This window comes from Longimicrobium sp. (assembly GCF_035474595.1).
GTDB lineage: Bacteria > Gemmatimonadota > Gemmatimonadetes > Longimicrobiales > Longimicrobiaceae > Longimicrobium.
This window is the reverse complement of sequence record NZ_DATIND010000025.1, coordinates 55,691-100,652: the sequence shown is the minus strand read 5'-3', so window position 1 is coordinate 100,652 and position 44,962 is coordinate 55,691. Positions and strand designations below refer to the sequence as shown.

The 44,962-nt window shown below is 74.0% G+C and carries 32 protein-coding genes and 1 riboswitch (1 of these 33 only partly in view); of the genes, 28 read left to right on the top strand and 4 right to left on the bottom strand.

The genetic code is table 11. The features are described from left to right. Positions 1–619: 619 nt before the first annotated feature. Positions 620–2,143 carry an SdrD B-like domain-containing protein gene (locus VLK66_RS04355; protein WP_325308150.1) on the bottom strand — a complete coding sequence of 508 codons (1,524 nt, stop codon included), beginning with the start codon at positions 2,141–2,143 and terminating at the stop codon, positions 620–622. A 1-nt stretch (position 2,144) separates the two neighbouring features. After that, positions 2,145–5,102, bottom strand: a complete 2,958-nt coding sequence (locus VLK66_RS04350) for a carboxypeptidase-like regulatory domain-containing protein (protein WP_325308149.1) — start codon at positions 5,100–5,102, stop codon at positions 2,145–2,147. Positions 5,103–5,448: 346 nt separating this feature from the next. On the opposite strand from VLK66_RS04350, the gene VLK66_RS04345 reads away from it, so the two are divergent. The 5 genes from VLK66_RS04345 to VLK66_RS04325 all read left to right on the top strand — a co-directional run bounded on the left by VLK66_RS04345 (position 5,449) and on the right by VLK66_RS04325 (position 11,129). Next, entirely contained in the window at positions 5,449–6,081 is a 633-nt protein-coding gene (locus tag VLK66_RS04345; RefSeq protein ID WP_325308148.1) for a hypothetical protein, read from the top strand. Positions 6,082–6,809: 728 nt separating this feature from the next. After that, positions 6,810–7,523: a PEP-CTERM sorting domain-containing protein gene (locus VLK66_RS04340; protein ID WP_325308147.1), complete on the top strand. Its 714-nt coding sequence runs from the start codon at positions 6,810–6,812 to the stop codon at positions 7,521–7,523. A gap of 74 nt (positions 7,524–7,597) precedes the next feature. Beyond that, on the top strand, positions 7,598–8,359 hold the full coding sequence (locus VLK66_RS04335; RefSeq protein ID WP_325308146.1) for a L,D-transpeptidase: 762 nt from the start codon (positions 7,598–7,600) through the stop codon (positions 8,357–8,359). A gap of 295 nt (positions 8,360–8,654) precedes the next feature. After that, entirely contained in the window at positions 8,655–9,008 is a 354-nt protein-coding gene (locus VLK66_RS04330) for a hypothetical protein (protein ID WP_325308145.1), read from the top strand. 3 nt (positions 9,009–9,011) lie between these two features. Further along, positions 9,012–11,129, top strand: a complete 2,118-nt coding sequence (locus VLK66_RS04325) for a hypothetical protein (RefSeq protein ID WP_325308144.1) — start codon at positions 9,012–9,014, stop codon at positions 11,127–11,129. A gap of 94 nt (positions 11,130–11,223) precedes the next feature. Here the strand turns inward: VLK66_RS04325 and VLK66_RS04320 are convergent, their stop codons facing one another. Continuing rightward, complete coding sequence (locus tag VLK66_RS04320) at positions 11,224–12,195, bottom strand: VanZ family protein (protein ID WP_325308143.1); 972 nt, start codon at positions 12,193–12,195, stop codon at positions 11,224–11,226. Between the two features lie 245 nt (positions 12,196–12,440). Between VLK66_RS04320 and VLK66_RS04315 the strand changes: the two genes are divergently transcribed. From VLK66_RS04315 to VLK66_RS04205, 23 genes are all read left to right on the top strand, one after another. Then, positions 12,441–13,292 carry an XrtA system polysaccharide deacetylase gene (locus VLK66_RS04315; protein ID WP_325308142.1) on the top strand — a complete coding sequence of 284 codons (852 nt, stop codon included), beginning with the start codon at positions 12,441–12,443 and terminating at the stop codon, positions 13,290–13,292. Then, entirely contained in the window at positions 13,280–14,335 is a 1,056-nt protein-coding gene (locus VLK66_RS04310) for a FemAB family XrtA/PEP-CTERM system-associated protein (RefSeq protein ID WP_325308141.1), read from the top strand. Before VLK66_RS04315 ends, VLK66_RS04310 begins: the two co-directional genes overlap by 13 nt. Then, entirely contained in the window at positions 14,335–15,579 is a 1,245-nt protein-coding gene (locus VLK66_RS04305; RefSeq protein WP_325308140.1) for an aminotransferase class I/II-fold pyridoxal phosphate-dependent enzyme, read from the top strand. Before VLK66_RS04310 ends, VLK66_RS04305 begins: the two co-directional genes overlap by 1 nt. A gap of 264 nt (positions 15,580–15,843) precedes the next feature. Next, the gene (gene asnB, locus VLK66_RS04300) at positions 15,844–17,718 is read left to right on the top strand and encodes an asparagine synthase (glutamine-hydrolyzing) (RefSeq protein WP_325308139.1); all 1,875 of its coding nucleotides are present in this window, start codon (positions 15,844–15,846) and stop codon (positions 17,716–17,718) included. A gap of 434 nt (positions 17,719–18,152) precedes the next feature. After that, positions 18,153–18,246, top strand: a riboswitch (cyclic di-GMP riboswitch). A 160-nt stretch (positions 18,247–18,406) separates the two neighbouring features. Further along, entirely contained in the window at positions 18,407–20,188 is a 1,782-nt protein-coding gene (locus VLK66_RS04295; RefSeq protein ID WP_325308138.1) for an Ig-like domain-containing protein, read from the top strand. A 521-nt stretch (positions 20,189–20,709) separates the two neighbouring features. After that, positions 20,710–21,723 (top strand): glycosyltransferase, encoded by a 1,014-nt coding sequence (locus VLK66_RS04290; protein WP_325308137.1) that lies wholly within the window; start codon positions 20,710–20,712, stop codon positions 21,721–21,723. 8 nt (positions 21,724–21,731) lie between these two features. Beyond that, complete coding sequence (locus tag VLK66_RS04285; protein WP_325308136.1) at positions 21,732–22,769, top strand: glycosyltransferase; 1,038 nt, start codon at positions 21,732–21,734, stop codon at positions 22,767–22,769. 5 nt (positions 22,770–22,774) lie between these two features. Then, complete coding sequence (locus tag VLK66_RS04280) at positions 22,775–23,794, top strand: hypothetical protein (protein ID WP_325308135.1); 1,020 nt, start codon at positions 22,775–22,777, stop codon at positions 23,792–23,794. Further along, entirely contained in the window at positions 23,791–24,786 is a 996-nt protein-coding gene (locus VLK66_RS04275) for a GNAT family N-acetyltransferase (protein ID WP_325308134.1), read from the top strand. Before VLK66_RS04280 ends, VLK66_RS04275 begins: the two co-directional genes overlap by 4 nt. Before the next feature lie 190 nt (positions 24,787–24,976). Next, positions 24,977–25,723: a GNAT family N-acetyltransferase gene (locus tag VLK66_RS04270; RefSeq protein ID WP_325308133.1), complete on the top strand. Its 747-nt coding sequence runs from the start codon at positions 24,977–24,979 to the stop codon at positions 25,721–25,723. A gap of 415 nt (positions 25,724–26,138) precedes the next feature. After that, positions 26,139–27,557, top strand: coding sequence for an O-antigen ligase family protein (locus tag VLK66_RS04265; RefSeq protein ID WP_325308132.1), 1,419 nt, complete (start codon positions 26,139–26,141; stop codon positions 27,555–27,557). After that, positions 27,557–28,750, top strand: a complete 1,194-nt coding sequence (locus VLK66_RS04260) for a glycosyltransferase (protein ID WP_325308131.1) — start codon at positions 27,557–27,559, stop codon at positions 28,748–28,750. Before VLK66_RS04265 ends, VLK66_RS04260 begins: the two co-directional genes overlap by 1 nt. After that, on the top strand, positions 28,738–29,790 hold the full coding sequence (locus VLK66_RS04255) for a glycosyltransferase family 2 protein (RefSeq protein ID WP_325308130.1): 1,053 nt from the start codon (positions 28,738–28,740) through the stop codon (positions 29,788–29,790). The genes VLK66_RS04260 and VLK66_RS04255 overlap by 13 nt, the downstream gene beginning before the upstream one ends. A gap of 112 nt (positions 29,791–29,902) precedes the next feature. Beyond that, a complete protein-coding gene (locus tag VLK66_RS04250; RefSeq protein WP_325308129.1) occupies positions 29,903–31,069 on the top strand; it encodes an ATP-grasp domain-containing protein in 1,167 nt (388 codons plus the stop codon). Positions 31,070–31,399: 330 nt separating this feature from the next. Next, positions 31,400–32,869, top strand: coding sequence for a lipopolysaccharide biosynthesis protein (locus tag VLK66_RS04245; RefSeq protein ID WP_325308128.1), 1,470 nt, complete (start codon positions 31,400–31,402; stop codon positions 32,867–32,869). 24 nt (positions 32,870–32,893) lie between these two features. Next, positions 32,894–33,688, top strand: coding sequence for a class I SAM-dependent methyltransferase (locus VLK66_RS04240; protein WP_325308127.1), 795 nt, complete (start codon positions 32,894–32,896; stop codon positions 33,686–33,688). Next, entirely contained in the window at positions 33,685–35,268 is a 1,584-nt protein-coding gene (locus VLK66_RS04235) for a hypothetical protein (RefSeq protein WP_325308126.1), read from the top strand. Before VLK66_RS04240 ends, VLK66_RS04235 begins: the two co-directional genes overlap by 4 nt. Beyond that, complete coding sequence (locus VLK66_RS04230; protein ID WP_325308125.1) at positions 35,265–36,527, top strand: glycosyltransferase family 4 protein; 1,263 nt, start codon at positions 35,265–35,267, stop codon at positions 36,525–36,527. The genes VLK66_RS04235 and VLK66_RS04230 overlap by 4 nt, the downstream gene beginning before the upstream one ends. 73 nt (positions 36,528–36,600) lie before the next feature. Next, positions 36,601–37,881: a glycosyltransferase family 4 protein gene (locus VLK66_RS04225; protein ID WP_325308124.1), complete on the top strand. Its 1,281-nt coding sequence runs from the start codon at positions 36,601–36,603 to the stop codon at positions 37,879–37,881. Further along, a complete protein-coding gene (locus tag VLK66_RS04220; RefSeq protein ID WP_325308123.1) occupies positions 37,874–38,815 on the top strand; it encodes a polysaccharide deacetylase family protein in 942 nt (313 codons plus the stop codon). The genes VLK66_RS04225 and VLK66_RS04220 overlap by 8 nt, the downstream gene beginning before the upstream one ends. Continuing rightward, positions 38,812–40,014 (top strand): glycosyltransferase, encoded by a 1,203-nt coding sequence (locus VLK66_RS04215; RefSeq protein ID WP_325308122.1) that lies wholly within the window; start codon positions 38,812–38,814, stop codon positions 40,012–40,014. The genes VLK66_RS04220 and VLK66_RS04215 overlap by 4 nt, the downstream gene beginning before the upstream one ends. After that, positions 40,011–41,207, top strand: a complete 1,197-nt coding sequence (locus VLK66_RS04210; protein WP_325308121.1) for a glycosyltransferase — start codon at positions 40,011–40,013, stop codon at positions 41,205–41,207. The genes VLK66_RS04215 and VLK66_RS04210 overlap by 4 nt, the downstream gene beginning before the upstream one ends. A gap of 662 nt (positions 41,208–41,869) precedes the next feature. Beyond that, the gene (locus VLK66_RS04205; RefSeq protein ID WP_325308120.1) at positions 41,870–43,708 is read left to right on the top strand and encodes a hypothetical protein; all 1,839 of its coding nucleotides are present in this window, start codon (positions 41,870–41,872) and stop codon (positions 43,706–43,708) included. A 259-nt stretch (positions 43,709–43,967) separates the two neighbouring features. On the opposite strand, the gene VLK66_RS04200 is transcribed toward VLK66_RS04205, so the two are convergent. Beyond that, a protein-coding gene (locus VLK66_RS04200) for a type II toxin-antitoxin system HipA family toxin (protein ID WP_325308119.1) crosses the window boundary here: on the bottom strand, positions 43,968–44,962 show its 3' portion. The gene runs 283 nt beyond the window's last position; the window shows 995 of its 1,278 coding nt (coding positions 284–1,278); the start codon falls outside the window, past its right edge; its stop codon occupies positions 43,968–43,970.

The following is a 44,962-nucleotide window of genomic DNA, read 5'->3' as shown; positions in this document are numbered from 1 at the left end:
AGAAGCGGCGCGCGCGCCGCTTCTCGAAGCCGCTTGATCCCCACTAACCAGGTGTCCACGAAAGTGGGGCAACTCCAGAGGACGCCTCTCTTTCATCCTTCCTGGAGCGCAGCGCGGGGGACGACTCGGGCTGGCTTCTCGGGGGATTTCGGCGCATGGGGGATTCGGCGGACGGAAGACGCCGAGCCCACTGCGTGAGGGATGCGCGCCCGGAGGGCCGGGACGGCGCCGCGCGCTCACCGATGCGGCGGACTCTCACGGAAGCCCGGCGCGGCGGCGGCCCGGCGCGGTTGGCAACAGTCGTATCGTTGCCTACCGCGCGCGCAGCCCGGTTTGGCGCCTAAGCGCCAAACACGCCCGAATCCTGATCTTTCGTTGATTCATACGGAATTCGGGGAACGATCGTGCAATCCGGAGCGCACGTGCGACCTCGCCGATAGATCCTTCGGCCTGCAACCGCTCGTGTGGAGGCAGCGACGGTGTGGCCGGCCTCAGGATGACGTCTTTCCGTACGTTTGTAATGCACAGGTGATCGCCAGATCCGCCACCAGATACAATCCGGCCCCGGGCGATGAAACCTCGCCCGGGGCCGGACCCCGCATCGGCCGCGATCGCCCGTCTACGGGAGCGCGGCGGCGGTGAACTCGTTCGAATACGCCGAGCACCCGGCGGCGTTGCAGGCGCGCACCCGGTACGTCTCGGCCACGCCGGGGGGGAGCGGCTGGTCCAGGAACGTCTGCACGTCGCCCGGCACCTGCCCCGCGTCGGCGAAGCCGCCCGTGTCCTTGCGCTGGATCTCGAAGCGCTGCTCCACCCGCGACAGGTCGCGCCACTGCACCTGCACGGCCCTGGTCCGCGGGAACGCCTGCAGGTTGTCGGGCGCGGCGGGCACGGTGGCGACCGTGACCTCGTCGGTGAAGGCGGAGCACACGTTGCCGTTGCACGCCCGCACCCGGTAGCCGTAGAACGAGTTCCCCGCCACCGGGTCCACCAGCGTCTGCACGCCCGGCCCCGGGCTGGCGACGCGCCCGAAGATGGGCGTGCCCCCGCCCCGCCGCTCCACCTCGAAGCGCGTCTCGTTCGTGCTCGCGTCGGTCCACGCCAGCGTGACCGTGGAATCCAGCGCCGACACCGTCACCCCGGTCGGCACCGCGGGGGCGAAGGGCGACACGGCGGCGGTGACCTCCAGGTCGGCGGCCGTGCGCGGGATCAGCACCCACCTTCCGGCGTCCGCCGAGGGGACGAGCACGCCGGAAAGGTTCATCACCACGCCGGGAACGTACGGCGTCAGCGCGAAGCGCACGCCGGGGCCCAGCCGCACGTCCAGCGGGCCCGAGCCGTCGTCCATGCGCAGGTAGCCGTTGCCGTCGACCGTGACGGTGTCGAGGATGGTCGCGCCCGCCACGCGCACCGCGGCGGCGTCGTACACGCCGGCCCCCGCGGCCGCGGCCGTGTGGCTGTCCAGCGCCACCGGCGTGGCATCGGGAAGGTGCGCGGTGGGGATCATGAGCGCCGAGTCCAGCACCACGAAGGTCCCCGCGCGGCCGGTGCGCCCCACCACGCGCACGCTGTCGCCCATCAGGTCGGCGCTGGTGATCTGCGCGCCCACCACGGCGCCCGGCGCGCGGATCGCGCGGTCGCCGTCCCACAGGAACGCCGTGTCGCCCACCAGCCCCACCACCCGCGCGGAGAAGAGCACCGGCACCCCCGCCGGGAGCGCGCGGACGGCGGCGATGGTGCGCGTGGGGTACGCCAGCGCCAGCCGCACCTGCGCGGCGAGCGAGTCGGCGGCCGAGACCGTAACCGCGCTGTCCTGCCCCGCGGTCACGCGCACGCTGTCGCCCAGCTGCGCCGCGTCCACCCGCACGCGGTAGCGGCCCACGGGAACGTCGCGGAAGGTGTAGACGCCGCCCGAGTCGGTGGTGACGGTGGCGGCCACGCGCCCCGACGCCCAGTCGGCCAGCGAGACGGAAAGGCCGCGGTAGGGGCGGTCGCCGGCGTCCAGCGCGCCGCTGCCGTTGCGGTCCAGGTAGGCGAAGCCGAAGAGCGACCCCGTGCCCGAAACCTCGAGCGGGGCGGGAACGGACTCGCAGGCGGCCAGTGCGGCGGCGGCCACGAGGGCGAGATAGGCGGGGCGGCGCATGTCAGTAGGCGAGCTGAAGGCCGATTCGCAGCGTACGCCCGGTGGCGCGGCGCAGGAGGGGCTCCCCGAACCCGGGGTTGGCCACGAGGGGAACCACGATCTTCCCCTGCGCGTCCGTCGACAGCGCGCGGGTGGGATCGACCAGGAAGAGCGCGCCGTCTACCGGGCCGCGCTCGCCGCCCAGCAGGTTCAGCCCGTCCACCGTCAGCCGCGCGGCGTGCGGGCCGCGGCGCAGCAGGTCTACCCCGGCGCGCAGGTCCAGCGAGTGGACGATGGGGCCGCGGCAGGCGTTGCGCACCGCGAAGCCGCCCTCCTGCGAGCGCAGGCAGGCCCAGCTCGCGGCCACGGCGGAGTAGCCGGTGATGGACGGATCGACGAAGGCGGGGTCGTTCGCCACGGAGCCGTCGCCGTTCGCGTCGACCCCCGCGCGGAAGCCGGCGGTGAAGGGGTCGCCCGAGCGGACGCGGTACACGGCGGCCAGGCTCGGCGTCCGCCCGCCCGCGCCGCGCACCTCGGCCAGCAGCACGCCGCGGTGCGGCGCGTCGAGCGACGAGCGCCCCTCGCTCCAGTCGGTGCCTTCCGCCAGGAAGGGGACCGGAAGGCCACCGGGGGTGATGCCGTCGGCCGCGAGGAGGTTGTCGCGCGTGCGCGAGAAGGTGTAGCCGGCCAGGAGGCGGAGCCCGGCGGTCGGGCGGCGCTCGACCGCGACGCTCAGCGCCATCCACTCCAGCCACCCGTCCAGGTCGATGGCGCTCACCCGGTCGAAGGCGGTGAAGCGGCGATCCGTTCCCGGCTGCGCCAGGAGGAGCGTGCCGCGCTGCACCAGCGTGCCGAAGAGCGGGCGGCCGTACTGGTCCGCGCCCGAAGCCTCGGGAAGGAGGTTCAGGTCCGCGCGGCGCGGGAGGAAGTCGGTGCGCCGCCATTCCGCGTCGACATGGAGCGCGGTCGCGCCGGGGAGCGCGGTGCTCAGCGAGAGGCCGGCGCGCGCGGCGCGGGGCGGCCCCCACTCGGGGGTGAGGATGGTGAGCGTCCGCGCCGTGCCGGGAACCGAGGCCGAGTCCGGCGCCGCGCCCCACGACCAGGGAACGTCCACCCCGCGGCGGACGCGCAGCGTGGCGCCGCTCCCCACCGCCTCGGCCAGCACGCCCGGGTCGGACTCGCCGGTGTAGATGCCGCCCTCGGCGCGCAGCCGCCATCCGCCGCCCGGGGGGGCGATGGTGAGCGAGCCGCGCGGGGCGATGCGGCTGGCGCTGGGGCGGACGTTGGAGGTGGCCATCCCCGTGCGTACCCCCCAGTCCAGGTCCAGGGGGATGTCGCCCGCGGGGACCTTTTCCACGTCGTAGCGCACCCCCAGCGCCAGCTCGATTCCGGCCGCCGGCGTCCACGTGTCCTGCAGGAAGCCGTAGAAGCGGGGAACGGAGAAGGCGGCGGTGCTCGACGCGCCCAGCGTCTGCGCGAACACGCCGCGGCCGCGCGCGAAGTCGTCCGCCCCGGAGAAGGTGAACTCGCCCGCGGCGCCGGGGGCGTAGGCGCGGTCGTGGTGCACGAAGTCCGCGCCGCCGCCCGCCTTGAGCTGGTGCTGGCCCGCGCGCACGTGCGCCACCGCCGAGCCGCCCGCCGAGGTCCGCCCGAAGCGCCCCGGGAACCCCTCGTGCGCGCCGAAGCCCAGCGCCCCGGAGACGACGCGGGTGAGGGTGAAGGCGCTGTCGCCCGAGGTGTAGTCGCGGCTGCTGCTCTCGAAGGTCCCCCGCACCTCCACCCCCACATCGTCGTCCAGCGGCACGGCCGCCTCGGCAGACGCCAGCAGGTCGCTTCCCTTCGCATTCCCGCCGCCCTCGGCCAGGTCGGTGAAGGCGCGACGCTGGGGAGAGAGAAGCGTCGCCCCGGCGGCGCGGAAGGAGAACGCCTGCCCGCCGGCGGTGCGCCAGTCGAAGCGCGCGAACCCCGAGCCGGTGTTCGTCTTCACCTGCCCGGGCGTGCCGTGCAGCGCCACGCCGAACGAGTCCAGCGCCAGCGTGGTGAGCGAGGAGACGAGCTCGCCGCTCCGCGAGGCCAGCTGCAGCGGCGACTCCAGCGAGCGCACCTCGGCGCCCACCACGAACTGCCCGGCGCCCTGCCCCAGCGGGCCGCCCAGCGTGGCCCCGCCCTCCAGCGCCGAGTGCGAGCCGCCCGCGGCGAAGGCGTCGGTGGCCTGCAGCGAGCCGCCCGACCACCACGCCCCGGCGTCGGCCGCGAAGACGCGGCCGCCGCGGCGGGTGAAGGCGTGCAGCGTGACCGGCGCGGCGCCGCCCCACTCCACGTCCACGGGCGCCGCCAGCACCTCGGCGCGCTCCAGGAAGCGCCAGGCGAAGGCCGCGCTCCCCAGCGGGTCCGGGACGCCGGCGGGGAGGGCGACCGAGTGGAAGGCCACGCCGTCCACCACCACGCTGGGCCCGGCGCCGAGCTCGCCGCCGGGCGCCAGGAGCGGGGCAAAGCCGGCCAGCGTTCCCAGCTCGCGGCGCTCGGCGGGGAAGGCCGCCAGCTCCGCCGCGCCGAAGCGCAGCCCGGCGGGCGGGCCGAAGCCGCCGCGCACCCCCGCGCGGTAGGCGGACGCGTCGACGCTGGTGGCGGCGGCATCGGCGGTCAGCGCCGCGTCCACCTGCGTGGTCTGGCCGGGCGAGACGGGGATGCCGGTGACGCGCAGCGGGCGGAAGCCGATGCGCTCCACCAGCACCTCGTACGTTCCCGGCACCAGCAGGCGCATGGCGAAGCCGCCGCCGGCGCCGGTGGTGGCCACGCGCGCCGAGCCGCCGGCGGCGTCGGTCACCGTCACCAGCGCGCCGGCCACGGGGGTGCCGCGGGCGTCGCGGGCCACGCCGCCCAGCGCGCCGGCCGTCAGGCTCTGCGCGCGGAGCGGGGGGGCGAGGGCGAGGAGGGCCGCCAGGAGCGGCACCAGGGAAAGGCGGGACAGGTGGACCATGGGAGAGGGTCCCAGCGGAGAGGAGCGGGATCACTGCAGCGGGAAACCGCGAACCGGACAACCGGGCAGGGGGCGTGCCCCGCGCCGCCGACGCCTGCATCCACGCCGATTTGCGTGCGCCGCCGCGCCATTCCGTGCGCGGCCGCCAGCCGTCGCGCGGGCACGACGCCCGTCGCGCACCTCCGCCACCTGTTGCGGGCGCGCCACACTCGGCGGACGATGCGGAGATTCGCGCCGCGCATGGAGATCGGGAGCCGCGCCGGGCAAGTGCCCGCCCGGCACGGAAGTTTCCACCGGCGGAGCGTCCGCATCTCCCCCGCTTCCTCTCCCTGACGCCCCCACCCGCGTGAACGCCTCCGCCCCGATCGACCCGGGGGTCCGGCTCGGCCCCCTCCGCGCCACGCTGGAGTGGCCGCCGCTGCGCCGCGCCATGCGGACGCTGCGGCACACGCCCGACCGCGCGCTGCACCGCGGGCGCCGCCGGGCCGCGCTCCGCCGGCTGCGCGGGCGGGAGCTTCCGGCGTCGGTGCTCTTCCTCTGCCAGGGGAACGTCTGCCGCAGCCCGTACGCGGCGGCGGCGTTCCTCCGCGCGCTGCCGCCCGCGGCACGCACGCGGGTGCGGGTGGAGTCGGCGGGGTTCATCGGGCCGGACCGGCCGCCGCCCGGGCCCGCGCTGAGCGCCGCCGCGGCACGGCGCATCGACCTGTCGGCGCACCGGTCGTCGCTCATCTCGCGCGAGCGCGTGGACGCGGCGGCGCTGGTGGTGGTGATGACGACCGACCAGGAGCGCTCCGTGGTCCGCGGGTTCCACCGCGACCGCGCGGACGTGGTCGTGCTGGGAGACCTGGATCCCGAGCCGATCGACACGCGCGCCGTGGAGGACCCGTGGGGGCGCGCGACGCACGCGTACGTGCGCAGCTACGACCGCATCGACCGCTGCGTGCGCGAGCTGGCGCGCGCGCTGGCCGGCGGCGGCTGAGGATCGATCTGCCGCATCCCCCTGCATCATCTCCAGAGCGGCTGACGATCGATCGCCCGCCTCCCTCTGCATCAGCTCCAGAGCGGCTGACGATCGATCGGTCGCATCCCCCTGCATCATTTCCAGAGCGGCTGACGACCGCTCGGCCGCACCCGCTCTGCACCGTCTCCAGTCGACGCTCTTCTCCGGTCGACGCTCTTCTCAAGTCGATGCTCTTCCAGCCGACGCTTTTCGGTCGTGGGCTGGCCTCCTCACCGGCGACTGAAGTCGCAGCAACAACTACGGGAAGCCTCGCAAACTGCGCGAGGCTGATCCGCGCATTCCGCGGCATCGGCGCGCACGACCGATCTCCTGATCGTCCTCCTGGAAGCGCAGCGCGGGGGCGACTCAGGATGACGCCGGGGCGCGCTCGACGTCGGGGTGCGCGTGGCGGCGGGGCGCGGAATCGGAGATTGTCTCCAGCTCGTCTCCCTTACATCCCCCTGAATCACCCCGGCAGGTCTCACCCGGATTCCGTGGGCGGAATCTGCTACAGTCGTTGCGTGGAGCGGGCGGATGTTGTGGCGGCGCTACACCAAACGCGCGTAAAAGCCAGCGATTCCATGTGTTTAGGCGTGGTATCGGCGTTGCTCAACAGGCTGTCCGGGTGTGTGCCGCCTGCCGCACGCCCGGCCCCGCGACGGAATTCCTCGTCGTGACGCTGGCCTGTCCCGAGCCCCGGGGTCCGCATGGCGCCGTATCGCCACATCCATCTGCTCCTGGCCCTGGTGGCCGCCACGCTCGCCGTGGCGCTGCCGCGGGCCGTCGCGGCCCAGGGCCCCGCCGCGCCCGACGGCGGCGGCGACGCCACCGCCGTGGCCGCACCCGCGGAGAGCGGCGGCAGCTCCGACGCCGCCGCCGCGCCTGCCGCAGCCGCTCCGCGCCACGGAAGCCTGGGCGACTACTTCACGGACTTCGTGGACCAGGGCCACGCCGAGGCCCGGCCCTGGAACCCCGCGGAAGCGGCCGACCCCGACACCATGAAGGTCCGCGTCTGCAAGGACCTTACACTGTGCTACGTGGCCACGCGGACCCCGTCCGTGGACCTGGTCATGGTGCCGTCGGTGCGCCCCTTCGTGATCGAGGAGACGCCGGTGCCCGAGCAGCCGCCGGTGGTGAACCGCGCGCGGCCGTTCCCCTACTGGTGGGGATTCATCCCCCTGGTCGGCGGCGGGCTGACGCTGGGGCACGGCGGGCACGGGGACACGCCGCCTCCACCGCCGCCTCCTCCTCCACCGGAGCCGCCCCCACCGCCGCCGCCTCCACCTCCGCCGCCGCCTCCACCCCCGCCGCCGGTGGTGCCGGAGCCGTCGACGCTGATCCTGGTGGGGTCGGGGCTGGCCGCGCTGGCCGCCGCCCGCAAGCGCAAGCGCCGCCGCGAGGGGCAGGCCGGACCGAAGTAGGGGGATGAAAGCGTGGGGCGGGCGGGGCGCACCAGGCGCGTGCCCGCCCGCCCCACCCGTTTTCCGGACTTACGATGCTCAGACGCTTCCCGACCCTCGCCGCGGCCCTGGCGGCGCTCGCCCTGGCCGCTCCCGCCGCTGCGCAGCCCGCGCAGCCGGCCCCGCCCGTGCCCCTTCCCGGCCCCGAAGCCAGCGCCGGGCCCGCCTCGCCGCTGCGCGACCAGGCGCTGAACGCGCGCGGCGTGCGGCTGGTGGTGTCGCTATACGACCGCCAGGTGTGGCTGATGGACGGCCGCATCGCGCTCTACACCGCCCCCGTCGCCGTCGGCAAGGAGGTGGTGATGGAGTACGAGGGGCGCGTGTGGGACTTCACCACCCCGCGGGGCATCCGGCGGGTGCTGGGGAAGGAGCGCAACCCGATGTGGACCGCGCCCGACTGGCACTACGTGGAGCTGGCGGCCATGCAGGGATGGAAGCTGGTGTGGCTGCAGGGCGGCGAGCGCGTGCCGCTGGCGGAGGGGGGATACGTCACCACGCGCGGCGGCCGGGTGGGGCGCGTGGCCCCGGACGGAACGTGGCACCCGGTGGAGCGCGGCGACGAGGCCGTGTTCGGCGACACCCTCTTCGCGCCGCCGCCGGGATCGGCGAACCGCACCATGCCGGGGATCCTGGGCGCCTACAAGCTCGACACCGGCAGCGGCATCTACCTGCACGGCACGCCGGAGCTCGCCTCCGTGGGCCGCCCCGCCACCCATGGATGCCTGCGCCTGCTGGACGGCGACCTCGAGTACCTCTACCGCCACGTCTCCGTGGGCACGCCCATCTACATCTACTGACGTCCGGGAGGGTTCCGCCGGCCTGGCCCCACACCGGCGACTGAAGAAGTCGCAGCAACAACGACGGGGAAGCCTCGCAAACTGCGCGAGGCTGATCCGCTCACGACGCCTCGGACCCGCGGGGATGCGCGGCCCGAGCCGGAGTGCAGATTCCGCATCGGCTTCCCCGGGGAGGGCCGGCGAGCCCGGAGCCGCCGCGCGGCCTCCGCCCCTGTCCCCTCCCTGCGCCGCATCATCCCCCGTCGTCCCTTCGGCCACGCGGCCGATCGTGCCGCCGCCACCTTCCCGCATCTCCATGCTGATCATCCGCGATGCGCAGATGGAAGCCTTCCGGCTCGCCGCGCTGCGGCCCGTGGAGGACAGGTGCGTCCGCCTGGTGCGCGAGCACTGGAGCGCCCTGTACGCCGCCCGGAGCGAGGCAGACGTCCGCGCCGAGCTGCGGCACCTGTTCGCCGTGGCCCCCCGCTGGGGCTTCCGCAGCGAGCGCGAGCTGTTCCGCCTGGCCAACGCCGCGTGCTTCCTGGGCCTGGGATTCCAGCGCGCCCCCGAGGCCGCGTGGGCGGTCCGGATCCTGGAAGACGCGGGCGCGGCGCCGGGCGCCAGGCTGCGGGCGCTCTTCGCCCGCTTCGACCCCGAAGCGGGAGCGTGACCGGTGACGGACATTGATCTCCTCGCGGTTCGGGCCGGGATGAAGCGGGCGCGGAACGTCGATCGCGACGCGGAGGAAGACCCCACGTTGGGCGATGCCGAGGTCGGCGTGACGAGGAAGCCCTGTATCCACACGGTGGTGCGCCCGGAGCTGGTGTTCGCGCGCAACGTGATGCTGCTGGACCGCGACTACCGCGCGCGCCACGCGGCGCACCTCCCTCCCATCCCCACCCCCACCGTATTGACGGCGCGCTTCGTGGCGGATGCCGTCTACGCGGGCCACGGCAACCTGTCCATCGCCGCGGGAGGCGCCCGCGTCTACACCGACGCGGGATGCACCACGCTGCTGCTCGATCCGGACGACGGGCTGCCGCTGACGGGGCCGCACCCGGTCCGCATCCCCAACGCGCAGCTCGCCGGCGCCGGCGTCACCCTGTACGTGCTGGGAGGCGCCCGTGGCGCTCTGGGCCTGCGGCTGGCGCTGGACCCAGCGGCCGGGCTGGTCGTGCAGGGGCCCGCCCCGGCTAACGCGACCGTGGTGGAGCTGACCCTCGAGGCGAGCACCTTCCGGCCATCGAGCGTGGCGCTGGTGGAAGGGCAGAAGATCGCCTTCGGGAAGCTTGCCGGAGTCCCGCCCGCCCTGGCCAGGAGCCTGCGCTGCCCCGTCACCATCCGGCAGAGCACGCCGCAGGTACCCGGTGCCCGGCTGATGCTGCGCAGCTCCGCGCCGGGCGTGAGCGTCCACCCGCGCGAGCGGGCGAGCGCGGTGGGCGACGCGGACCGGCTCGGCGCGGCCCAGCCCGACGCGGACCAGGTGCTGTGGGTGCAGGGCACGGCCGCGGGCGCGCCGGTGTGGCTTTCGCTGGGCCTGGAGCTGGCCGACGGCACGGACCTGGATCACGGCGATCTGCTCAAGGTGATCCCGGTTGCGCAGGGCGCCGTTTCGGTGGGGTTCGAGTGGGAAGTGAACGCCCTGATGGTGGAGCGCCACCACGACCTGGACCGCTTGCGCCTCGACACGAACTGGGAGGGCATCCCCTCGAAAGGGATCGTGTTCCAGTCGACGGTGGCGGCGCTGCGGATCGAGGCGGAGCTTCCGCAGGGCCGGATCGCCGAAAGCTACGGCGAGTTCGTGCTGGGCCCGGCCTACGACCATGCCCAGCTGGAGGGCCAGTTCGCCGAGCTGAAGCGGGTACACCGGGCGGTGGAGGTGCAGAGGCTCGCGTACGTCCGCACGCCCGCGGCGATCATGTCGCGCGAGCCGGGGCGCCACGCCGAGGTGTGGATGCCCACGGGGCACCGGGTGGCGCTGCGCCTGAAGGGCACCTGGGGCGGGACCGCGCAGGCCAGCTTCGCGGTCCCCCTCTGGATGCTTCCCAACTTTCTCGCTCGCTTTGACGAAGGGCCGGGCGACCGCGCCAAGCAGCACGCCGAGACGTTCGCGGCGCAGGTGGCGAACGACCTGGGCGTGCACGCCGGCCGCGAGGCCACCGACCTGCTGATCGGGCTGGTGGCGGCGTGCCAGTACTACGTGGAGGTGTTCCGCGGGCACCCCAGGCTCGGCGACGACGACGGGCCGAAGACGTCGCTCCACGTGATGTTCCGCACCGACTTCCATGCGATGTACGGCCGGCTGGAGAACGACCGGCAGCGCAGCGCCTTCGCGGCCTGGTGCGCGGCGCACCCGCACCGGGCAGACCGCCTTCTTCCCGCCGGCTACAGCACCGGCGGCGGCGGATTCGAGGCCCGGGGCCCCACCATCGCGAACTGGCTCGCGTCGGTGATCGCGCCCGGCGGCGCCCGCCACGGGAAGGACCTGATGTCGCCTCCGGCGGGGTTCCCGGACCATCACGGCCCGGAGGTGATCAAGTACGGGATGGGAAAGCTGGAGTGCGACGGCGTGACCGGCAACGTGATCGCGGAGTGCCGGGACATCCCCAGGAACGTGGCCGGTTTCGACATCTTCGTCGGAGCGGCGTTCGGCATCGCCGACGACTTCCTGCTCGCCGGGAACCGCACCTGGGTGGACCACGGATTGGAGGCACGCTGGGGGCCCAACCCGCTCCCCGTCGAGCGCAGGTTCCGGGGACTTCGGGGTGATCCGCTCGGCAACCAGCCCTGAAGCCTCGGTGTGGCCCCGGTTACCCGGGAGGTTGTTGCGGCCCCGAGTCCGCGAAGGCGGACTTTGTGCAGTTGTTGCCGCGAATTCATTAAATTCATTCGCCCTCCGAGCCAACCACCCGCGCCAACCCCACCCCCGCCGCGATCCCCATCGCCGCGCCCAGCCACTCCGGCGCGGGCGTCCGCGCCAGCAGGCCCAGCGCGGGAAGCACCGCCAGCACCGCGAACGCGATACCCATCGCGGCGATGGAGATGCGGCCGCGGCGCAGCCAGAATCCGAGCGGAACGAAGAGGAACGCCGCCCACGCCGCATCCACCAGCGAGCCGATGCGGCGGGCGATGGCGTCGGGAAAGACGATCATCCCCCACCCGCTCCCCGCCGTCGCCCCCATCCCGCAGCGCCGCCGCGCGCCGGCACGCATGCACCATCCGCCGCGCCCCTGTGTCGCGAGAAAGCGCTCCCCCGCTTCCGCGCCGACGCCGCGGAGGGCGCCGCGCCAGCGCACCACGGGCTGGTCGAGGTGGAGCCACTCCGCGCGGGTGTGGACGCGGAGAATCAGGTCGTCCCCATCCCGCTCGGCGACGGCGAGGCGCGGCGACCAGGTCGCGGGCGCGAGGAGCCACCCCGTCGCGGCGACCGCGGCCCACACCAGCGCCGCCCACCCGAGCACCAGCCGCCCCGCGCCGCGCCGCGACGGCCGCAGCCACACCGATCGCGAGCGGGCGAGCGCCACCCCGGCGGCGGCGCCGAGCGAGTTGAACAGGAAGTCGCTGAGCGCCGGGTCGCGGCCGGGAATCCACACCTGCGCCGCCTCCACGCCCAGCGAGAGCGCGGCGCACGCGGCCGCGGCCAGCGCCGCCGGGCGGAGCCACCCCGCCGCCACCATCCCCAACGGGACGAAGAGGAGAAGGTTGCGCACCGCGTCCGAGCCCGCCCGCTCGCCGCACGCCAGGCACCAGGTGATCGGGTAGTCGCGCCCCGGCTGCGGCGCCAGCACGGCCACGAGCACCGCCAGCAGGACGGCGAGGGAGGCGATGCGCTGCGGGCTGCGGCCGGAATCGGTCACGTGGCGCGGGTCGAAGGCGGACGAAGCGGGAGATGCGGGGCGATGTGTTGCATCGGCGCCACACCTGCGGGCGCCGGCCGACGAAAAGCGAGGCAAGTCGCGGAGATGCGAGGCGTCTCCCCGCCGCGTCCCCGCTCGCCGCGCGCGGGGATGATGGCCTCGGCCGATGCTCGACTCGGTGCCCGGCGCGCTCCCTGCACGCTTCGTCGCCCGCCGCCGGTCCGGATCACCGCCCAACCCCGCCGATGAACCACCACTTCACCGTCGACGTCGAGGAGTACTTCCAGGTCCACGCGCTGGAGCCGTACGTCCCCCGCGCGGACTGGGACCGGCTCCCCGGCCGCGTCGAACGCGCCACGCGCCTGCTGCTGGAGCTGCTGGCGGAGCACGGCTCGGCGGGGACCTTCTTCGTGCTGGGCTGGATCGCCGAGCGCCACCCCGCGCTGGTGCGCGACATCGCCGCGGCGGGGCACGAGGTGGCGTCGCACGGGTGGGGCCACGAGCGGGTCGATGCGCTCACCCCCGCGCAGTTCCGCGAGTCCGTCCGCACGTCCAAGGCGGTGCTGGAGGATGCGGCGGGCGCGCCCGTTTGGGGCTACCGCGCGCCGAGCTTCTCCATCTCCCCCGAACGGGCCTGGGCGTTCGACGTGCTGCTGGAAGAAGGGTACGCGTACGACTCCAGCGTCTTTCCCGGCCGCGGGCACGGCTGGCCGGCGGCGGCGCGCGACCCGCACCGCGTGGAACGCGCCGCGGGCGTGCTGCACGAGCTTCCGCCCGCGACGCTCCGCGCCGGCGGCCGCCTCTTTCCGGCCGGCGGCGGCGCCTTCCTCCGTCTCCTTCCCCGCGCGCTCGTCACCGGCGCGCTGCGGCAGGCGGAGCGGCGCGGCGTCCCCGGCACCTTCTACGTCCACCCGTGGGAGCTCGATCCCGAACAGCCGCGCATCCGCGTGGACCTGAAGACGCGGATGCGTCACTACGGCGGGCTGAAGCGCACCGTCCCCCGCATCCGCCGTCTCCTCGCCGGGTTCCGCTTCCAGCCCATCGCCCGCACCCTGGCGCTCGAATCCGCCCCCGCGGAGGCCCCGTGCCCGGCCTGACCGCCGCCCCCGCCTCCGCGCTCCGCGTCACGCCGGTGGACGACGTGGCGCGGTGGGACCGCTTCGTCCGTGACAGCGACGGCGGCACGCTCTGCCACCTGGCCGGCTGGCGCGAGGTGATGGCCGACGTGCTGGGCCACCAGACGCTGCTCTGGGCCGCGGAAGACGCGGAAGGCGAGTGGCGCGGCGTGCTTCCGCTGGTCCGCGTCCGCAGCCGGCTTACGGGGCACTTCCTCGTCTCCATGCCCTTCCTGAACGACGGCGGCCCGCTGGGGGACGAAAAGGCGCGCGCCCTTCTCGCCGCGCACGCGCACGCCGAGGCGCGGCGGTGCGGGGCCGGCGTGCTGGAGATGCGCGTCCGCGCGCCGCTCGCCTTTCCCGCGGACACGGCGCCGCCGCGCAAGGTGGTGCGGTATCTCCCCCTCCCGGCGACCGAGGAGGAGCTGTGGGAGACGGGGTTCCGCGCCAAGCTCCGCAGCCAGATCAGGCGGCCCATGAAGGAGGGGATGGAGTTCCGCTGCGGCGACGGCGAGGCCGACGCCTTCTACGCGGTGTTCGCGCGCAACATGCGCGACCTGGGCACCCCCGTGCTCCCCCGCGCCTGGTTCGCGGCCATGGCGCGGCGCTTCCCCGGCCACGTGCTCTTCGCGGCCGTGTATCGCGGCGATGTGCCCGTCGCCGGCGCCTGCTGCCTGCTGTTCGGGGGGGAGATGGAGATCACCTGGGCGTCGTCGCTGCGCGAGCACAACGCGGCCTCGCCCAACATGCTGCTGTACTGGGGGGTGATGCGCGAGGCGATCGCGCGCGGGATGCGCGTCTTCTCCTTCGGCCGGTGCACCCCCGGCGGGTCGACGCACCGCTTCAAGGAGCAGTGGGGCGGCACCGACGCCACGCTCCCGTGGATCGCGTGGTCCCCCGGCGGCGAGGCGGGAACGCCGTCGCCCGACGGACGCGGATACCGGCTGGCCGTGCGGGCGTGGCAGCGGCTTCCGCTGGCCGTGGCCAACCGGCTGGGCCCCGCGCTCTCCCGCCACTTTCCCTGATGCGCCGCCAGCTCGCCGCGTACTCGCCGCTCACCGCCCGCGCGCTGGCCGGCGCCGCGGGCTCGCTCCTGCGCCGCGGCGACGCGGACCGCCTCCTGGCCAACCTCCTCGCCCGCCACCGCGCGGCCTCCGGCGTGCTCTGCGCGAGCGGCACCCAGGCGCTGCAGCTCGCCATCTCCGCGGCGCGCACGCTCTCCGGCGACCCGGCCGCGCCCGTCGCCCTTCCCGCGTGGACGTGCTACGACGTCGCCGCCGCGGCCGTGGGCGCGGACGCGGCGGTGTCGCTGTACGACGTCGACCCGCGCACGCTCACGCCGGACATGGACTCGCTCGAGCGCGTGCTGGCGGCCGGTGCGCGCGTGGTCGTGGCCGCGTGGGCGTATGGCCACCCGCCCGCGTGGGCGGAGCTGCTCGCGCTCGCCGCGCGGCACGGCGCCATCGTGGTTGAAGACGCGGCGCAGGGGCACGGCGCCGCCTGGCGTGGGCGGCCCGCGGGGTCGTTCGGCGCGCTCTCGGTGCTCAGCTTCGGGCGGGGGAAGGGGTGGACGGGCGGCCGCGGCGGCGCGCTGCTCGTCCACACGGAAGGGATGGAGATGGGTTCGGAAGGGATGGAGATGGGGATGAAGATGGAGATGCCATCCGTCCCTCCCGGCGGCGCGCTCGCGGAGATGATGAACCTCGCGGCGTCCGCGGCGCAGTGGATGCTCGGCCGCCCGTCGCTGTACGCGCTCCCCAGCGCGATTCCCGGCCTGGCGCTGGGCGAAACCGTCTACCATCCGCCCCGCCCGCCGCGCGCGCTCCCCCGCGCCGCCGCCACGCTCCTGCGCCGCACCCGCGCCGCCGCCGAGCGCGAGGCCGACGCGCGCCGCCGGAACGCCCGCGCGCTCCTCGCCGCGCTGGGCGACGTCCCCGGCATCCATCCGATCCGCCCCGTCGATGGCGCGGATCCCGGCTTCCTCCGCCTCCCCCTCCTCCTCGACGCCCCCCTGCCATCCGATGCCGCGCGGCTCGGCATCGCCCGCGGCTACCCGCTGCCGCTGGCCGCGCTCCCCGCGCTGAAGCCGCGCCTCACCGGCCCCGAGCGGCGCTTCCCCGGCGCCGAGACGCTCGCGTCGCATCTCGTCACCCTCCCCACGCACTCCCTCCTCACCCCCGCCGACCTGGGCGCGATCACCGCGCTCGTGCGCGGAGCCGTACCGCCTGTCTCCCCCGCATCGCCCCGCCTCTCGCTCAGCCGTACCTGACTTGACAGAGGGAAATCACAGGGAGGGACTGGAGGCGTGCTCGCCGCCAGGGTGGCGCCCCCTATCCTGCTCAGGTCATGCACGGCAACGAACGATTGCCGTTCGCCGCAGGCAGGACCGGCGAAGTCGACAGCGGCGGTCGTTGCACGGCAGCCGGCTCTCCGGCCTGGAACTTGAAGCCCGGTCGATCCCGACCGGTCCGGACCCTTCCCGTGCGGCACCTCTCCCCCGGTCCCCCTTCCCCGCCCCGAACGCCACCTCTCCATGTGCGGAATCTGCGGAATCGCGCTTGCCGCGCCCGATGCGCGGGTGGACGCCGCGCGCGTGGTGCGGATGCGCGACACGCTGGCCCACCGCGGCCCCGACGGCGCGGGGGTGCGCTGCGAACTGAACGTGGGGCTGGGGCATCGCCGGCTGAGCGTGGTGGACCTGGCGGGCGGCGCGCAGCCGCTGTCGAACGAGGACGGCACCGTCTGGGTCACCTTCAACGGCGAGATCTACAACTTCCCCGAGCTCGCCCGCGAGCTGAGGTCGCGCGGCCACGCGTTCCGCACGCGCAGCGACACCGAGGTGCTGGCGCACGGCTACGAGGAGTGGGGCGACACGCTTCCCGCGCGGCTGAACGGGATGTTCGCGTTCGCCGTGCACGACCTGCGCAGGCGCCGCGTTCTGCTCGCGCGCGACCATTTCGGCATCAAGCCGCTCTTCTACTCCGTCACCCCCCACGGACTCTTCTTCGGCTCGGAGATCAAGGCCGTGCTCGCGGGCACCGGCGCCGCAGCCGAGCCCTCCTCGGAGCGGCTGCACGAGTACCTGGCGTTCCGCTACGTGGCCGGCGCCAACACCTTCTTCCGCGGCGTCCACCGGCTTCCCCCGGCGCACGCGGCGGTGTGGGAAGACGGGTCGCTGCGGGTGTGGGAGTACTGGAATCCCCCCGCCCCCGGAGATGACGATCGCTCCACGCTGGCCGAAGCGCGCGACGAACTGGAAGCGCACCTCGAGCGCGCCGTGCGGATGCAGCTGATGAGCGACGTGCCACTGGGCGCCTTCTGCAGCGGCGGCGTGGATTCGGGGCTGGTGACCGGCTACGCCGCCCGTGCCCGCGGCGCGCGGACGCTCAGCTTCTCGGTGGGCTTCGACGACCCCGCGTGGGACGAGACCCCGCTGGCGCGCGACTCGGCCGCGCGCGCGGGCACCGAGCACCAGGTGCTCCCCCTGCGCCCCGGCGACGTGGAGCCGCTGCTGGCGCGGCTCATCGGCTTCTACGACGAGCCGCTGAGCCACCCCAACGCGGTGCCGCTGTACCTGCTGAGCCGCTTCGCGCGGCGCGAGGTGACGGTGGTGCTGACCGGCGAGGGCGCGGACGAGGTGTTCGGCGGGTACCCGCGCTGGCACCTGGCGCGGCCCTCCGGCGCCCCCGCGCCGCTCCGCCGCGCGCTGGCCGCGGCCGCGGGCCTCCTCCCCGGCCACCGCGCGGCCAGGCTCGCCGCGCTCCTCCCGCTGGCGCCCGGCGACGCGCTGATCCTGAACTCCGCGTTCGTGGCGCCGGAGCGGGTGGAACGGCTCACCGGCGGCGCCATGGGCGGCGCGATGGACGAGCGGCGGCGCCTGCTGGCCGAGGCACGCGCCGCCGGCGGAGACCCGGTGGCCACGCTGTCGCGCTACGAGCTGCGCACGTACCTGGAATCCGCGCTGGACCGCATGGACCGCGTGTCGATGGCGGTTGGCCTGGAGGCGCGCGTCCCCTTCCTGGACGTGCGGATGGTGGAGTGGGCGCTCCGCCTCCCCACGCGGCTGAAGATCGCGGGGACGGAGAACAAGCGCGTGGTGAAGGCACTGGCGGAGCGGCGGCTGAGCCCGCGCGTGGCCCGCGGGCGCAAGTCCGGCTTCGGCCTGCCACTGGCAGACTGGTTCCGCGGCGGCCCGCTGGCGGGCGTGCTGGAGCGCCTGCGCGACCCCGCGCACCCCGCCGCCGCGCACTTCGACGCCGCCGAGGTGCGCGCGCTGGTGGCCGCCCACGCGACCGGCGCGGCGGACCACTCCGAGGCGCTGTGGCTGCTGGCGAACGTCTACCTCTGGCACGAGGTGCACGCCGCGTCGCCGCGCTCCGCACCGGCTCCCGCGCTCGTTCCCGCCTGACATAATATCGTTTCGGCTGATTGGCTGTGCATTCAGCCACCCAGATGGTCTCACGCCCGCGCCGCCAATCTCCCCCCATCCGCCCCCCTCGCTCAGCCGTACCTGACCCAACAGAAGGAAATCACACGGAAAGAACGGAGGGTTGCCGGGCACACCCATCCTCCGTTCCCTCCGTGTGAGTCTAATTCCCCTTCGGGCCGGGGCAGGATGCCGGGTGCTTTGCGCGATTCGTTGCGGCATGCAAGAGCCGGCCTGCCTGGCGGCTCGAAGTACGAATCTGTCTAAATCACACACCCAAAAATACTTAGGGATGATGATGAGAGGACAGAACGGGATGGAATACCCGTTGCCTTTCCTGTCGTCGCAAATCACGAACATCGCGAGCCTTTCCGGCGCGCCCCACCGCGGGCGGCCGACGGGCTCGGCCGTAACACAGCTGCTCAGAGCAAACCCGCCGAAAGGCGGCGACGCAGAGCCACGGGGCTAACGCGGGGACTCGTCTCCCGCCATGTCCGCCGGGCCGCCAGCGTGGTGCGATTCCCCGACAAGGGATCCCCGCCGGCGGTCCGTATTCGTGCTGGAATGCGGAATGGCCGGTCCGGACATACACTCGAGACGTTTCGGACTGGAGACGAGTAAAATGCGCACCTCAAGGAACTTTCGGATCGGTCAAGCCGCCGCCGCCTTCGTGGCCGTGCTTGCGGCCTGCGACGGCGGCGGATCGTCGGGCACGGCGGCGGCGCGCGACGTGTTCATCCGCATCGCCAACGCCGACGTGGAGATCGCGCCGGGCGACCAGGCCCGCATCGAGGCCACGGTGGTGGGCGGCAACGCGTCGGCCGTGCCGGAGTGGCGCACCTCGTCGCCCTCCATCGTCACGGTGGACGGGAGCGGCACCGTGCGCGGCCTGGCCGAGGGCGAGGCCACCGTCACCGCCGTCTACGGCTCCGCCACCAGCAACGCCCGGGTGCGCGTGAAGCCGCACCAGGTGTCGCGCGTGGTGGCCACGCCCGACGCCGTGATCCTGCGCGCGCTGGGCGACAGCGTGCGCCTGAGCGCCACCGCCTACGACGCGCAGGGGAACGCGCTGGCCACCACGGTCGGCTGGAGCACCGCCGACACCGGCGTGGCCACCGTCAGCCCCACGGGGATGGTGGTGGCGCGCGGCACCGGGCTTGCCCGTGTGGTGGCCGCCGCGAGCGGAAAGGCGGACACATCCATGATCCAGGTCGTGCAGCTGGTGGCCGCGGTGGCCCTCACCCCGGCCGTCGCATCCCTCCAGACCGGCCAGTCGCTCTCCCTGCAGGCCGTCGCGCGCGACTCCAACGGCGCGGTGGTCCCGGGCACCGGCTACACGTGGACCAGCTCCGCGCCCGCCATCGCCACGGTGGACGCCTCGGGCATGGTGCGCTCGCTGGCCGCGGGCTCGGCGGTGGTCACCGCCGCGGCGCCGTCGGGCGTGGCCGCGCAGGCACAGGTGAGCGTGCAGGCGGTGCCCATCGCCTCGCTGGCCGTGTCCCCCACGTCGTTCGCGCTGGCGCCGGGGCAGAACGCGCAGGCCGCGGCGGTCGCGAAGGACGCGGGCGGCAACGTGCTCACCGGGCGCGTGGTCGCCTGGAGCAGCTCCAACCCCGCGGTGGCCAACGTGTCGCCGCTGGGCGTGGTGTTCGCGCTGGCCGACGGCAGCGCCACCATCACCGCCACCGCCGAGGGGAAGACCGCCTCCGCGCCCGTGGCCGTGAAGACGCCGGTCACCACGACCCCGCCGCCGACTACCGGGACGCCGACGGTGCTGGCCAGCAGCACCTTCGAGACCGGCACGCTGTCGCCCTTCACCTATCCGTGGGACCAGTATCCCAGCGACCTGAGCGTGGTGAACGATCCCACCGGCGCCGGGCACGGCAGGGTGGTGAGCATCCACTACGCCGGGACAGCGGCGGACCGCAACCGCGGCGTGATGTACGAGAGCAACGCAGGCGTCGGGCTGGGCCAGACCATCGTGTTCCGCGGCGACCTGTACGTGGGACAGCCGCTGCCGGGAAGCGAGCCGGCGGGCCGCAAGCTCCTGTACTTCCAGCGCGACGAGAGCACCGGCTTCCCCGATTTCTCGACCGTGCTGGCCCTGTACGGCTACACGCTCATCGTCAGCCAGGGCTACGGGCCGAGCGGCTTCCACCAGGACGTCGGTCTGGCCACCCTGCAGGCGGGGCGGTGGTACAAGCTGGAGATGGAACAGCGGTTGAACACCTCGTTCACCGCGAAGGACGGGGTGATCCGCGTATGGGTGGACGGCGCGCTGGTGTACGAGCGGACGAACCTCACCTGGAGCGATCCCGCCTGGACGGCATCGCCCGCCAACCAGAAATTCCGCTACTTCATCGTGGGTGACCAGGTGAACTACGGCGGTACGTTCGACGAGATGCGCTACTGGGACAACATCACCTTCTCGACCGGCCGCCTCGCCCGGTAGCGCCGGGAACCGGCACATGCCGCCCGCGGGCCGGCGCCCTTCACCGGGTGCCGGCCCGCGCCGCTATCACCCGCCGTGATGCAACGGGGCGAGACGGGAGTCGGCGGCGGGATGGATCCCCTTCCCCCCCGGCTGATCGCAGCGCCGTGCCGTGACCGACCCGGGCGGACCCCGGCAGGGCACCGTCCTTGCCTTCAGTCAGATCGCCCGCCGCTCCGCCCGTCCGCCTCCGGCCCCGCCGCAAATCCGAGCCAGAAGAGCCCCGCTACAATGGCGCCTGACGCATTTTACCCGCGTACCCCTGCCGCCGCCGGGACGCTCCCGCCACGCGTGGACACGCTGCCGTTCTCCGCGGCCGGAACGCGCGGCCAGACCCGCGGGGCCCCGGATTCCTTGCTCTCCCTGTGGTGCGGACGCAACACCTGTATCATCCAGGAGGCAGCCTCGCTCGCTTGCCCGAATCCCCGGGGCGGGCTGTGCGACCGCGGCTCGATCCGTCTCCCCTGCCGCCGGGCCGTGGCATGACCCCCACTTCCGTCCCCGCTTCCTCGCGTGCCGGCCACGCCGCGCAGGCGTGCGACGCGTCGGTGACGTTCGTGGTGCCGGTGCTGAACGGACTTCATTTCCTGCGCCGAACGGTGCCGGCGCTGCTCACCGAGGCCGAGCGCTGGGGCCCGGCCGAGGTGGTGTTCGTCGACAACGGTTCGACCGACGGATCGTACGAGTTCCTCCTCGGCGTCGATCCTGCCCGGGCGCGCGTGATCCGCTTCGAAGGCGGCACCATCGGCGCGGTCCGCAATGCCGGGGCGCGGGAAGGAACCGGCGCCTGTCTGGCCTTCGTCGACGCCGACTGCGTGGTGGCGGAAGGATACCTGGCGGCGGCGGTCGAGACGCTCGCCCGGACCGGCGCGGCCGCCACCGGGTGCGAGGCGAGCGCGCCCGAGGGGGGAAGATGGATCGAGACGGCCCAGTACCGGCTTCACCACGTGGGGCGCGACCGCGCGGTGCACTACATCAACTCGGGCAACTTCTTCATCACGCGCGCCGCGTTCGACGAGGTGGGCGGCTTCCGGGAAGACCTGCCAACGGGCGAAGACTCCGAGATCTGCCGGCGGATGCAGGAGCACGGGCTGGGGATCTGGGAATGCACCCGCGTGAAGGCGGTGCACCTGGGCAACCCGCGCACGCTGCGGCAGTTCTGGCGACGTACGGTATGGCACGGGCTGGGAATGTTCGGAACCGTGGGCGGCCCGCGTCTGGACCGGCCAACGATCATGATGGCGGTGCACCTGGCCTTGACGGTCCTGGGCGCGTTCCTGCTGGCCTGGCCAGGCGTGCCGCTCGCGAAGGCGGTGGCGGCTGCGCTCGCGCTGCAGCTCGCCGTGCCCGTCGCGACCGTGGCGTACCGCTGCGTCGTGGCGCGCCGAACGTCCGCCGCGGGCGCCAACCTGGTGCTCTACTGGCTGTACTACTGGGCGCGGCTCTGGGCGCTGGTGCTGATCGTGACCGGGCGTGGGCACCGCTACCGCAAGTGAAGCCGACCATGACGCCCCCGCTCCGCATCGTCACCAACACGCCGTGGCTGGACGGGCACGCGTCCGCCGGCCGCGCGGTGGAGCCGGTGCGCGTGGACCGGATGCCCGCGTGGCGCGCAGCGCTCGCCTGCCTGGCCGTGTGGCGCCACGACGCCGCGCTGCTGAACATCGACGCGCGCTCGCTCCTGCTGCTCTGCGCCGCGAAGAAGCTGCTCCCGTTCGCGCGCTGCCGGCTGCTCTCGGTGGACCTCATCCTCAACCACCCCGGCCGCGGGCTCCGTGCCCGCCTCGCCTTCCGGGTGCGCCGCTGGCTGCTGAAGGAGGTCGACCGCTTCGCCGTGTACGCCCGCGATACCGCGGAGCTGCGCCGCGTGTACGCGCTCCCGGCGGAGCGCGTGCGCTACGTTCCCTTCAAGGTGAACACGCACGACGAGGTGCTGCGCACCCCCGTGTCCGACGAGGGGTTCTTCCTCTCCTGCGGGCGCTCCAACCGCGACATCGCCACGCTGTGCGCCGCCTTCCGCGGGCTGCCGTACCGGTGCGTGGCGCTGGCCACCTGGGGCCAGGCGGCGGACCACGGGACGCAGGTGGACGGGATCGAGTGGCCGCCCAACGTGGAGCGGGTGGACCACGACGGCGCCACCGCTTCGTGGAACGACTGGATCTCCCGCGCGCACGCCGTGGTCATCCCCGTGCAGCCCGGGATCCTGGCGCCGTCGGGGATCAGCACCTACCCGGTGGCCATGGCGATGGGGAAGTGCGTGATCATCACCGACTCGCCGGCCACGCACGGCGTGCTGGACGAGCGCACGGCCGTCCTGGTGCCCCCCGGCGACCCCGAGGCGCTCCGCGCGGCCGTGGTGCGCGTGGCGGAGGACGCGGAGCTCCGCGCGTCCGTGGCCGCGGCGGGGCGGCGCTACGCGCTGTCGCTGGGCGGCGAGGAGCGCCTGCGCGCGGATCTGCTGCGCGAGCTGGACGACCTCCTCGCCGCGCGGCCGGTCCGCGCGGCGGCGGCACCGGCGGTCGCGCCCGCGCTGCCGGAGTGACGCCGATGCCCGCCGCGCTCGCCCCCCCGCCCTCCCGCTCCGCCGCCGCCGATGACACGGCGCGCGGCGGCGGCGCGTTCCCCGGCGGGAAGCGTTTCGCCTTCACCCTGCTGGACGACACCGACGACGCGACGGTGGAGAACGTCCGCCCCGTCTACGATCTCCTGCACGAGCTGGGGATGCGCACGACGAAGACGGCGTGGCCGCTGGACTGCCCGGAAGGGAGCGAGCTGTACTTCGCCGGGGCGACGCTGCAGGAGGGGGATTACCTCGCCTTCGTGCGCGAGCTGGTGGAGCGCGGCTTCGAGCTGGCCTTCCACAACGCCACGATGGAGACCAGCGACCGCGAGCGGACGCTGCGCGGGCTGCGCTTCCTGGACGAGCGGGTCGGCGCGCCGATGGCGATCCACTGCAACCACGGGCAGAACGGCGAGAACCTGTACTGGGGCGCGCACCGCTATCGCACCGCGCTGCTGCGGCTCCCCCTGCTCGCGGCGGAGCGGATCGCCCGGCGCCCGCGCTTCGACGGGCACGATCCCGCATCCCCCCGCTTCTGGGGCGACGTGTGCCGCGAGCGGTTCAGGTTCGTGCGCAACTTCACCTTCCCCGTGCTGAACAGCGGCGCCATCCCGCCGCACGGGCCGTATCGCCTGCGCTCGACGCCGTGGGTGCGCCACTGGTTCAACACCGCCGACGCGCCGGACGCCGCCGCCTTCAAGCGGCTGGTGACGCGCCGCGCGGTCGACCGGCTGGTGGCCGAGGGCGGCGTCTGCATCCTTTCCACGCACCTGGGGAAGGGGTTCGCGCGCGGCGGCCGCGTCGATCCGGCGGTGGAGGACGCGCTGCGCCACGTCGCCAGCCTGGACGGCTGGTTCGTCCCCGCCTCCACCATCCTCGAGCACCAGCTGGCGATGCGCGGCACGGCGGAGATATCCCCGATCGTCCGCTGGGGACTGGAGATGCGCCACCTCGCGTCGCTCGTCCGCTCGCGCTTTTCATCCCCCCGCTCCCCCGCGGCGCCATGATTCGCTTCGAGCCGCTCCCCGCGCGCCCGGCCGGGTGGGACGACCGGGTCCGCGCCTATCCCGGCAAGACGCTCTTCCACGAGAGCGCGTGGCTGGACCACGTCCTCGACATCCACCCGGACGGCCGCATCGCCTATTTCGACGTCATGCGCGACCGCGAGCGGGTGGGCGTGCACTGCGCGCTGCGGGTGACGCGGATGATGGTGCCCATCCACGGGAGCCCGCTGGGCGGCACGGGAACGAACTGGATGGGGCCGCTGGTACGGGACGGCATCGCCCCGCGCGAGGTGGTGGACGCGCTCGCCCGGCTCTTCGGCCCGCGCCACTTCCTCCATCTGGAGCTCTCCCACCCCTCGCTGGAGCGGGGGATGATGGTATCCGCCGGGTTCCAGGTGCAGGAGGGCGTCACCCACCTGGTCCCCGTCCCCGCGTCGGCGGACGAGGCGTGGGGGGCGATGCGGAGCGAGGCGCGCAACCGCGTGCGCAAGGCGGAGAAGGCCGGCGTGGTGGTGGAGCGGACGGACGACCCGGCCATCGTGGACCACTTCTTCGCGCAGTTCGTGGAGGTCTACGGCAAGCAGGGGATGGTAACGCCGTTCGGGATCGAGCGCCCGCGCTCGCTGTACCAGCGGCTGATGCCGGCCGGGCGCCTCCTCCCGCTCCGGGCGCGCAAGGACGGCGAGGTGCTGGCGGCGGGGCTGTTCCCGTACGACGAGCGGTGCATCTACTTCTGGGGCGCGGGAAGCTGGCTGCGGCACCAGCACCTGTGCCCCAACGAGGCGCTGCACTGGGAGGTGATCCGCTTCGCCGCCGAGAACGGGATCGGGACGTACAACATGTGCGGGGGCACCAGCCGCTTCAAGGACAAGTTCGGCGGCCAGGACGTGCCCTACCTCACCTATCACCGCAGCGCGCTCCCCTTCCTGCAGACCGCGCGGCGCATCTACCGCGACCGGCACTTCCGCCGCCTCCGCACCCCCGCCGCCGCGTGAGCCGGCCGATGTCGCGCAAATCCCCCGCAGACGTCATCCCGAGGCCGAGCCTGCTTCCGCTCACACCCCCCGGGGACGTCATCCTGAGGCCGGCCACACCGCAACCCGTCTCCGCACAGGTCGCTGCAGGCCGAAGGATCCATACCATCCCCGGCACTCGGCCCGCTGTCCGCGACGATGCGAGGCCGCCATGCTGAGCGAGCTCGCCGCGAAGATCCGGCGCAAGGGATTCACCGGCCCACGCTACGTGGGCCTGGGCGGCAAGCTGCGCTTCCTGCGCGAGAGCACGCTCGCGCGGCGCGAGCTGGTGTTCGCGGCCACGCCGGAGAGCTTCGCCGCCGCGCCCGCGCCGCAGGGGCCGCCGCTGGAGCTGCACCGCATCCGCGCGGCCGCCGGGCTGGAGCCGTTCCGCGCGGGGCTGGCGGCGGCGTGGTATCCCGGCCTCGTGGAATCGTTCGCGCCGCCGCTGGGGTGGGGCGAGGAGGCGGTGATCGGGACGGTGGATGGCGAAGTCGCGTGCTACTGCTGGATGCAGTTCGGCACCGCGGAGGGGTTCCCCACCTACTACGGGCGGATGCTGGAGCGCGAGGCGCGCATCCTCCGCGCGGGGGTGGCGCCGGCGTTCCGGCGGTCGGGGCTGAACAAGCTCACCATGCACCGGCTGCTGGAGCGCTCGTTCGCCGCGGGAGCGGAGCGGGTGTGGGCGGAGTGCTATCTCCACAACCTTCCCGCGGCGCGGACCTTCCTGCGCATCGGCTTCCGCGCGGTGGGCGTGCTGACTGTGCTGGAGGCGCCGCCGCTGCGCGGTTTCGTCCGCTGGTCATCGCTCGATCCCGCCGCCGCGCTCTACCGCCGCCACGGCGTGGACCTCCTCGCCGCGCCGTCGCCCGCATCCCCATCCCCCGTCGCCGCCGCGGAGCCCGCCGGCGTCGCCTGACGTTTCATCCCGACGTCCCCTCCGCTGACGGCGTTCTCACGCGGAGGCGCGGAGACGCGGGAGAGCCTCGGAAGCACCTCCGCGTCTCCGCGTGAGATCCAGCGATGCAGGGCCGCCGCACGTGTGGCGGCCATGCATCACTCCGCGCGTCCCCACACCGAGGCGGAGAGCGGCGCGGCGAAGCGCGGATCGGCAGACAACCCAATGATCCCAAGGCACTTTCGCGCCCGGAAGCCTCGTCCGGCGAAGCGTGCGCACGCGGCGAACGCGGGCGCGCGACGTGCTCCTCGCTCGCCGCGTGCGCACGGCCGCGCCCCGCCGAACTCCCCCGGGCCGCCTTCCCCGACCCGCCCCGCTCCGCATGGACGCTCCCCATCCCGTTCCCGCCGCTCAGATCGTAGCAGCCTACGAAGGCATGCGGCGCGGGCGCCGGCCGGCGCGCACAGAACCCGACCCGAACCCCGCCTCCGCCGCGGCCGCATCGCCCGGCGCGGACCCGCTCTACGCGCTGCACCCCAAGGCGCTGTGGGCGTACCTGAAGACGCAGCCCGCGTCGTTCTGGCTCATCTGCTTCTACCTCTTCCTGGAATACGTCCGTCCGCAGTCCATCTACGACGCGCTGGTCGGGCCCCCGTGGGCGCTCATCTGCGTGATCCTGACCGTCGTGGCCTTCCTGGTCCTGGAAGGAGGGCAGATCCGCCCCCGCACTCCCGCCGACGCCATGCTGGCCGTCTTCACGGTCATCGTGGTCGCGTCGTCGGTGTTCGCGTGGAAGCCCGAGGCCTCGTACGCCAAGCTGCAGGACTACTTCTCCTGGGTGCTCATCTACCTGCTGATCTCCAGCATCGTGACCACCGAGCGGCGCTTCCTGGTGTTCCTTCTCTCGTTCCTGCTGTACAGCTTCAAGATGTCGCAGCACGGCACCCGCTCGTGGGCCGAGGACGGGTTCATCTTCCGCGACTGGGGCACCACCGGCGCGCCGGGGTGGTTCCAGAACTCGGGCGAGTTCGGCGTGCAGATGTGCGTGTTCCTGCCGATGGTGATCTTCTTCATCACCGCGCTCTCGCAGCACTGGGGAAAGGTCACCCGCATGCTGATGTGGGCGATGGCGGTGACGGCGGTCACGGGGATCGTGGCCTCGTCGTCGCGCGGCGCCATCCTGGGGCTGGCCGCCGTCGCGCTGTGGATGCTGCTGAAGAGCCGCTACCGCGCCCGCGCCCTCGTCGGTACCGTGGTGCTCACCCTGTTCGTGCTGTACATCCTGCCGCCCGAGCAGAAGGCGCGGCTGGACTCGATGGGCGAGGACCAGACCTCGGTGTCGCGCAAGGACTACTGGAAGCACGGGCGCGAGATCATGGCCGAGAACCCGGTGATGGGGATCGGGTACGCCAACTGGCCGGACTGGTACGAGGCCAACTACGGCTTCCGCGCCCTCCCGCACAACATCTTCATCCAGGCCGGCGCCGAGATGGGGTACACGGGGCTGCTGGGGCTGGCCGGCCTGATCGGCGCCACGCTGGTGGTGAACCGCAAGACGCGGAAGATCGCGAAGACGCTTCCCGGCGCGGGCGGCAACCGCTTCCTGCACGACAGCGCGCACGGGCTGGACGGGGCGATGATCGGGTTCCTGGCCAGCGGGATGTTCGTGACCGTGCTGTACTACCCGTTCTTCTGGATCAACCTCGCGCTCACCGTGGCCCTCCACAACGCGACGCTCGACGCGGAGCGGCGCGCCCGGCTGACCGCGCCGCAACGGAAATCGGGAGATGCGGAGCCGGCGCCGGTCCCGCTGCTGATGCCCGGACCGGCGCTGCGGCGGGGCGGAGGATGGTGATGCGCACCGTCCTGCACCTGATCAACACCGGCGGCCCCGGCGGCGCGGAAACGGTGTTCGTCGATCTGGTGCGCGGGCTGGATGCGCGTCGCTGGCGCTCGATTCCCGTGGTCCCCGACCAGGGATGGATCAACGAGCGGCTGCGCGAGTGCGGCACGGAGCCGGTCGTCGTCCCCACGCTGCGTCCGTTCGAGGTGGGCTACTACGCGCGCCTCGCCCGGCTGGCCCGCGCGGAGGGGGTGGACGTCGTCCACGGCCACTACTTCGGGCCGGCGGTGACGGCGAGCATCGTCGGCATGCTCACCGGCATCCCCGCGGTGGCCACGCTGCACGGCGCGGGCGACGTGGCGGGGGAGCGGCACCGCGCGCTGAAGTCCGCGCTGCTGGGGCGCGGGCTGCGCCGCATCGTCTTCGTCTCCGAGGCGCTGCGGCGCGAGGTGACGGCGGGCGGCGCGCTGCGGGCGGCCCGCACCGAGGTCATCCCCAACGGCATCGACGCGGGGCGGTTCTCCCCCCGGCGCGACCCCGCCCTCCGCCGCGAGCTGGGGATCGGCGACGATGCGTTCGTCGTCGCCGCCATCGGCAACGTGCGCCCGGCCAAGGGCTACGACGTGCTCCTGCGCGCCGCCGCCCTGCTGCGCGCGCGCGTCCCCGGGCTGCGCGTGGTGATCGCGGGCGAGGCGCGCGGGCCAGTGTTCGACGAGCTGGTCGCCCTCCGCGCCTCGCTGGGGCTGAAGGACGTGGCGACCTTCGCCGGCTTCCGCGACGACGTGGCGGGCGTGCTGGCCGCGGCCGACGCCTTCGTGCTGGCGTCGCGCAGCGAGGGCTTCTCGCTCTCCACCGTGCAGGCCATGGCGATGGGGATTCCCGTCGCCGCCACGCGCTGCGGCGGGCCCGAGGAGCTGGTGGACGACGGGGTGACGGGGCTGCTGGTGGAGAACGGATCTCCCGGCGCGATCGCCGACGCGATCGCGACCCTGCACGCGGACGCGGCGATGCGCGCGCGTCTCGGCGCCGCGGGGATGCGCGCCGCGCGCGAGCGCTTCACCGTGGAGGCGCAGGTGCGCGCGTACGAGCGGCTGTACGACGCCGTCCTGGCCGAGCGCCGCGGCTTCGGTCGGCGCGCCGCGCCCGCCGAGATCCCCGTCCCCGCCGCTGCGCCGGTGGAAGGAGGCGCGGCATGGCGTCCGTGAGCGTCGTCATCCCCGCCTACAACCGCGCGGACCTGATCGAGCCGACGGTGCGCTCCATCCTGGCGCAGACGGCGGCGCCGCTGGAGGTGCTGGTCGTGGACGACGGGTCGACCGACGACACGGCCGCCGTCTGCGCGCGCTTTCCCGCACCGGTGCGGCTGATCCGCCAGGAGAACCGCGGCCTTCCCGGCGCCCGCAACCGCGGCATCGCCGAGGCGCGGGGCGACTGGATCGCGCTCTGCGACTCGGACGACGTGTGGCGCCCGCGCAAGCTGGAGGTGCAGCTCGCCGCGATGGCCGCCACGGGCGCGGAGTGGAGCATCAGCGGATGCGGCCTCATCGACCCCGACGGCCACCCCGTTCCCGCGCCGCACCTGGGCTTTCCGCGCGTCTTCGCCATCTTCGCGGAGACGCGCGCCACGCCGGAGCGCCACTTCGGCCGCTGGCTCCGCCGCGAGCGGGTGGAGACCGCGGACGGCGCCGTTCCCGTCCACGCGGGCGACGCGTTCGGCCTCTTCTTCGAGGGGAACGTCGCCCTTCCGTCCTCTGCCCTCGTCTCCCGCGCGCTGATCGACAGAGCGGGCGCGTTCGACGAGCACTTCCGGGTGGCGGGGGAGGAGACGGAGTTCTTCCACCGGATGGCGGCGCACGCGCCCGTGGCGGTGGTGATGGACGCGCTGCTGGACTACCGCGTAGGCCACGCGTCGATGGTGGTGACGACGGACTCCACGCGCTTCATCACCAAGGCCATCGAGAGCCTGGACCGCGCCGCGCACCTGCGTCCCACGCTGACGGAGGCGGAGGCGGAGGCGTACCGCGAGGGACGCGCGCGGCTGCAGCTGCGGCTGGCGTACGCGCGGCTGAGCTCGATGGACGGCCGCGGCGCGCGCGACGCCCTGCGCGACCACCGCCGCTCCGGCGCCGCGCCGACGCCGCGCTCCGCCGCGCTCCTGCTGGCCTCGCTGGCGCCGCCGCCGGTGCTGCGCGGGCTGCACCGCGTGAAGCGCGCGCTGAGCGGGCTCCGCCCCGCCGGTGCGTGACCCGATGACGGCGATCCTCACGCGGAGACGCGGAGACGCGGAGGTGGAATCGCCACTCCCCCGCGTCTCCGCGTCTCCGCGTGAGATCCCGCCCGGCCGAGGCGCGGCGGCGGTGCTGGTCACGGACGGAGAGCAGCGCGCGGCACTCGCGATCGTGCGCTCGCTGGGCGCGGCGGGGCACCGCGTGTTCGTCTGCTCGGCCAGAGGCCGGTCGCTCGCGGGCGCGTCGCGGCACTCGTCCGGCCAGGCGCGCGTCCCCGATCCGCTGCGCGACCCGGCCGCGTTCGTGGACGCGATCGCGGATCTCGCCGCGCGCTGGGGGATCGGCACGCTTCTCCCCGTCTCCGAGGCCGCGCTGCTGGCGCTGCTCCCGGAGCGCGACCGCTTCGCCGGCATCCGCATCCCCTTTCCCCCCGCGGAGACCTTCCGCCGCATCTGCGACAAGGCCGAGGTCGCCGCCGCGGCCGCGCGCTTGGGGATCGCCGTCCCCGAGCAGCGCGTCGCCCGGTCGGCGGACGACGTGGCGGAGGCCGCGCGCGAGCTGCGCTTTCCGCTGGTGCTGAAGCCCGCGCGCTCCGTCGCCGAGGCGGAGGGCGGGCGGGTGAAGACGTCGGTGGTGCACGTGGACGGGCCCGCGGCGCTGGACGCGGCGGCGCGCTCCGTCCTCCCCGGCGCCTACCCGCTGCTGCTGCAGGAGCGCATCGTGGGCGACGGCGTCGGCGTCTTCCTCCTCCTGCGCGGCGGGGAGACGGTGGCCGCCTTCGCGCACCGCCGCATCCGCGAGAAGCCGCCGTCGGGGGGCGTGAGCGTGTTCCGCGAGAGCGCCGCGCTCCCGGCGGACCTGCTGGAGCGCTCCCGCGCGCTGCTGGCCGAGTTCGCGTGGGAGGGCGTGGCGATGGTGGAGTACAAGCGCGACGCGGCCACCGGCACGCCGTACCTGATGGAGATCAACGGCCGCTTCTGGGGATCGCTCCAGCTCGCCGTCGACGCCGGCGTGGACTTCCCCGCCCTGCTCGTCGCGGATGCCGAGCGCGCCCCGTCGGCGTACCGCGTCGGCGCGCGCAGCCGCTGGGAGTGGGGCGAGGTGGACCACCTGATCGCCCGCTTCCGCCGCACGCCGCGCGAGCTGGCGCTGCCGCCGGGCGCGCCGGGACGCGCCCGCGCGCTCCTCGACATCCTCCGCGACGCCGCAGCACCCCGCAGCCGCGCCGAGATCTTCCGCCTCTCCGACCCGCGCCCCTTCCTCCGCGAGACGATGGACTGGCTCGCGCGCCGCTAACGAGATCTACGGAGTCTCCCTCCGTGTCTCCCCCACGCGCCGGGGTGCCTCCGAATGCACCTCCGCGTCTCCGCGTCTCGGCGTGAGATCCAGCGGCGCTTGGCCCGCGCACGATCGCCGACGCGCGAGCCGAACTGCTACGTCCTGTCGCGCACCGCCGCCGGTTGTGGCGCGCGCGCAACACTCCGCCGCGATCCATCGTCTCCGCAGCTCCCGCATCTTAGCGCACGGCAACGGTTTCCGCTCCGCCGCACCCGGCATGGCGATTGAACTCCGTCACCCGCGCAGACGTCCGTCCCCTCCCTCTCCCGCATCCCCCTCCCGCGCTGAATGGCAAGCGAGCTCCGCACCCTCGGCAGGCACACGCTGGTGTACGGCGCGGGCGAGGCCGTGGGCAGGCTGGCCAGCTTCATCATGCTCCCCGTCTACACCCGCTTCCTGGCGCCGGCGGACTACGGCGTGCTGGAGCTGATGGGCACCACCATCGACGTGGTGGGAATGATCGCGGGGATGGGGCTGGCCGCGGGCGTGTTCAAGGAGTTCGCGCGCATCACCGACCGCGGCGAGCGCGACCGCATGGTCAGCACGGTCACGCTGGCCACCGGCACGCTCTCGCTGATGACGGCGCTGCTGGGGCTGCTGGCCGCGCCGCTGCTGTCGCGCTGGGTGCTGGCGGGCGCGGGGGCGCCGGTGTTCGTGCGCGTTTTCTTCGTCATCTACTTCCTCCAGTCGCTCACCGGCATCCCCTTCCTGCTGGTGCGCGCGGAGGAGCGCTCGCTGCTGTACGTCTGGCTGAACGTGGGCAAGCTGGTCGCCTCGCTCTCGCTGAACATCCTCTTCCTGGTCTATCTCAGGATGGGGGTGATGGGGGTGCTGCTGGGCAACGTGATCGTCTCCGGCGTGCTGGGCGTGGGGATGGCCGCGTGGACGCTGCGGCGCGTGGGCTTCCACTTCTCCCCCGACGCCTTCCGCCGCCTGTCGCGCTTCGGCGGGCCCATCGTGGTGTGGTCGCTCGCCTCGTTCGTGCTCACCTTCTCGGACCGCTACTTCCTGGTGCACTGGGCGGACGCGGCGACCGTCGGCCTCTACTCGCTCGCGTACAAGTTCTCGTTCCTCCTCTCCGCCTTCGCCTTCACGCCGTTCAGCCAGGTGTGGGAGCCGCGCCGCTTCATCGTCGCGCAGCGGCCCGACGCGCAGGCGGTGTTCGGGCGCGTGTTCTTCTACCTGAACGCCTGCCTGGGCATCGGCGCGCTGGGGCTGGTGCTGTTCACCCGCGACGTGCTGGCGGTGATGGCGGACCCGGCGTACCTCCCCGCCGCCGCGGTGGTCCCCCTGCTCCTGGGCGCCACGGTCTTCCAGCAGTGGACGGCCTTCTGCAACCTGGGACTGTATCTCAAGGAGAAGACGGGCCTCTACGCCCGCGCCGGGCTGGTCGGCGTCGCCGCGGTGACGGTGCTGAACTTCGCGCTCATCCCGCGGTGGGGGATGTGGGGCGCCGCGTGGGCCACGCTGGCGGCGTACGCCATCCGCTTCGCCGCGGTCTACGTCGTCGCCCAGCGCGCGTACCCGATCGAGTACGGCTGGGGGCGCGTTTCCCGGCTGCTGGGCGTCGTCGCCGCCGCGGCGGGGGTGCGGATGGCGCTCCCCGGCGTTACCGGCGCGCCGTCGTTCGCGCTCAGCTGCGGGCTCCTCGCCGCCGCGCTGATCGCCGTCTACGCCTGGACGCTTTCGGGCGAGGACCGGGCGATGCTGCGCGGCTTCGTCCGCCGCCCCATCGCGGTGCTCTCGCCCGCCGCCTGACCCCTTCCCAACGGAACCGAGCCGATGGCCACCCTTCCCGCCCCCGCCACGATTGCCGACCACTACCGGCAGGTGATGAAGGACACGGGCGGAGACTACATCCACCACCGCTGGGGCGCGTCGGAGATCCAGCGCCGCCACTACCGCCAGACCGCTACCGCGCTGGGCGACGCGCTGGACCGGCTGGGCGAGCCCGGCGACGTGCTGGAGATCGGGTGCGGCCCGGCGGTGTGGACGCCGCTCTTCCTGGCGCGCGCCCGCAGCGTGCTGCTGTACGACATCTCCGACGCCATGCTGGCCCGCGCCCGCGAGCGCATCGCCGAGACCGACGGCGGGCGGCACGCCGGGAAGGTGGGCTACCGCGCGGGCGATTTCGTCGCGGATCCGCCGGCGGGCGAGAGCTGGGACACCATCATCTCCGTGCGCGCCTTCGAGTACATGTCCAGCAAGGCCGACTTCGTGCGCCACTGCGCGGCGCGGCTGCGCCCCGGCGGCACGCTCATCGTGGTCACCAAGAACCGCGGCTGGCTGGACATGCGGGGCATCCCCCGGGCGACCGGCGTTCCCGTCGGCGTGGCGATGCACGCGGACCTGCGGGGATGGCGCGAGGTCTCCGGCCTCTTCCGCGACGCGGGGCTGGCGGACGTTTCCGCGCGCCCGGTCGTCTTCGGCTCGTACCGCCGCCCGTTCGCGTGGCGGCCGGGACTCGCCGCGGCGGACGCGCTGCACCGCTGGCGCCACCGCCGGCCCATGGCGCGCGCGCTGGACCCGCTGGTGGAGAGCTACCTGGTCGCGGGCCGCAAGCCGGTGGACGTGTGAGCCCCATGGCCGCCCCGGCGCCGCCGGACGCCCCCGCCGCGCCCGACCCGCTGGGCGCACGCGCGCCCAAGCTGGCCGCGCTGCTGGGCCTCCGCCGCGGCGCGCGGGTGCTGGCCGCCGGCGCCCGCCTCCGCGCGTGGGAAGCCGACCTGGACGCGTATTTCGACGCGGAGTGGCGGGCGTCGATCGGCATCGGGACGATCGGCGGGGGATGGGACCTGGTGCTCTGGGCGCCCACTCCCGCGGAGACCGGCGCCGGGTTCGCGGACGCGCTCGCGGCGATCCGGGCTTCGCTCTCGCCGGGCGGCACGCTGGTGCTGATGGCGAAGAACGCGCTCTCATTGCGGGAGATGGCGCACGGCGCGCCGGGGCTGGTCCGCTCGGGTGCGCGGACGGCGGGGGGATACCGCGCACGGCTGCGGGCGGCGGGATTCGCCCGGGTGCACGAGTTCGCGGCGGTGCCGTCGCTGGACGACGCGGAGGAGTTCGTGTCGCCGCCGGCCCGCATCGCCCTTCCCGCCAGCGGCCGGGCCGAGCGCGCGCTCGCCGCGGTGGGACTCCTTCCGCTGGTGCACGACGGATTCGTCTACATTGCCGCCGGGAACCGCGGTGGCCTCTCGTCTCTTCTACAATCCTTGCGCGAGGGCGGTGAAGAGGCGGGGGGCCCCGCGACCCGGCTGGAAAGATTCGCGCTGCGCAGCCGCGGCGCGCTGGTCCTGCGCGTCCGCACGGGCGCGCGGGAGATGGTCTGCCGCGTGGCCGCAACGGGCGAGGCGGCGGGGATGGTCGCCTGCAACGCGGAGTGGACGCGGCGGCTCCGCGCCTGCCGCGGCCTGGAGCCGTGGGCGCGCGAGCGCATCCCGAAACCGTCCGCGGAGATCGCGCTGGGAGATGCGGTGCTCTTCCCCGAGCGCGCGGTGGACGGCGTGGTCGGGTGGATGCTGGCGCCGGCGCGGCGGACGGTGCTCTGGCACGACCTCGTGCGCTTCGCCCTGAACCTGCACCACGCGACCGCGCGGGCGCTGCGGCTGGACGAGGAGTCGGTCGAGCGCCTGGTCCCCGAATCGCTCCCCGCGCACGCGGCGGGGCTGCGGCGGGCGTATGGCGAGGTGCGGGCCGCGCTCGCCGCGCGGGTGCTGGGGACGGCGCAGGTGACCGCGTGGGCGCATGGGGACTACGGCCACGGCAACGCCATCGCCGACGCCCGCAGCGGGCGGCTGGCGGGAGTGATCGACTGGGACCAGGGCGCGCGCGACGCGGCGGGGACCGACGTGCTGAACGCCGCGGTGCAGCGGCATCACCTCGATACCGGGCTCCCCTACGCCCGCGCCTTCGCCGTCGTCGCGGAACGGTTCGCGGCGGGCGGCTTCGCGGCGGTGGACGCGCCCGCGTTCGACGCGGCGCTCCCGCTCGACCCCGCCGCGCGCGCCGGGCTGGCCGCGTGGACGGCGCTGCGCATCGTCCGCCGCTCCGCGCGCTACGCGGCCCTGTTCGCGGGGAGCGAGGCGGACTCCGCCGCCCTCCTCGGCGAGGCCGCGGCGCTGCTCGCCCGCCACCCCGCCGCCGGGGACGGGCGATGAGCGCATCCCCCCGTCCTCTCCGCGTGCTGTACGTGGACGCCAGCATCGGCTTCGGCGGCGCGTGCCGCAGCCTGGCGGCCACGCTGCGCGCCCTTCCCCGCGTGGAGCCGCTGCTGGTGACGCTGCAGCCGGCCGCGCTGGTGCGCGAGTGGTTCGGGGGCGTTCCCGCCCGGCGCTTCCGGCGGCGGCTGAACTACCTGAGCGCCGGCCGCGTCCGCGCGTGGATCGACCGCCGCGTTCCCACCGCGCCGCTGCGGCACGCGGCGGTGAAGCTGCTGGCCTGCGCGGACCTGGCGGCCACGCTCTGGAACGCGCTGGCCATCGCCCGCGCGGCGCGGCGGCACCGCGCGGAGCTCGTGCATCTCAACAACGGGCTGGGCCCGCTCGAGGCGCTGCTCGCGGCGCGGCTGGCCGGCATCCCCGTGGTCGCCCATCTCCGCGACTTCCATCCTCCCGGCCGGTACCTGGGGATGGGGCTGGCGCGCGGCATCTCCCACGTTCTCGCCGTCTCCGGCGCGGTGGCGGAGAGCCTGGACGGCGGCCCCGTCCCCCGCGCCCGCATCTCCGTCGTCCACGACCCCGTCGACGTCGACCGGCTGGAGCGCGCCGCCGGGATGCGAGGCGCCGTCCGCGCCGGGCTGGGGATCGCCCCCGATGCCGTCGCCATCGGCATCGTGGGGCGGGTGATCCCGTGGAAGGGGCAGCTGGAGTTCGCGCGCGCGGCGATCGGGGCGATGGCGGAGGAGCCGGCGATCCACGCGGTGGTCATCGGCGACGAGAGCGACGGCGGCCGCGCGTACGTGGACGCCGTCCGCGCGGTGGTGGATGCATCGCCCTTCGCGGGTCGCTTCACCTTCGCCGGCTACCGCGCGGACGTGGAGGAGTGCCACGCCGCGCTCGACGTGGTGGTGCACGCCTCCATCACCCCCGAGCCGTTCGGGATGGTGGTGCCCGAGGCGATGGCCGCCGGGCGCGCCGTGATCGCCGCGGACGCGGGCGGCCCGCGCGAGGTGGTGGCGCATGACATTGACGGCCTTCTCGTCCCCCCCGGCGACGTCCCGGCACTCGCGGCGGCGATGGTGCGGCTGGCGCGCGACCCCGAGCTGCGCGAGCGGATGGGGGCGGCGGGGCGTCGCAAGGCGCGCGAGCGCTTCCGCCCGGAGGCGAGCGCCACGGCGGTGGCCGACGTCTACGCCGCCGTGCTGGCGGAGCGCCCCGCCGCCGCGCCCGTCGCGGCGAAGGAGGTGTCGCATGCCTGACGCCGGATCCGGCAATCACCCGTGCATTCCGAACGCACGGAGAGACGTCATCCTGAGGCCGGCCACACCCTCGTTGCCCCTGCACGAACGGCTGCAGGCCGAAGGATCCATAGGTGAGGCCGCACGTGCGCTGCCGAACCGCACGATCGATCCCCTGACCAGGCCTGAGGCGGCGCGCGCCCGCACCGTCCTGGTCCTGCACCGCGGCGGCGGGCAGATCCGCGGCTCGGAAGAGGTGCTGCTGGCCTTCCTGGCCGGGCTCCGGCGCGACCGCTTCCGCCCCGTCGTCCTCCATTCCGACCCCGTGCTCCGCGAGCCGCTGGCCGCGCTCGGCGTGGAGGGCGCGGTGCACGACTTTCCCGAGATACTCCTGTCCCGCGGCGAGCCGAAGCTCCCGCTGCTGCGCTGGTTCGGCGCGCTGCGGCGGATGACGGCGGTGGCGCGCGCGGAGCGGGCGGAACTGGTCCTGGCCAGCGGCGGCGGGCCGTGCCAGCTGGGCGTTCCCGTCGCGCGGCGGCTGGGCGTCCCGCTCGTCTGCCTTCTCCATCACCCCGCCCCGGCGTACCTGCACCGCGCGTGGCTCACCCGGCGCGCGGACCGCCACGTCTTCATCAGCCGCTTCACCGCCGACCACACCCGCGAGCGCATCGGCCGCGGCGGCGTGGTGGTGGCGCCGGGGATCGACGTGCACGGCCGCTTCACCCCGCCCGCGCGGCGCGACCCGGCGGTCCGGCTGAAGATGGGGATCGCCACGGACGAGGTCGTGTTCGCGCAGGTCGGCGCGCTGGTGCCGCACAAGGAGCACGCGCTGCTGCTGGACGCCTTCGCGCGCGTCCGCCGCATCCGCCCCAACGTGCGGCTGCTGGTGATCGGCGCGGGGCCGGAGGAGGCGCGCCTGCGGGAGAGGGCGCTCGGGCTCGGCCTCGAATCCGCGGTGACCTTCACCGGGCGGGTGGACGACGTGGTCCCCTTCCTCCGCCACGTGGTGGACGTGAACGTTCTCGCCTCGCGCGAAGAGGGGCTGGGGCTGGTGAACGTCGAGGCCGCCGCCTGCCGCATCCCCACCGTGGCGGCGGACGCGACCGGGGTGCGCGAGTCCGTGGTCCACGGCCATACCGGCCTGCTCTTCCCGCCGGGCGAGGTGGGCGCGCTCGCGTCGTTCATGCTGCGGCTGGCGCGCGACGCGGCGCTCCGCGCGGCGATGGGCGCCGAGGGCCGCGCTTTCGCCGTCGAGCGCTTCTCGCTCGAGCGCTTCAACGCGCGGATGGAAGCGGTGCTGGAGGATGCGCTCGTCCCCCGCGCGGCCTCCGAAGCGTCCGCGCCCGCAGCGGCGATGGAGGCGGCGCATGCCTGAGGCCGCCGCCCGCTCCGCCTCCGCATTGCGCGGCGCGGTGAAGCGCGCCGCCGAGCGCACGCTCACCGCCGCCGGCGCCGACCGCATCGCCCTGGCCATGCGCCCCGCGGGCGTGCTGGTGCTGGCCTACCACAACATCGTCCCCGCGGGCGAGTCCGCGCGCGGCGACACCAGCCTGCACCTGCCGCAGGCCGACTTCGGGCGCCAGCTCGACGCCCTCCGCCGCACGCACCGCATCGTCCCGCTCGACCAGGCGTTCGCGCCGGGAGATGGCGATCGTCCGCGCGCCGTCATCACCTTCGACGACGCCTGCCGCGGCGCGCTAACCGCGGGGATCGACGAGCTCGCCCGCCGCGGCGGCCTCCCGGCGACGATCTTCGTCGCCCCCGGCCTGCTGGGCTCCGCGCCCTGGTGGGACGAGCTGGCCGGTCCCAACGGGCTGGACCCCGCCGTCCGCGCGCACGCGCTGGACGTGCTGGGCGGCCGCGCCGCCGCGGTGCGCGCCTGGGCCGAGACCGCCGGGCTCCGCCGCCGCGCGCTTCCCACGCACCAGCGCATCGCCACGGCCGAAGAGCTGGCGGCCACCGCCGCGCGCCCGGGGATCACCCTGGCGCCGCACGGCTGGAGCCACGCCAGCCTTCCCGCGCTCACCGCCACCGCGCTGGGCGACGAGCTGTCGCGGCCGCTGGCCTGGCTGCGCGACCGCTTCGGCGGGGCGCTCCCCTGGCTGGCCTACCCGTACGGCCACGCCTCGCCCGAGGTGGAGCGCGCGGCGGAGCGGGCCGGCTACCAGGGCGCGTTCCGGGTGGAGGGCGGCAGCTTCGTCCTGGCCGGCGCCGCCGCGCATCCCTTCGCGCTGCCGCGCCTCACCGTCCCCGCCGGCGTGTCGGACGAGGGGTTCCGCCTCCTCGTCTCCGGCGTGCGGAGGGGATGACGATGCTCGCCCAGCCGCTGGCCGCCGCGCCGGAATCGCCCGCCTATCTCGATCGGGAGATGGGGGATGATGCGCCGCTCACGATCGTCCACATCGCCGCGCCCGCGCGGTTCGGGGGGCTGGAGCGCGTGCTGGAGATGCTGGCCGGCGGAGAGGCCGCGCGCGGGCACCGCGTGCACGTGGCCGCCGTGCTCGACCCCGGCGCCGCGGACGGCCACCCGCTCCTGGCCGCGCTCGCCGCCGCGGGGGTGAGCGTGCATGCGCTCGTCCCGCCGCCGCGCGCATACCGCCGCGAGCGCGCTCAGATGCGGATGCTCCTCGCGCGCGTCGCGCCGGACGTGGTGCACACCCACGGCTACCGCGCGGACGTCCTGCACGGCGGCGTGGCGCGCGGGCTCGGCATCGCCACCCTCTCCACCGTCCACGGCTTCACGGGCGGGGGATGGAAGAACCGCTTCTACGAACGCCTCCAGCGCCGGGTGCTGCGCCGCTCGGCCGCCGTCGCCGCCGTCTCGCGCCGCATGGGGATCGAGCTGCTGGATGCCGGCATCCGCCGCGACCGCCTGCACGTCATCCCCAACGCCTGGACGCCCGGCGCGCCCCCCGCCCCGCGCGGCGAAGCCCGCCGCGTGCTGGGGATCGCGGACGACGTCTTCGCCATCGGCTGGGTCGGCCGGGTGTCGAAGGAGAAGGGATTGGACGTGCTGGTGGACGCGCTCCCCCTCCTCGCCGACCTCCCCTTCCGCCTGGTGGTGCTGGGGGATGGGCCCGGCCGCGAAGCCGCCACCGCGCAGGCCGCGCGGCTCGGCGTGGGGGAGCGGATCGACTGGCGCGGCGCGACCGACGGCGCGGGGCGGTGGATGGCGGCGTTCGACGCGTGGGTGCTGAGCTCGCGCACGGAGGGGACGCCGGTGACACTCTTCGAGGCCGCGGCCGCCGGTGCGCCCATCGTCGCCACCTCGGTCGGCGGCGTCCCCGACGTCGTCACCCCCAGCGACGCGCTCCTCGTTCCCCACGAGCGCCCGGACGCGCTGGCCGCCGCCATCCACGCCGTCTACGGCGATCCCGAGGGCGCCGCCGCCCGCGCCGGACGCGCCCTCGACCGGATCGAAGCGTCGTTCGCGCCCGGCCCCTGGATCGACGCCTACGAGACCCTCTGCCGCCGCATCGCACGCGGCGCGCTCACGCGCAACCGATGAACACGCTCGCCTGCATCCTGGCCGCGCTCCCCGTGGCGCTGGCGCTCTACGCATACGCCGGGTATCCGCTGGCACTGCGCCTGCTCGCCCCGTTCCGCCCCGCCCCCGCGGCGCCGGCGGACCCGGCGGAGTGGCCGCTGCTCAGCGTCTCCCTTCCCGCGTACAACGAGGAAGCGCAGCTCCCCGGCGCGCTCGACGCGCTGCTGGCCGCCGACTATCCGCGCGGCCGCCTGCAGCTGCTGGTGATCTCCGACGCCTCTACCGACGCGACCGACGACATCGCGCGGTCGTACGCCGGCCGCGGCGTGTCGCTGCTCCGGCGCGAGCGGCGCGGCGGGAAGACGGCGGCCGAGAACGCCGCCATCCCGCACCTCACCGGCAGCATCGTGGTGAACACCGACGCGTCCATCCGCGTGCACCCGGGCGCGCTGAAGGCGCTCGCCCGGCGGTTTGGGGATGCGTCGGTGGGCGTGGTGTCGGGGCGCGACGTGAGCGTGGCCGCGGCGGACGGGTGCGCGAACGTGGCGGAGACGGGGTACGTGGGGTACGAGATGGCGCTGCGGGACCTGGAAACGCGGCTGGGGGGGATCGTGGGCGCGTCGGGATGCCTGTACGCCATCCTCAACGAGCTGCACCGCGTCCCCTTCCCCGAGAACCTGAGCCGCGACCTGGCCGCGCCGCTGATCGCGCGCGAGCACGGCTACCGCTCCGTCTCGGCCGCCGACGCACTCTGCGCCGTCCCGCGCACGGCCTCGCTGCACCGCGAGTTCCACCGCAAGACGCGCACGATCAGCCGGGGGATCGACACGCTCTGGCACAAGCGCCGGCTGCTGGACCCGTTCCGCCACGGCGGCTTCGCGCTGAAGCTGTGGAGCCACAAGCTCTGCCGCTGGGCGGTGCCGCCGGCCGCCCTTCTCGCCGTCGTCGCGCTCGCCTGGCTGGCCCCCGGGCACCTGTGGGCCGCCGCCGCGCTGGCCGCCGCCGCCGCCGTGAACGCGCTCGCGGCCCTCGGCTGGGCGTGGCCGCAGGACCGCCCGATGCCGCGCATCCTGGCGATGGCCGCCTTCCCGGTGTGGGGCAACCTCGCGGTGATCGGCGCCCTGGCGCGCCTGGCCCGCGGCGCCGACGACCACGTCTGGGAGCCCACCCGCCGCGCGGTGCTCCCGGGAAGCTCGGCCGAGCAGGGAGCGTAACGAACGGAACCCGCGGGCCAGGGCACGCTCACCTCGACACCTCCGACCCCAACGTGCAGTGGGCCGCGCAGGAGTACGGCTATCAGCAGCCCCTGATCGTCAACAACCCGAGCCCGCTGAGCTGAGCGGAGGACGAACCGGCGGGCGGCGCGCGACGGCAAGGCGCGCAGGATCGCCCGTCTCCGCCGTTTCGTGATCCCGCGGCCAGGTCCGCCAGGAGAATCGTCTGCTCGCCTGCGTGAGGGGTTTCACCAGCGCTTCAGGCTGATTCGGGTCCGGGTCGGGTGAACGGGCCCAACGCGAAACCCCGCGACCGCTGCAAGTGCGGCGATCGCGGGGTTTTCCGTTCGGTGCGCCCGGCGCGATTCGAACTCGTGACCAGTTTCGCCGATCGGGATCGGCGTCTCGATCAGTCCACGCCTCTGCATCGCCACCTCTTCTTCATCTCCCCCTCTTCGGCCGTTACAGGGGATGTAACGAAGCGTTTCAGACATCGCGCCGCCGAAAATCTCACGTTGTTCCTCAAATTTTTATCCGCCAACGAATTGCATCTGGCACACCCGTCGGGAATGTGCGTTGCCCTTGCCGGGCCCGGAGCGAAGACGCTCCGCGACCGTGCGTGATGGTCACGGACGGTGCCTCCCCCCCGAACTGGAGCAGAGATGACCACCCAGTCCCACGCCGTTCCCGTCCCCTCGCTGGTGGGCGACGCTGCGCCCCCCGCGCCCGTGCAGATGCTGAGCTGGCAAGACGTGGCGACCTCCGACCTGGCACCGTTCGCGCCCGACCCCTCTACGCCGATGGGGGCGTACGCGGTGACCACCGTGATGCTCTGGGCGCAGGCGCAGGGCCAGGCCGGCGCCATCCCCACGTGGGAGGTGGGAGACGGGACGTGGGGCGTGATCCTGATCGCCCCGCACGCCGCCCTGTCGCTGATCCAGATCCCGGTCTCGCAGATGGAGCCGTTCCAGACGAACGACCCGGCGGGGTGGGGGCAGGCGGTGATGCGCTGGTCGCAGGCGAACGGCTACCAGATGGCCATCCCCACCTACCAGAGCGACGGGACCGCCGTCACCGCGCTGGCGTTCGGCGCCGGGTACCCGGGGGTCACGTTCTACGACGCGCCCAACGCCACGCTCTTCCAGTCGCTGCAGCAGGCGCGGCGGCTGGGCAACCTGGCCGACCCCGCGGTGTGGGCCAACGCCGTGATGCGCACCGCGCAGGCGCAGGGCTTCTTCGCCGGCTGGCCCACCTGGGAGTGGACCACGAGCCGGGGGATCATGGGGCTGCAGCAGTACGACTACGGCGCGCTCCCGGACCCCACCGACGCCAACGTCGACCGGGTGCTGAAGGTGCTGAACAAGACGGTCTCTACGCTGCAGATCTCCACCGCCGACGCGCTGGCGATGTTCGCGGGGATCTACGACACCTTCAACGAGGCCCCGATCACCGACCCCGGGCTGCAGATCCTGACCGACTGCCTGTTCGGCGCGCTGCAGGCGGCGGCCAACCTGATTCCCGACGTGGGCGGCGCCGTGGGCGCGCTGATCAGCGCGGGGATGACCGCGGCGCAGGATGCGGCCAACGGCGCCGGCGGCAGCGGCCCCATCACGCTGGAGACCTACCAGGCGATGCTCAAGGCCGCGTCGGACGCCACGGTGAACTACGTGGCCACCGCGCACGACACGCTGCTGAACGCGAAGGGCAACGGCACCCTGCAGCAGGTGTGGGCGGCGCCGTACGCGAACCCGGTCACCCACCAGAGCATGCAGCTGGGCGTGCTGGCCAGTTCGCCCGACGACGTGGTGAACGGCGACGCGTACTGGACCACGATGGGCGACCAGATCACCAGCACGCTCAACCTGAACCTGCAGGTGAGCATCACCGGGCAGCTGTACACGGTGGAGCGCCGCACCTACCAGAACGCCCCGGCCACCAAGCAGTGGTGGTACGGCACCATCAGCTCCGTCACCGCGCCCAACGGCCCCTGCGCCGAGTACATCGCCTCGGCCGAGGACGAGCTGTCGGTCTGGTTCACCGACTTCGCGCAGGAGCCCGGGCACCTGCGCGGGTCGTACGTCACCTCGACGGAGTTCTGGCTGCAGGCGTCCGGCGGTGGCCCGCTTCCCGAGTATCCGCCCGCGGACCTGTGCTACGCGCTGTTCAACGGCGACGGGTTCGGGAACACGTCGGGATACTCGGGCGCGTTCGCCAAGGCCACCGTGTACAACAGCTGGCTGATGCCCACGCAGGAGATCGGCAGCGGGTGGACGCAGAACGGGGGCGGCTACGGCCAGCTGTGGAGCTACGGCAGCGGCACCGGCAACGTCGTCACCTGCACGATCGCAGACTATGGCGACGGGTGGCAGGTGGTGGCCGGGTACACCGACGCGTACGGGAACCTGACGCTGAACACGGACAATCCCCAGGTGCAGCAGGCCGACGCCGCCTGCGGCTACCAGCAGCTGGTCATCACCAACGGCCTGGTGCCGCTGAACTGATGGGGGTGCCGCACGCACGCGGGTGAAACCATCGTACGCTGCGCCGGGCCCCGATCTCCCGACAGGCGGAAGAGCACGGAGCAGCGTCGCGGGGAAGTCGGCGAGAGCCGAAGAAGGCTGTGGAGGGAGAAACAAAAACCCCGCGCCACTGCGGATGCAGCGGCGCGGGGTTTCCTTCAGTGCGCCCGACAGGATTCGAACCTGTGACCTTTGGCTCCGGAGGCCAACGCTCTAGCCAGCTGAGCTACGGGGTGTCACATCAGGAACTGGTTGCGTACTCGAATCCGGGGTACACGAACGCAGGCTCGACCACCCGGCAGTCGCGTTCGCTGCCCCCGTGCTGAAGGACGTCGCTGCGCCAGTGGCGCTCGACGATGACCTTCATCTCGTCGATCACAGCGTTCGCCTCCTCGCTGCGGAACCCGAAGTGGTTGGCCGCGGAGAGCAGGTTGTCGCGCCGCGCGATACGGCCGAAGCGCCCGCATTCCATCGCGAGCCGCCGGCCCTCGATCCCCTGCCGCGGATTCGGGGTGAGGTCGTACGCCGGAGCAAGACGCCAGGCGCGGCCGGGCGCGATGAGGGCGTGGTTGCGGGGATGGTCGTCGACGTTCGAGATCAGCGCGTTTAACACCACGCGCCGGAAGAGCTCGGCCCTGTCCTCACGTGGCCGGCCCGACCAGCGCTGAAGCTCGTCCGCAAGCAGCACGTACGACCAGCCCGCGCGGTCGGTGGGACTTTCCTCCACGTCGAGCACCGTCAGGGCACTCACCATCCGGTGCCTGAGGTATGCGGCCTCTCCACCCTCGCCGGTGACGCGTTCGCGATCGAACCGCTTCACCAGGAGCACCGCCTCGTCCCCGACCCGCTCCACCCGCGTTTCGGGGACCCGAATCCCGCACCTCGCTGCCAGCGCGAGCATCGCCGCCTCGACGGGCGCGTTGTTCCACCGGTCGCCCCGCTGGGGAAACTTCGCGATCCAGAGACCTGCCTCGTCCTCCACCACGTTCTTCGGGCGCGCGCCGCCCAGCGAGGTACCGGGTTCCAATAGATCGAGGATCTGCCGCGCAACCGGCTCTCCCGGGTGGTCGTCTTCCAGGAGCCCCACCGCGCGGCGGAGCTCGGCCAGCTGGACGACGCGGTTGAACTCGCGGACGGGCGCGGGAGGCACAGTTCCACGCCCGAACGACAGCGCGCCCGCGCGGTCCTGCGGCGATTCGAGGAGGAAGTCGACCTCATCGAGATCAGGGCGCCCCA

What these genes read in the sequence shown, in the direction of transcription:
- VLK66_RS04355 (WP_325308150.1), bottom strand. Translation starts at nt 2,143, where the DNA reads ATGCGCCGCCCCGCCTATCTCGCCCTCGTGGCCGCCGCCGCACTGGCC.
- VLK66_RS04350 (WP_325308149.1), bottom strand. Translation starts at nt 5,102, where the DNA reads ATGGTCCACCTGTCCCGCCTTTCCCTGGTGCCGCTCCTGGCGGCCCTC.
- VLK66_RS04340 (WP_325308147.1), top strand. Translation starts at nt 6,810, where the DNA reads ATGGCGCCGTATCGCCACATCCATCTGCTCCTGGCCCTGGTGGCCGCC.
- VLK66_RS04335 (WP_325308146.1), top strand. Translation starts at nt 7,598, where the DNA reads ATGCTCAGACGCTTCCCGACCCTCGCCGCGGCCCTGGCGGCGCTCGCC.
- VLK66_RS04330 (WP_325308145.1), top strand. Translation starts at nt 8,655, where the DNA reads ATGCTGATCATCCGCGATGCGCAGATGGAAGCCTTCCGGCTCGCCGCG.
- VLK66_RS04315 (WP_325308142.1), top strand. Translation starts at nt 12,441, where the DNA reads ATGAACCACCACTTCACCGTCGACGTCGAGGAGTACTTCCAGGTCCAC.
- VLK66_RS04305 (WP_325308140.1), top strand. Translation starts at nt 14,335, where the DNA reads ATGCGCCGCCAGCTCGCCGCGTACTCGCCGCTCACCGCCCGCGCGCTG.
- asnB (WP_325308139.1), top strand. Translation starts at nt 15,844, where the DNA reads ATGTGCGGAATCTGCGGAATCGCGCTTGCCGCGCCCGATGCGCGGGTG.
- VLK66_RS04290 (WP_325308137.1), top strand. Translation starts at nt 20,710, where the DNA reads ATGACCCCCACTTCCGTCCCCGCTTCCTCGCGTGCCGGCCACGCCGCG.
- VLK66_RS04285 (WP_325308136.1), top strand. Translation starts at nt 21,732, where the DNA reads ATGACGCCCCCGCTCCGCATCGTCACCAACACGCCGTGGCTGGACGGG.
- VLK66_RS04280 (WP_325308135.1), top strand. Translation starts at nt 22,775, where the DNA reads ATGCCCGCCGCGCTCGCCCCCCCGCCCTCCCGCTCCGCCGCCGCCGAT.
- VLK66_RS04275 (WP_325308134.1), top strand. Translation starts at nt 23,791, where the DNA reads ATGATTCGCTTCGAGCCGCTCCCCGCGCGCCCGGCCGGGTGGGACGAC.
- VLK66_RS04270 (WP_325308133.1), top strand. Translation starts at nt 24,977, where the DNA reads ATGCTGAGCGAGCTCGCCGCGAAGATCCGGCGCAAGGGATTCACCGGC.
- VLK66_RS04265 (WP_325308132.1), top strand. Translation starts at nt 26,139, where the DNA reads ATGCGGCGCGGGCGCCGGCCGGCGCGCACAGAACCCGACCCGAACCCC.
- VLK66_RS04260 (WP_325308131.1), top strand. Translation starts at nt 27,557, where the DNA reads ATGCGCACCGTCCTGCACCTGATCAACACCGGCGGCCCCGGCGGCGCG.
- VLK66_RS04255 (WP_325308130.1), top strand. Translation starts at nt 28,738, where the DNA reads ATGGCGTCCGTGAGCGTCGTCATCCCCGCCTACAACCGCGCGGACCTG.
- VLK66_RS04245 (WP_325308128.1), top strand. Translation starts at nt 31,400, where the DNA reads ATGGCAAGCGAGCTCCGCACCCTCGGCAGGCACACGCTGGTGTACGGC.
- VLK66_RS04240 (WP_325308127.1), top strand. Translation starts at nt 32,894, where the DNA reads ATGGCCACCCTTCCCGCCCCCGCCACGATTGCCGACCACTACCGGCAG.
- VLK66_RS04230 (WP_325308125.1), top strand. Translation starts at nt 35,265, where the DNA reads ATGAGCGCATCCCCCCGTCCTCTCCGCGTGCTGTACGTGGACGCCAGC.
- VLK66_RS04220 (WP_325308123.1), top strand. Translation starts at nt 37,874, where the DNA reads ATGCCTGAGGCCGCCGCCCGCTCCGCCTCCGCATTGCGCGGCGCGGTG.
- VLK66_RS04215 (WP_325308122.1), top strand. Translation starts at nt 38,812, where the DNA reads ATGACGATGCTCGCCCAGCCGCTGGCCGCCGCGCCGGAATCGCCCGCC.
- VLK66_RS04210 (WP_325308121.1), top strand. Translation starts at nt 40,011, where the DNA reads ATGAACACGCTCGCCTGCATCCTGGCCGCGCTCCCCGTGGCGCTGGCG.
- VLK66_RS04205 (WP_325308120.1), top strand. Translation starts at nt 41,870, where the DNA reads ATGACCACCCAGTCCCACGCCGTTCCCGTCCCCTCGCTGGTGGGCGAC.